Consider the following 56,688-nt stretch of genomic DNA (forward strand, 5'->3'; position numbering starts at 1 on the left):
CGTGCGGCCGGTGGCGACGTACAGCATGACCACGAACAGGCCGAAGAAGAGCAGGGACGTGCCGAGGTCCCGCTCCAGGACCAGGACGCCCACACTGACCAGCCAGACGGCGAGGATCGGGCCGAGCACCCGACCGGTGGGCAGCTGGAGTCCCCAGACCCGGCGGCCCGCGTAGGTGAGGGCGTTCCGGTTCGCCGCGAGGTAGGCGGCGAAGAAGACGGCCAGCAGCACCTTCGCGAACTCGCCCGGCTGGATGGAGAATCCGGCCACCCGGATCCAGATCCGGGCCCCGTTCACCGCCGGGAAGAGGATCGGGACCGTCAGCAGCACCAGCGCGACGGTGACACAGACGTAGGTGTAGCGCTGGAGCACCCGGTGGTCGCGCAGCACCAGCACGACCGAGGTGAACAGCGCCACGCCCAGCGACGACCAGATCAGCTGGGTCGGGGCGGCCGGTTCGCCCGGCGCCTCCAGGTCGAGCCGGTAGATCAGCACCAGGCCCAGGCCGTTGAGCAGGACCCCGATGGGCAGCGGCAGCGGATCGGCGTACGGGGCGCGCCAGCGCACCGCGAGATGCGCGACCAGGGCGAGCACACCGAGCCCGGCGCCGTAACCGGCGGCGCCGGGCGGGACGGTGCCGTTCCTGGCGAGGCCGACGGCGCAGTATCCGTACACCGACAGCGCCACCGCCAGGACGATCAGGGCGAGTTCGACGCCGCGGCGCCGGGGGAGGCCCCGGACGGTGGGCGTCGGCGTATCCGCCGTCGCCAGGGTGATACCGGCCTTGCTCATGTCCGGAACTTACCCACATGGTGCGGATTGCGGGCTTCGGTCATCAGCACCAGCGTGGCGCGGGGCCGATGTTGTCGATGTGCCCGGCCGGGCCCCAGGCCCAGGTGCCGTCCGTGAGGAGGTACCAGAGCGGGTTGCCGTTCACCTTGTCGCCGGGGACCTTGCAGAAGATCGAGACGACCTCGCCCTTATGGGCGTACCGGATGATGTGCGAACCCCGGTTCGGGGCGGTGCGCAGCGCCAGCTTGCTCGCCGTGACGACACCCTTGTACTGGCCCTGGTCGCCGTGGTCGCCACCGGCCTGGTTGTTCCAGTCGCCGTTGCCGCCGCTCTGCTGGCCGGAGTTGCTGTCGTGGCCGCCGTTGCCGCCGCTCTCCTGACCCGAGCCGCTGTCGTGGCCGCCGCCCTGTTGGCCGGAGCCGTTGCCGTTTCCGCCCTGCTGGCTCCAGTTGCCCTGACCGCCGCCCTGGTTCGGGTCGTCGGCGGCGAAGGCCGGGGTGACGGCGGTCGCGATCGCGAGGGCCCCGGCGGCAAGAGCTATGGGCAGTCGGCGGGCGATCGGGGGACGCGGGGCCATGGCGGTACCTCCATGTAGGGAGAAAACAGGTCGAAGCTGACTTGTCGCCAGACTAGGAGCGCCCCCCGCCGGCCCGCCCGCCCTGCTGCGCCATCGGGGACGGCACTGCGCCCTCCGGGTCACGCGCGCCCGCCGGTCGCCTCTCCGGCGGCGACCGGCTTCTTGCCCCCGCGGCACCCGCCTGTTCCCATGGACGGGGGAGTGATGGGCATGGACGGACTGCGCGTCGTACCGAGCCGGCGGCACGGCCGGGAACGGCTCTACGTCTGCCTCCCGGACGGCCGGAACCTCGCCTGGTACGACCGTTCGACGGCCCGCGTGAACCTGCTGCTCGGCGCCGGCCACCAGGAAGCGGTGCTCACCGCGCTCGGCCCCTACCTCACCGGCCCCGTCTCGGTCGGCCCGCCCCCGGCCCCCACCCCCGCCGACCTGCTACGCCTCTCCCTGCACCCCGACGACGACCTCGCGCCGAACCGCCCGGGCGAGGCCCTGCTGATCGCCCTCGACCGCGATCCCGGCCCGGTCCGCCGACTGCGCCCCGACCCGCGCCGCCGGGCGCTCACCGCGCAGCAGGCGGTGGGCGAGGCCCTGGACCGCACGGACGGCGCGGGCTGGCACACCCTGCACTCCGTCCCGCTGCCCGGCGGCGACCGCATCCACCACCTGCTGATCGGCCCCGGCGGCCTGTACGCCGTCCACGCCCTGTACGCCCACCGGCGGCGGGTCACGGTCACCGGCCCCCGTGTCGCCCTGGGCCGGCACCAGCCGCGCCCCCTGCTGCACCGCGTCCGCTCCGACGCCGACCGCGCTTCCCACGCCCTCACCGCCGAGGTCCGCCCGGTGCTCGTGCTGGTCGGCGCGTCGGACGTGACGGTCCCGGCCCCGCCCCACGGCGTGCGCGTCCTCACGGACACCGACGTGCCGTCCCTGACCCGTACGGGCGGGGTCCTCAAACCGGCCGACGTGGAGGCCCTGCACGCCATGGCCCGGGACCGGAACACCTGGACCGGCCTCTGAGCGCCGCCGGCGCGACCCTCACGGCAGCGGCGCGCGACCGTCACGGCAGCGGGCCCGCGTGGGCGCGGTCCAGCAGCGGCGCCAGCAGGTCGCCGTAGTCCTGCACCCGCGGGCCGATGTCCGGGGCGCTGAGGGTCAGCAGGTCCGGGGAGCGGCAGTCCTCGACCTCGCCCCAGGTCACCGGCGCCGACACCAGGGGTTCGGAGCGGGCGCGCAGGGTGTAGGGGGTGGCCGTGGTCTTGCGGGCGGCGTTCTGGCTCCAGTCGACGAAGACCTTCCCCTGCCTCAGGCTGCGGGTCATCCGGTGCAGCACCAGCCGGGGCATCGCCTTCTCCGCCTCCACGGCCAGCCGCTTGGCGTACTCCGACACCTGATCGGAGGAAGCGCCCCGCACCCCCGCGAGCAGATGCAGTCCCTTCGACCCCGAGGTCTTGGCGTACGCCTCGATGCCGTCCGCCGCCAGCCGCTCCCGCAGCCACACCGCGACCTCGCAGCAGTGCACGATCGTCGCCGGCGGCCCGGGATCCAGGTCGAACACGATCCGGTCGGCCTCGCCCGGGTCGTCGATGAGCCACTGGTGCGTGTGGAACTCGGTGACCAGGTTCGCCGCCCACATCAGGCTCGGCAGATCCTGCACCAACACCATCCGGGCCGGCCCCTCCGACCTCGGCACCTCGGCGGTGGTGACCCACTCGGGCGTACCCGGCGGCACGTTCTTGGTGAAGAACACCTGCCCGTCGGGCCCGTCCGGATACCGCAGGAACGACACCGGTCGGTCCCGCAGGTGCGGCAGCAGCACGTCGGCGACGGTCGCGTAGTAGTGCAGTACCTCCGCCTTGGTGAACCCGGTGGCGGGATACAGCACCTTCTCCAGATTGCGGAGCGCGAGCCGCCGCCCCTCCACCTCAGTGATAGGCGCCATACGATGAGAATCTCACGCAAAGCATGACAAACACCCCGACAGTGATCGGACGACGACCGGAAAGGTGCTGCACGTGAGATCCATTTGGAACGGCGCGATCTCCTTCGGCCTGGTCAGCATCCCGATCAAGCTGGTGAACGCCACCGAGAGCCATTCGATCTCCTTCCGCCAGATCCACACGGAGGACGGCGGCCGGATCCGGTACCGCAAGTTCTGCGAACTGGAGGACCGCGAGGTCACCGGCCAGGAGATCGGCAAGGGCTACGAGGACTCGGACGGCACGATCATCCCGATCACCGAGGAGGACCTGGCCGGACTGCCGCTGCCCACCGCCAAGACGATCGAGATCGTCGCCTTCGTCCCCGAGGAGCGGATCGACCCGCTCCAGATGGACGCGGCGTACTACCTCGCGGCGGGCGGGGCGCCGGCGGCCAAGCCGTACACGCTGCTGCGGGAGGCGCTGAAGCGGAGCAATAAGGTGGCCATCGCGAAGTTCGCCCTGCGCGGCCGGGAGCGGCTGGGGATGCTGCGCGTGGTCGGCGACGCCATCGCCATGCACGGACTGCTCTGGCCGGACGAGGTCCGCGCTCCCGAGGGCGTCGCACCCGACACCAGTGTCACCGTCCGCGACAAGGAGCTGGACCTCGCCGACGCCCTGATGGACACCCTCGGCGAGGTCGATCTGGAGGACCTGCACGACGAGTACCGGGAGGCGGTGGAGGAGGTCATCGCCGCCAAGGCCTCCGGCGAGGCCCCGCCGGAGGCGCCCGCACCGGAGCGCGGCGGCAAGGTCCTGGACCTGATGGCCGCCCTGGAGAACAGCGTCCGAGCGGCCCGCGAGTCCCGGGGGGAGGAACCCGAGGACGCCGAGGTCAAACGGCTGCCGCAGCGCGCGGCCAAGGAGAGCGGCGGCGGCAAGCAGACAGCGACGGCGAAGAAGAAGACAACGTCCTCGACCCGGAAGTCCACATCGCCGAAGTCGAGCGACGCGGAGAAGAAGACCCCGGCGAAGACCACCTCCAAAACGCCGGCGAAGAAGACTCCCGCAAAGAAAACCACCTCAAAGAAGACCCCCTCCCGCAAACGCTCGGCGTAGACCCCGCACCGGCCGGGTCCGCCGCCTTCCGTCCTTCGCTCTCACGATCCCCTACAACCACGCGCCGCCCCCCCGCTCCCCGCACGCCGGTCCGATGGATCCCGGCACCCGTGTTCGCCGTCTTCCTCCGGGGGTGTGCTTCGATGTGCGCGATCTGCGAAACCCGTACGCGTGGCGGTGGGGGACGGGACGTGGGGGAATTCCGAGACTGCGGTGGAGGGCATGACCGAGGACGAGTTCGACGCTTTCTACGCCGCCGCGTTCCCCCGCCTGACCGGGCAGATCTACGCCTTCACCGGCGACCTCGGCGAGGCCCAGGACGTGGTCCAGGAGGCGTTCGTACGGGCCTGGGACCGGCGCCGCAAACTGCACGCCGACGGGGCCCCGGAGGCGTGGGTGCGCACCGTCGCCATGCGCCTCGCGGTGAGCCGCTGGCGGCGGGCGAGACGCTGGCTGGAACTGGTACGGCACACCCCGCCACCCGAACCGGCCCCCGGCCCCGGCCCCGACCGCACCGCCCTGGTCGCCGCGCTGCGCCTGCTGCCCGAGGCGCAGCGCATGGCGGTCGTGCTCCATCACCTGTGCGACCTCAGTGTCGAGCAGGTAGCCTCCGAGACCGGCGCACCCGTGGGGACGGTCAAGGTCAGACTGTCCCGCGGACGGGCGGCACTGGCCAGACACCTGGCGGTGGACGAGGCCGAGGAGCCGGCCTGGAGGGAGGGCGGCCGTGTCGGATGAACTCGGCACCGCCTTGCGCGAGTTGGCGGCACGGCACGAGACCCCGCCCCGCGTGGACGCCGCGGAGATCCGCAGCCGCGCCGGTCGCCGCTCCCGCCGCCGCAAAGCGGCCCTCACCCTCACCACCCTGGCCACCGCGGCCTGTGCGCTGACGGCCGCCGTCGTCACGCTGCACACCAAGGACCGCGCGGACGACCGGCACCTCCCGGGCGCGGCGGCCGACGCCCCGGCCGTTCCGGGCGCGGCGACCCCGACCCCGCTCCTCCCCGCGTCCACGGGAGTGCTCGACCTGGGCCGCCACACCCTCACGGTCGGCGACCGCGTGCTGCGCGTCGACTCGCACTCCTTCGGCCGGTTCCCGCCCGGCACCCGGCTGACCGTGAAAGCCAAGGCGGAATCCGACCTGCTGCCCCTCGAAGGCCGCCCCGCGGCCCGCAAGGAGGTCGAGGTCCCCTACCTGGTGGAGCTGCGCACCCCCGGCCAGGAACCCGTCTACGCCGGTGGCCTCGCCTTCGACACCAAGGCACTCGTGGGACTGGACACCGACTCGGGCTGGGTGGGCATGAGCGTCACGGACGCGGAGTGGTTCTACCGCCGCGTCCGGGTCGGCGACGGAATCGACCTCACCTCGACGCCGATGCCGGCGCCGAGCACCCCCCGACCGCGCGCGGCCGGGGGAACCATGTCGCCTCCTCCCCCTTGACCGCCCCCGACGTCAGCCCTCGGATGAAGGACCGCTGCAACGCCGGGAAGGCGCCCCACCAGCAGCACCCCGATGCCCGCCTCGTCGTCCGAGCGCAGGGAGCGCAACGCCGGCGGCAGCGTGTACGGGGCGGGGCGGGGTCGGTGACGCGCGGGCGCCGCGCAAACCGGAGGTCCCGCGCCCGCCCCGTACGGACCCGCCGGGGACGACGCCGCCCCCACAACCGCCCCCGCACGGCACCATGGACCCCATGGCCGACGACAACCGGATCGTGAACACCCACCAGTTCGAGGCGTGGAACGGCTACGAGGGCCGCCACTGGGCCGAACACCAGGCGCGCTACGACGCCCTCAACGACCCCGCCAACACCCCGCTCCTGAACGCCGCCCGCATCCACACCACGGACACCGTCCTGGACATCGGCTGCGGCAACGGCCACCTCACCAGACTCGCCGCCCGCACCGCCCACCGAGCCGTCGGCATCGACCTCTCCGCCCCCATGCTGGAACGCGCCCGCGAGACCGCCGCCGCCGAACACCTCACCAACGTCACCCACCTCCAGGCCGACGCCCAGGTCCACGACTTCGAACCCGCCTCCTTCGACGTCGCCGTGAGCCGCTTCGGCGTGATGTTCTTCGCCGACCCCATCGCCGCGTTCGCCAACATCGGCCGCGCCCTGCGCCCGGCCGGCCGCCTGGCCTTCGTCTGCCCGCAGCCGTTCTCCGAACTGGACCAGTCGGTGATCTTCGCGGCCGTAGCCGAGCACGTGACCCTGCCGGACTTCTCCGAGAAACAGGAAACGGGCCCCGCCTCCTTCGCCGACCCCGCCCGCACCACCCACGTCCTGTCCGAAGCCGGCTTCGACTCCCTCACCGTGACGCCGCTCGAAGTGCTCCAGCAATGGGGCACGGACGCCACGGACGCCACCACCTTCCTCTTCGGCTGGGGCCCCATGCGCCACTGGCTCCGCGACGCCACCCCCGAGGACGTCGCCAGGGCCCGCCAGGCGGCAGAGACCGCCTTCCGCACCTACGCGACGGCCGAGGGCGTACACCTCACGGCCCGCTACTGGCTGGTGACGGCCAACTGGCCCGGCACCTCGCCGTCCCCGTGACAGACGGGACGGCCCGGGGAGACCGATCCCTCACCTCGTGGGGTACCCGACCGCCCCGACGTCCTTTACAAGGTGGTCCGTCACAACGCCCCCCGGGTTCAATGCGCGAACCACTTCCCCGGTCAGAGGCCGCGAGGAGAGAACGTGACGGACCGCGTCCAAGTCGACCGGAACCTCGTAGTAGTCCTCGGCCCATCGCTGGAACGCCTCCGGCGAACGGTCCACCAACAGCCGGAAGAGGGATCCGGCACCGTCCGGATCCCCCGATGCGGCGTCGGGAAAATCGATCCTCCCGGCATTCCAGCCGCCGTCACCCGTCTCCCGCCACACACACGCCGTCACGAGGAGCATCCCGTACTCGTCCGAGAACGCCGGCTCCTCGACCCACGACCGGAAGACCTCAGGAACCTCGTCGATCACTCCGGGCCACGGCCCGTCCGCCTCCCCGTACGGGCTCATGGGCGACTCGTGATCGAACCCCCGGATGCAGGCGCCTGCCGGGGAGAAAACTATCGAGTACCCGTCCCCGGACCCGTTCTCCATCGAGGCCATCGACTCCGTCTCGGACCAGCGGTCGTCGAAGAAGTGCCGGCGGTGTGCGGAGTCATGGCTCAGGAGCATCTCCAGCACGGCCAACGAGCGGCAATGCTCCCGGAGTACGGCGATCTCGGGCAGGCCTCGGGCAACGTCATGAACGGTCATCCGAACATCCAACCGCAGAGCCGGACCGGCGGCGTTGGCGCCGGCCGACGTTTTCCTCGAAGGCGTCTCCTTCCCGTCCTCCGCCTGGGCGACCCCCGCCCCGGAGAACAACCTGACGGGGAACACCGATCACTGCCCGCCCGTACCATCTGCCTCGTCCACGATCGAGTTCGCGGAAAGGCGGTCATACAGTGCACGGTGGGGAAGGTACGGCCCGGCGAATAGGCCGCACACTGGCGCTGACGGCGTCGATGGGTCTGTTGGTGGCCGGCTGCGGCGACGGCCTGGGCGATCCGCCCCCCAACCCGGCCTCCGGGCCGACCGTCAAGAGCTGTGTGACCCCCTTCGACGACCTCGTGGCCGACCTTAACGCCGACGGCACACCGGACCGGGTCTCACCCGGCTCCCTCACCAGCGACGACCTGACCATCACCTTCGGAGCGGAGGACGGCGGGAAGGACACGAGGGTGGGCCCCCGGGACCTCGTAGGAGACGACGGCGAGGAGGCCCACGACGTGCTGGCCGTCGTGGCCGACTTCGACCAGGACGGCTGGAACGACCTCTTCGTCGTCGCCACCCCCGAGTTCAGCGGCGACAACCCGGAGAAACCGGACGTCTCCGAACTACGCCTGGGCCCCTTCTCGGCAAGCGGAGCCGGCCAGAGCACACATCCCGTCTCCCTGATCGAGCCACGAGCCCTCGCCGTGGCCGACTACAACAACGACCGCTACCCGGACCTCGCCGCCTACGGCCACGCGGGCGACGGCGTCTACTCGACGACAGCCCGCCTCGGCAGCGAGGACGGCCTCGACAGCGACCGCAACGAAAAGAACGCCGAGTACAGCGAGTACGCCGAACAGACCGACCAACAAACCCCCACCGACATGCCCCGCGCCACCCCGACAGCCTTCCACCCGGCCTGCGCCCCCGACACCACCGGCTGACGCACGCGTCCGACGGCTGAGGAGGGCGCACTGCACTTCCAGCGACCGGAAGCCGGGCCGGACAGCCGGCAGCCCCCGTCAGCTCACGTCAGCCCGCGGACAGGTCCGTCGCCGTACAGCGCGTCGATGTCTACCAGGAGGACATCGCGGCGGTGCCCGGCGGCCTCGATGACATCGGGATGGAAACCGTGCAGGGAGAACAGGGCGAGGGCCGCGTCGTCCGGCCGGTGCCCCTGGGCGGCGAGCAGGTTCCGGATATGTTCGAGACGCTCGAGGTCCTTGAGCCCCCGGGGCTGGACGGTGGCCTTGGCCTCGCCGATCAGGGCGATGGCAGCTCGCGGGTTCTGCGGGCGTTCGCCGGGCGCCATGGCGAGCACGTCGACTTCGTGTTTGGTCCGGGCAGTCGGATCGGCGATCTCTGCCCCACCGACCGCGCCGAGCCCCAGCCCCGTCTCGTCGAAGGCGAAGGAGCGGACCCATTCGCGCGCGGTCTCCTCGAAATGCGGGCCGAGGATCTTCGAGTGGTACGTCGGCCGGGACGACTGCCACACCTGGGCACCGCGTCGCCGTTCCACCAGGTCCACCATGGGCAGCGTGATCAGCTGGTTGAAGCGGATCACCGGGTCGGCCACCCTGATGGTTGGGTGCCGTGCCTTGAGCAGGTCCTGCTCCTTGCGGACGTAGCCGGTGGACTCGAGCACCTCCAGCGGGCCCACCATGGCGGAGCGGGACCGTTCCAGCATCGAACCGACCTTCGCCGGGGTCGAGGCGCCCCGGGCGACCGCGGACAGTACGTCGTAGTAGAGCGTCCGGTGGGTGATCCGCGGGTCCTCACGCAGCAGGAATTCCGCCTCGACCCGGGAGTAGAGGGCTCGTCCCGGGTCCAGCAGGGTGCGCTCCACCCAGGGGGCGAAATCCTCCTCCCGCTGCGGCGCCCGCCCCGCCGCCAGTGGCCGATAGCCGGGGGCGCCGCCCAGCACGGAGTCGACCTGAAGTGCCACTGCCGGGTCCGCGATGCCCCAGTGAGTGCGGGAGGTGCGGTAGTCGAAAGCCGGCAGACGCAGATCCAGAACCGCTCGGCCGCGCAGGGGCTTGGTCCCGGACAGCAACTCGGACATCACACTCATCGCCGAGCCGCACAGGATGATCCGGCCTCCGGGTGCCTTGCCGGACTGCGACTGGTCGTACAGCAGTTGCAGAAACCCGGGGATCTCCGGGGAGTGCTCCATCAGGTACGGCAGCTCGTCGATGACGATCAGCGGCGCTCCCGGCGCCCGGTTCACCACATCCAGCGCGGCGGTGAGTACGTCCCGCCAGTCGTCCAGCCGCATCGCCCCGGGCCGCACACCCGCGTGCGCGGCGATCGCCTCGGTGAACCGGTGCAGCGCGGGCACCCGGCCTTCCTCCTGCACAGCGGTCAGGTACAGCCCGCCCACGGCATCTGTGAGCGCCTCCAGCAGGAACGACTTCCCGTTCCTCCGGCGCCCCGAGACGATGGCCAGCCGCAGTTCGGTGGCCGGATCGGCGAGAAAGTCGTCCAGGAGGGCCCACTCGTGATCACGGCCCAGCAGCCGCTCCGGCTTTACCATCCGTTCACTCACAGCCCCTCCGTTCTTGTCCAGGCCCACCTGAACAAGAATTGTAGGGCCTCCCCTTAACTCCTGCTCGTCCATAGTGCTCCGCGGCGGGATAGTCGCGGGTACGGTCTATGGCGATTCCTCCGGCAATGCACGACGAGTGGACCGACAGAACGACCCGGAGCCGCCTCCACCCTCCGGAGGAGTGGCGGGACGTCCGCTGACGGAGCCCTCGGAGATCCAGGCGCGCTGACCGGCAAGGGAGAGGCCCAGGGATGCCGCCCCGATCTGGGCACAGGTATTGGCATCCGGCGCCGTCGTTCAGTCGGCGATGTCGACCCCGTATCCGCGAGCGAGGGCGTCGAGGCCGTGGTCGTAGCCTTGGCCGACGGCACGTAGGCGCCAGACCGGACCGCGGCGGTAGATCTCCGCGAGCAGCATCGTGCGTTCGGTGGTGGCCGCGTCCAGGGTGGCCCGGGCGACAGGTGCTCCGCTACTGCCCGGAGCCGTACCGACCTGGATCGCACCGACGGCCCCGAAGGTGGCGGCGCCGTCGATGGCCGCGGCGACGACGACCTTCCGTGTCGCGGGTGGCAGGGATGCAAGGTCGAGGGCGATGGTCTGTTCGGCAGGGCCTCCGGTCAGCAGGCGCGCCGTCCCGGCGGGGCTCTCCGGGGCTCCGTAGAAGACGAAGTCCCCGTCGGAGGTGACCTGTTCGTCCTCGTCGAGGAGGAAGGCGACGACGTCGATCTCGCAGTCGGACTGCGGGGCCCAGCCGGCGGTGACGTACCACTCCGGCGCGGGTCTGCCGTGCGGCACCGGCAGGTCGACGACGCCGCCCCTCGGCATCACCTGCGGTCCCCGAGGCCGGAGAGCCTCCCCATCCCGGCCGGTCGCGGTCGGAGAGATGAGCCAGTGCGGTTCGTGCACGGGGAGTTCGAGGGAAGTGACGCGCCTCATGCGCCGGTCGTTCTCCCCGCCCGGCAGGAGTACGACGTCGGTGACGCTGGCGGACAGGTTGATCGCCGCGGATCCGCCCAGCTCGACCACGCGCGTACGAGCCGCCGCCGCATCGGCATGGATGCCACCGAGCACCAGCACCCGACGTCCCGCCAGGGGCTTGTCCGAGCTGCCGGCGGAGGGCTCCGACGGGCGCGGCGCGGGGATCGATACGTCGCCGGAGGCCGCGGTGACGGCCACCGCCTCCGGGGCGGGTACGGCAGCGGCCGTGGTGGGCACCGGTTCGACGGGCGCGGCCTGTTCCGCTTCCGGCGCAGCCGCCGGACGACCGACCTTGACGGCCGTCACCTCGTGTGCTGTCCCCGGCCGTACGTCGGCCAGCAGCCGCAGGAAGGTCTGCTCGTCGATGACCGGCACGCCTTCGGCGAGTGCGCGTCGGGCCTTCGCGGAACCGGCCGCCGGTTCGTTGGTGACCAGAACGCTGGTGTGCCGGCTGACGGAGGACATCATGTTCAGCCCGGCGGCGACCGCACGCCCGATCAGCTCCGCCCGGGCGTGGGCGGTCTCACCGGTGACCGCGACCTTCATCCCCTGGAGGAGCGGCCCGCCGGGAGCCAGACGTCCCGGATTACGGAAGGCGCAGGGAGTCTTCGGCGGCTTCGGCGTGAACTGGGACTCCGCCCGCGGCGGGCAGGTCACCAGCGGCAAGGGCAGATCGAGCCGCGCTGCCTCGCGCAAGGACGCCCGCAGGATCCCGGCAAGCACCCGGGCGTCGTCCAGCGCGTCATGAGCGCGCTCTTGGGAGACGCCGTAGTGAGCGGCGAGGGTGCCGAGCTTCATGTCGTCCGTGGGCGGGTCCACCTGGCGGTTCAGAGCCAGGGTGCACAGACGCTTCGACACCGGCAGCCACATCCGCGCGCGGGCGAACTCGTGGGCCAGGAAGTCGTAATCGAACTGGGCGTTGTGGGCCACCAGCACCCGGTCCTGGAGCATCGCTCCGATCCGCCCGGCGACTTGCTCGAAGGTCGGTGCGTCCCGCAACCGCTCGGCGGTGAGCCCGTGCACCTCCACCGGCCCCGGGTCGCACCCCGGGTTGAGCAGCGTCGAGAACTCCCCGGTCTGTTCACCGTCCGGACCGACCGTGATGACCGCAACGGACAGCACCCGGTCCCGCCGGGCCATGAGTCCCGAGGTCTCCACGTCGACCAGGGCCCATTCGTGGGCATAGTCGCCCATGGCGGGTGCGTTGAAGGAAGGGGATACGAGACTCATGCCGCCAAGGATCATCCGATATACGCCCTTCTTTCAACCTGCATGATGATTTACCTCCGTCTCCGAGGCCGGACTATTTCACGTTGCCGACGAAGATCGCCGTCTCCGATTCGAAGTCGGGCGAGACTTCGACCTGGAGGTACTTCTCGTTCTTCGGGAGCTCACAGCCCCACGTGATGGACAGGGAACGTCCCGCGAGGATGCGTGTGTCGGGAATCCCGTCGAGCCCGTCGTCAAAGATCTCTTCACCCTCTCTGCCCTCATCGCCGTACGCGCAGTTGACGGACAACTCGGTCGCGTCGACCGTCTCGGCGGAACCGTTGACGACCTTGATGGTGAACTTCGCGTAGGGCGTGTTCTCGGGAGCGGCGTATTCGCTGGAGACGCTCCGGGAGAACTTCGACAGGCTGACCTCGACATCGTTCTCGTAGGTCACGGTGTCACTGAGGCTGTACGCATCGCTGCCGCTCGGCTCGGCGGCCGGTTCCGGCTCGGAGTCCGCGGCGGTGTCCGAAGCCGAGCCCTCGCCCTCGGCGCTCGCCGTCTCGGTGACGGTGACCGTGGGTGCGGGCTTGGCCTCGTCGCTGCTCGTCACACCGGCCGTGATGGTGGCCGCGACGACGGCCGCGACCGCCGCGGAGACGGAAGCGATGACGATCGTGTTCGTCTTCCTGTCCTTCTGCGGCGGCGCCGGCGGCATCGGTGGGAAGCCGGGCACCGGCGGTGGCGTGGCGTTGTAACTCATGATCCCCCCAGGGCGTGCTCCTTGTGCGATGCATCATTCCTGGTGAGGCCGGGCTTGTGGAGAGTTTGTGTTGAAATCGTGCCCATCGCCCGAACGCTGTGCACGCGACCCAACGCCGCTGCCGACCAGCCCGATGCCCCTTCGGGCGTCAGCCCCCCCGTCCACCAGGGGAACGCGATGTCCGAACGAGCACCCCTCCCACCACGTCACATGGATTCTCATACTGTCCGACTAGCCTTCGGCATATGGGGCTTGGCGACATCAGACACGAAGACGTCATCGCGGCGACCGAAGAGTTCCGCCGCCTGGGCCGGGACGACTTCCTCCAGACGTACGGCTTCGGGCGAGCCACGTCCTACGAGCTGGTCCTGGACGGTCTTCGCTACGACTCGAAGGCCATAGCCGGTGTCGCCCACGGGCATGCCACAGGCGACTTCCTGCGCCCACGGGATTTCAGCGGCGGCGCGGCCACGGTGGCGCGATGCCTCCGCGACCTCGGCTTCGTGGTGGAGACCGGGGAGACGCCCGGCGACCGCGCCGCCCTCCTGAAGCACCTCCGGAAACTCAAGGTCTCCCGCGGCCCCGGCAACCCGGCGCCCAGCCGTCACCAGCCGCTGACCCTCCTGTGGGCCATATCCGGCGTTGTCGACGAGCGGCCCCGTATGACCCCATGGCTCCGGTTCCGGGACGAGGTCGGCCCGCTCCTGACCGAGTTCGGGCTTCCCAACGCCAAGGCCACACCGGAGTACCCGTTCTGGCATCTCCGGGGCAGCGGACTGTGGGAGGTCCGGGGCATACCCACCGAGCCGGCCAAGAGGATGCCGAAGACGAGCATCCTCGACGCGCACCACCCACAGGCCGGCTTCAAGGAAGAGACCGCCGGTCTCCTCCAGGACCCGGTGACCCGCCTCGAAGCCATCACCGCGATCTGCGAGACCTATCTCGAAAACGTTGACCGCCAGGCCCTCTTCGAGCGGATAGGCCTGAACGGATACACCACGGCAGGCAGCCTGTTGAGCCCCTCGGAGGGCGACAGCAGCGGTGCCGACCTGGGCAACGAGCACAGGCGGGCGACCGGCCCGGCACCACGCCGTGACACGACCCGCTCCGTCATCGTCCGCGACGAAGCCCTGGCCAGGAAGGTAAAGGAGCTCGAAGACGACCGGTGCCAGATCTGCGGCACGGCGCTCCGCCACCTGAACCGCCCGTACAGCGAGGCCGCGCACATAAGAGGCCTGGGCAGGCCCCACCACGGCCCCGACGAACTGCAGAACCTCCTGTGCCTGTGTGCCAACTGCCACGTGCTCTTCGACGGTTTGGAGATCTACATCGACTCCGACGGCCTGGTCAGAGGGACGAGGCACGACAGGCAACCCCGCCCCCTCCGCCGCGACCCCAGACACCCGATGGACGAGGCGCACGTCGGCTATCACCGCAAACTGTGCAAGATCAATGCTCGCGGGCCTGCCGTCGGCTGACGTGGCGCAGGGCTGGGAACGAGCTTGGTATCGATGCGCTGCGAGCCCTACAACAGGTGGTCGGCCTTACCGGCCTTGATGTCGGTGATGAGGGTGCGCAGGGCTTCGAGGGAGTCGGTGAGAGGACTCTCCTCCTGACCGGCAACAGCTATGTACCCGTTCCCGTCGGCGTCGGTACCGAGACGGAAGCAGGAGCTGCCCTCGGCGCAGAACGGGGCTTCCCAGGTGATGTCGGCCATCGGAACTCCTCAGAGTTGGCGTGAGATGTCGCGGACGAAGTCTCTGGACCGCTCGGGCGACAGAGCCAGACTTTCCAACAGGTTGAGTTGTGCCCGGTATTTCACCAACTGACCTTCGGCATGAAGGAAGGTGGGGCCGTGGGAGCTGTCCACCTGAACCGTATCGAGCTGCGGTACGGGCCCTTCGATGTGGACGACCGTCTGCCCGGCACCAGGGAAGCTGCCATGGGCGAAGGGCAGAACGAGCACGGTGACGTTGTCCCGCTCGGAAACCGCCAGAAGGTACTCCAACTGTGCGCGGGCCACGCCGGGACCGCCGAACTGCATTCGGAGAGCGGCCTCGTGGATGACCGCGACGTACGGGACCGCCCTGTCGCCGGTGATCACCTGCTGGCGTTCGGCGCGCAGCGCAAGTCGCAGAGCGACCTCGTGCTCGGGCAAGGCAGGGACCGCAGCCCGGAAGATGGCCATCGCCTGTTCCGAGGTCTGGAGTACGCCGGGCACGTGCACGGTGTTGGCGCCGCGCATGCGCACGGCGTGGCTCTCCGTCTCCGCGATATCCAGCAGGCCTTGCGGCAGGATGCCTCGGTAGCGCTCCCACCATCCCGTACTCGCCTGAGCCATCTCGACGAGCGCCTCGATGTACGTCTCATCGGTCACGTCACAGTTGCAGGCCAGTGTCCGCAGGCGGTCGGCGCTGATACCCCTGACCCCGGACTCGATGTTGGAGATCTTGCCTCGGTCCACACCCAGTAGGCCCGCCGCGAACTCCGCCGACATCCCTGACACGGTACGGATGCGCCGTAGCTCACTTCCCAGCCGCTTCTGTCGTTCTGTCGGGGTCGTCCTCGGGGGCATCGGGATTCCTTCCATCCGGGGCAGGGGCCGCTCGGCGGCGCTTGGAGGCCGACGTACCTCCCCGTGGTGAATTCTCTTGAGCGCGTGGGAAATTTACCACCGACTGCTCTACTGTCAGTATCGCGCAAGCTACACACAGCGATGCCGGAAGCGCACCGCGCGAGCATGCCCGCCTGCCCTGGGACGGGTGCGCCCGCGACCAGGGCGGTAGGCCACCGGCGACCCCAAACCCCTCACACAGCACTGGAGTTCACCATGCCCGAAATCCCCCTGGTACCCGTCCACTGGCATTTCCCCGCCCACCCCACCTCCGTACGGCGGGCCCGCCACGCCGTCGCCGAAACGCTGCCGAACGCCCTCCGCCCACACCTCGGCGACGACCTGGGCCTGCTGACCTCCGAACTGGTCACCAATGCCATCCGTCACGGGGCCCACAGGGAGGACGAAGACCTCATCGAACTCGTCCTGTGGCCCGCTGACGGCCACTACTGGCTCGCAGTCTCCGACCCCGGCACCGGCAAGCCCGTACTGACCCACCCGGACGCGGACACCGAGAACGGCAGGGGCCTGCTCCTCGTCGACCACCTCGCCACCACCTGGACCGTCCGCTCCCGCCCCACACGTGGAACATCCGTGATCGCGGGCCTCTCCTTCCGTCGAGGCGGTTGACCCGGCGGAGCGATCGGCCGGCCGGCACCGGGCAGGTCGCCCAGGGCTTGCCCGGCCGGTCGGCCCGACCCTGCCAGACGGGCCGACCGGCACATCGCCCAGCTCCCTCGGCGGCTCGGGCAATAGGTGAGCCTCGCCCCCGCCCTGGCGGGCCTGTCAGCTCTCGCAGCCGGTGCCGTCGCCGTCACGGTCGAGGTGCCTGCCGTATCCGGGTTCGCCGCGGTGGACGGGTGCGGCGCCGGCGGCGCGGGCGGCATCGCAGTTCCGGTAATAGACACTGCCGCCGCTGCCGCCGCTGCCGTCGTCGTCGCTGCTGTATCCGCCACCGGATCCACTGTCGGGTTCTTCGGTGACGGTCTTCGTCACCTCCACCTCTACCTCGACGGTCTCGGTGACGGTGGGTGCGGGCTTCGGCTCGGCGGTGGGGCTCGCCGTGACGGTTTCGGTGACCGTCGCGGACGGGGTTGCCTTGGCCGCAGCGGGCTTGGCGTCGTCCTTCGGCTGCGAGTCGCTGGCGCCGGCTCCGATGCCGATGAAGAACGCGAGGCCGAGCGCGGGCAGCACGTAGCGTTTACGGGCCCACTTCGGGGCGGAGCGGCCGGCGGCGGGAGGCGTGGGTATGTATGGGTTGGTCATTGATTCCCCGTCAGGTGGGTGCGGACGGGCCGACGGTAGCGTCGTGTGAAGAAAATGTGAAACCGTGACATCGGGTTGGATCATGGGATGGTGATGCTGATTCCGCCCCTGAGGTGACATACCTGCAGTTCAGGCCGATGAAGAGTGCGGGGACCGGTATCACCGAGACATGCCGCGAATTGTGCGCCCTTCTCATCCGATCATCTGAGAAAAGTTGTCGATGTCCTCGGAACCCGACGTCCCCGAGACCGCCGCGCGCATGCGGAGTGCCCATACCGCGGCGTGCGGTCTCCTCGGGGCAGCTCCTGACGCTCGGCCGTCCGGCGGAGAGGCGCGGGAGGCATGGGGGTGGAGAGGGCGCACGCTGGGCCGACCGGTCACCGGTCCTTGCGGGCCAGGATGGCTGCGTGTCGTCCACAGCCCCTTGGACAAGGCGACCGGAGAATTGTGGACGGGGCCGGAAGACGCCGAACGACTGGTGCCTCAGCAGGTACCGCGCCCTCGCCTACATCTCGTACGGCAGTGGACGGAGGGAGGAAACGCGTACAAGGCAGAGTTGTACGCCCGTGCCGTCGGTGAAGTCGTCTCACCCACCCCGGCGCTCGTCACCGCCGAACCTCTTCCGACAACAGCCTGGTGGAGCGACCTGCGCACGGCCCTCGCCTGCCTCTCGGCGGTCCGGGCCGACCGTACGGCCGTACGCCAGGCATACCTGGACCGCGCCATGCCGAAGCACCTCGCCTTCCTCAACGGGCCCGTCCCTACGGTGCCGCGCGCGTGGTCCACCGCACATGGCGACCTCCACTGGGCCAACCTCGTCGGCCCTGAACTCGGCATCCTGGACTGGGAGGGCTGGGGCCTGGCCCCGGCCGGCTACGACGCTGCTCTGCTCCACACCTACAGCATCGGCATGCCGCAGACCGCCGAGCGGGTCCGTCAGGAACTTTCCACCGTTCTCGACAACGAGGACGGGCGCTTCGCAGAACTGGTGGTCATCACCGAACTCCTGCAAAGCGCCGAACGCGGAGACAACGTCGAACTCGTTCTCGCGCTGCGACGGCGCGCACAAGAGGTCTGGCACCGGATGACGGCCGACGGTGTGGCCAGTCACTGACGGGACTGCTGAGAGCCAACGAGAGAGGGCGGGAGCCAGTGAGACCGACTCCCGCCCTCTCTCGCTGGCATCCGCCCTGGTGACCACACCTAAACATTCAAGGCTGGTTGGTGCCAGAGCGAGTGCCCCCGGCAGGATCCGAACATGCGCACACGGCTTCCGGAGGCCGTTAGAACTCTTGGCGTCTGCGTAGGTCAGAAGCCTGCTTGCTATGACCTCAGCAGGAGCCCCGGAAGCCTCCGGGGCTCCTGCATGCGTACCTCCAAGAGACGACAACTATGCAGGTCACGGCCGAGCCGGCTCCCCCCGTCGCAACGTAGCGGCTCCGAGTGTCAAAATCTCTCCAGCACAGAACAGGGGGGGTAGATGCAGGACCGGCGTGCTGAGATTTTGAGCGAGATCGACACAGACCACGGAGTTACTGCTGTTTCGATGGGATGGCTCCGAGAGCTTTACGACTCCGAGTGGGGACGTCTCAGCGCAAGCCGAGCTGCGGAGATCAGTCGCTGGCTCGCGAAGCATGAAGTTGCACACCTTCCGTCGCCCCTGCCGTCGAGGGAGGTTGAAGAAGTGGTGCTGTACAGGCCCTCCTCTCCAATCGGCGTGTACATCAACGCAGCACGCTTGGAGGGCCCGTTCAAACATCGTCCAGCCGCTGCCGCGTACTTCCTGCAGGACGTTGCGCAAAGGCTGAGCCGCGCCGAACGGGTTGAGACGGACTGCGACTGACGGCGAAGGGTGGTAAGCCCTCGAAGTGTGCGTCAGCCTCTGGACTTCTGGGAGTTCCAGGGCGATCGTCTCGAGGGCTTGCCCTGCCCACAAATGGTCCACGGAGGTGCTTTCAGGGAGCCGCGGCATTCCCTCTGACCTGCGGTGAAGCCTTCCAAGATCAACACGCTATTACAACGTGATCACTGGCAAACGGCTGCTTCCGGCGGAGCGCGCCTGCACATACGCGAAAACCCCGCCCTCAGCGTTTCCGCTGGTGACGGGGTTCAGGTCACACTTACACAGTGTGCCCCCGGCAGGATTCGAACCTGCGCACACGGCTCCGGAGGCCGTTGCTCTATCCCCTGAGCTACGGGGGCGTGTCGCCCGCGTGGTGATCGCGGCGACGGGTAGAACACTACCAGTTCCCCGGGGGTGGTCAGGAACCCGTTTTCGCAGGAGGGCGGGGCGGGGTGTCGCTCGGTCGGGGTGGAAGTGGGGAAACGCCGGACGCGGTGGCTGGTGTCGACCTACTCTCGAGTTGTGCCAGACGCATCGGGCCGGGTCCTTGTGGTGGACGACAACAAGGTCATCCGGCAGTTGATCAGGGTCAACCTCGAGCTGGAGGGCATCGAGGTCGTGACCGCGGCCGATGGTGCCGAGTGTCTGGAAGTCGTTCATCAGGTGCGGCCCGACCTCGTCACCCTCGATGTCGTCATGCCGAGGCTGGACGGGCTGCGGACGGCTGGGCTGCTGCGGTCCGATCCGCGTACGCGTGACCTTCCGCTCGTCATCGTCAGTGCGTGTACGCAGCACGAGGTGGAGAGCGGGCTCGATGTCGGGGTCGACGCTTTTCTCGCCAAGCCCTTCGATCCGCAGGAACTCGTCCGGCTGGTGCGCGGGTTGATCGTGGATCCTCTCGGGCGGGTGCCCGGGGTGCGGGGGCCGGGGGATGCCGCGCCGGCCGCCGGGCATGCCGGTGGGTGAGGCCGGGGGTGTCCAGGGGCGTCCATATCCCGGGATGGCGGCCTAACCCGTTCGCCTACCCACCCCCCTCCTCCCATACGCTTGTCCCGTGACCCCCGTCGAGCTCTCCCGCACCGTGCTGCACGCGGTGCGCCGTGCCGTCGACGAGGGGCAGCTGAGCGTGGAGCCGCCCGAGCGGGTGCTGGTCGCGCCGCCGGGGCCCGGGGGGTGCGGGGACTACGCCACCAACGTCGCCCTTCAGCTCGCCCGTCCGGCCGGGCAGCCGGCGCAGAGGGTCGCCGAAATCATCCGGCCCCATCTGCTGGGCGTCGGGGGTATCAGCGATGTCGTGGTTACCGGGCCCGGGTTCATCAATATCTCGCTTGCCGGCACCGCGCCCGTCGATCTCGTGCGTGAGGTGCTGCGGCGTGGGGTCCGGTACGGGTACGGCGACTCCCTCGCGGGGGAGGGCGGCGTACGGCTGACCGCGGCGCGGGAAGTGCGGGCTGTCGTTCAGCTCGATGTCGTGGCCGGGATCCTGCGGTCGCAGGGGGCCCTCGTGTACGCCGCCTGCGTGGGCCCGCTCGAGGAGGAGTGGGGGACCGTGCTCGGCGTGCGCGTCGACGGCCGTGCCGACGGGGACGTCCACGTCGGTGTCCGGCCCGTTCCCGCGCCCGCCGATCCCCTGCCCCTCGGTCGTGATGCCGGGCGCTGGGCGCTGTTGTATCCCGCCTCGCACGACCGGCCGCGGATCGGGGAGGAGCATCTGGTGCAGCGGGAGGTCAATCCGCTGTTCCGGGTGCGGTACGCGCATGCCCGGAGCCGGGCGGTTGTGCGCAATGCCGCCGACTTGGGGTTCGGGCCCGAGCCGGGGCCCGTCAACGCGCCCGCGCTGCTCCAGGCCCTCGCCGACCATCCCCGTGTCCTCGTCGCCGCCGCCACCCACCGGGCGCCCGACCGGCTCGCCCGGCATCTGGTGACCGTCGCCGATGCCGTGCTGCCGCTGCTTTCCGACGTGCTGCCGCTCGGTGAGGAGAAACCCTCGGCCGCCCACCGTGCCCGGCTCGCCCTCGCCGAAGCCGCCGGGACGGTGCTGGCCGGTGGCCTGTCCCTGCTCGGCATCGACGCACCCGACCACCTCTGAGAGAGCCCAGAGAGACCACCATGAGCCGTTCCGCACACCCCGCCGGGCCCCGTCACGCCGACGTCCTTCCCGAGGGGCACTACTCCGCGCCGCCCGCCGATCTCAACGCCCTCGACCCCAAGGTGTGGTCGCAGACCGTCGGGCGTGACGAGCACGGTGTGCTCACCGTCGGCGGGATCGACGTCAAGCGTCTCGCCGAGGAGTTCGGCACGCCGGCCTACTTCCTCGACGAGGACGACTTCCGGGCCCGGGCGCGGGCCTGGCGTACCGCCTTCGGGGACGACGCCGACGTGTTCTACGCTGGCAAGGCGTTCCTGTCCCGGGCCGTCGTGCGGTGGCTGCACGAGGAGGGGCTGAACCTGGACGTGTGTTCCGGTGGGGAGCTGGCCACCGCGCTGTCGGCCGGGATGCCGGCCGAGCGGATCGCCTTCCACGGGAACAACAAGTCCACCGGCGAGATCCGGCGGGCCGTCGAGGCCGGGGTCGGGCGGATCGTGCTCGACTCGTTCCAGGAGATCGTGCGGGTCGCGCACATCGCGCAGGAGCTCGGTACGCGGCAGCGGGTGCAGATCCGTATCACCGTGGGTGTCGAGGCGCACACGCACGAGTTCATCGCCACCGCCCACGAGGACCAGAAGTTCGGGATCCCGCTGGCCGGGGGGCAGGCGGCGGAGGCCGTGCGGCGGGCGCTGAAGCTCGACGGTCTGGAGCTCATCGGGATCCACTCGCACATCGGGTCGCAGATCTTCGACATGTCGGGGTTCGAGGTCGCCGCGCACCGGGTGGTGGGGCTGCTCAAGCAGATCCGGGACGAGCACGGCGTCGAGCTGCCCGAGATCGACCTCGGGGGCGGGCTCGGCATCGCGTACACCAGTGACGACGACCCGCGTGAGCCGCACGAGATCGCCAAGGCGCTGACCGAGATCGTCACCCGGGAGTGCGAGGCCGCGCGGCTGCGCACGCCGCGGATCTCCGTCGAGCCCGGGCGGGCCATCGTCGGGCCGACCGCCTTCACGCTGTACGAGGTCGGCACCGTCAAGCCGCTGGACGGGTTGCGGACGTACGTCTCCGTCGACGGCGGGATGTCGGACAACATCCGCACCGCGCTGTACGACGCCGAGTACAGCGTCTCCCTCGTCTCCCGCGACTCCGACGCCGAGCCGATGCTGTGCCGGGTCGTCGGCAAGCACTGCGAGAGCGGTGACATCGTGGTGAAGGACGCCTTCCTGCCGGGGGACCTGGCGCCGGGCGACCTCATCGCCGTACCGGCGACCGGGGCGTACTGCCGGTCCATGGCCAGCAACTACAACCATGTCCTGCGGCCGCCCGTCGTCGCCGTCCGCGGCGGCGAGGCGCGGGTGATCGTCCGGCGGGAGACGGAGGAGGACCTCCTCCGGCTCGATGTCGGGTGAGGTGGCGGCGGTGACGGGAACGACGACCGGGTGACGGAAGATCTGCCGGGTGACGGAAGATCTTCGGTCTTTCCGGTCATGAAAATGAAATAGACGTCTCACGATCCGGACTTATGGCAGAAAGTTCCGTCCGGTGAGTGAGACTGGTGCAACCGAGACGGTAATCAGGAAACGAGGTCGGATGATGCGTACGCGTCCGCTGAAGGTGGCGCTGCTGGGCTGTGGAGTGGTCGGCTCAGAGGTGGCGCGCATCATGACGACGCACGCCGACGACCTCGCCGCCCGGATCGGGGCTCCGGTGGAGCTCGCGGGCGTGGCCGTGCGGCGGCCGGACAAGGTGCGTGAGGGCATCGACCCGGCCCTGGTCACCACCGACGCCACCGCCCTCGTCAAACGCGGCGACCTCGACATCGTCGTGGAGGTCATCGGCGGCATCGAGCCCGCCCGGGCGCTCATCACCACCGCCTTCGAGCACGGCGCCTCCGTCGTCTCCGCGAACAAGGCGCTGCTCGCCCAGGACGGCGCCGCGCTGCACGCCGCAGCCGAGGAGCACGGCAAGGACCTCTACTACGAGGCCGCCGTCGCCGGCGCCATCCCGCTGATCCGCCCGCTGCGCGAGTCCCTCGCCGGCGACAAGGTCAACCGGGTGCTCGGCATCGTCAACGGCACCACCAACTTCATCCTCGACAAGATGGACACCACGGGCGCCGGCTATCAGGAGGCCCTCGACGAGGCCACCGCCCTCGGGTACGCCGAGGCCGACCCGACCGCCGACGTCGAGGGCTTCGACGCCGCCGCCAAGGCCGCCATCCTCGCCGGGATCGCCTTCCACACGCGGGTGCGCCTCGACGACGTCTACCGCGAGGGCATGACCGAGGTCACCGCCGCCGACTTCGCCTCCGCCAAGGAGATGGGCTGCACCATCAAGCTGCTCGCCATCTGCGAGCGGGCCGGCGACGGGGCGTCCGTCACCGCGCGGGTGCATCCGGCGATGATTCCGCTCAGCCACCCGCTGGCCTCCGTGCGCGGCGCCTACAACGCCGTGTTCGTCGAGTCGGACGCCGCCGGGCAGCTCATGTTCTACGGGCCCGGCGCGGGCGGTGCGCCGACCGCCTCCGCCGTGCTCGGGGACCTCGTCGCCGTGGGGCGCAACCGGATCAGCGGCACCACCGGGCCCGGCGAGTCCGCGTACGCCGCGCTGCCCGTCTCGCCGATGGGCGAGGTCGTCACGCGCTACCACATCAGCCTCGACGTGGCCGACAAACCGGGTGTTCTCGCCCAGGTCGCGACCGTGTTCGCGGAGCACGGTGTCTCGATCGACACGGTGCGCCAGTCGGGCAAGGACGGTGAGGCCTCCCTCGTCGTCGTCACCCACCGTGCGTCCGACGCGGCCCTCGGGGGGACCGTCGACGCGTTGCGCAAGCTCGACACCGTGCGTGGTGTCGCCAGCATCATGCGGGTTGAAGGAGAGTAACCAGCAATGACCCACCAGTGGCGCGGAATCATCGAGGAGTACCGGGACCGGCTGCCGGTATCCGACAACACGCCGGTCGTGACGCTCCGTGAGGGCGGTACGCCGCTCGTGCCCGCGCAGGTGCTCTCCGAGCGCACGGGCTGCGAGGTGCACCTCAAGGTCGAGGGCGCGAACCCCACCGGGTCCTTCAAGGACCGCGGGATGACCATGGCCATCAGCAAGGCCAAGGAGGAGGGGGCCAAGGCGGTCATCTGCGCCTCCACCGGCAACACCTCCGCCTCGGCCGCCGCGTACGGGGTGCGGGCCGGGATGGTCTCCGCCGTCCTGGTGCCGCAGGGCAAGATCGCGCTCGGCAAGATGGGGCAGGCGCTGGTCCACGGTGCCAAGATCCTCCAGGTCGACGGCAACTTCGACGACTGCCTCGCCCTCGCCCGCGCGCTCAGCGACAACTACCCCGTGGCGCTGGTCAATTCGGTCAACCCGGTGCGTATCGAGGGGCAGAAGACGGCCGCCTTCGAGATCGTGGACATGCTGGGCGACGCTCCCGACATACATGTCCTCCCGGTGGGCAACGCGGGCAACATCACCGCGTACTGGAAGGGGTACAAGGAGTACGCCGCCGACGGGGTGAGCAGTAGGACGCCCCGCATGTGGGGGTTCCAGGCCTCCGGCAGCGCGCCGATCGTGCGTGGTGAGGTCGTCAAGGACCCGTCGACCATCGCCACCGCCATCCGTATCGGCAACCCCGCCTCCTGGGACCTCGCGCTCGCCGCGCGGGACGAGTCCGGCGGCGCCATCGACGAGGTGACGGACCGTGAGATCCTGCGCGCCTACCGGCTGTTGGCCTCCCAGGAGGGCGTCTTCGTCGAGCCCGCGTCCGCCGCGTCGGTCGCCGGTCTGCTGAAGGCCGCCGAGCAGGGCAAGGTCGACCCGGGGCAGCGGATCGTGTGCACGGTCACCGGCAACGGTCTGAAGGACCCGGACTGGGCCGTCGCGGGCGCGCCGCAGCCCGTCACCGTCCCCGTCGACGCGGCGACCGCCGCGGAGCGGCTCGGCCTCGTCTGACGGGCGGCGGCTGAACTCGGTCTCGGTCGGCGGCGACTGGGCGCGGCTGCACCGGTTTCGGCCGGTGGCGGCCGGGTGCGGCTGAATTCGGCTTTGGCCGGTGGCGGCCGCGCGTGGTTGCATCCGGGTGCGGCAGCGTTCGGTTTCGGTCGGCGGTGACCGGGTGCGGCTGCGTCCGGCTCGGTCTCGGGCGACCGGAAACAGCCGAATCCGGCCCGGTTCCGACCGACCGACCGACCGCAGCCGATCCCGGCCCGATTCCGGCCCCTTCCCGGCCCCGTCCCGCCCGACACCGCGCCGGAATCGGCACAGCCGGGCGTAAAACAGCAGGGGGAGGGCAGCCGGGCGTAAAGGCGGCCTCACCTGGGGAAGTTACCTACGGGGGGTGCACAAGGGGCTCTCGACACGCATCGTGCGCCTCCTGTGCGCCCTATGTCGCCAGTCAACCTTCCTTCGATAGGCTGTACTGAAACCCGCCCGCCGCATATGCCGCGGTAGTGCGTCGTCTCCACGGTCCGGAAAGCGGCCGGGAGCGGCCCGGGAAGCGGCCGGCCAGCCCGGTCGGCGGCGGCCCCAGGGGTTTTCGTACGTCATCGAATGTCCATCGAACGTCATTCGACAGTCACGCAGCTCAAGGAGAGTCTTCGAGCGATGGCCGGTCCCGCCTTCCGCGCCGCCGCCGTCCGGGTGCGCACCCCCGCCACCAGCGCCAACCTCGGCCCGGGCTTCGACGCCCTCGGCCTCGCGCTGGGGCTGTACGACGACGTGGTCGTCCGGGTGGCCGACTCCGGACTGCACATCGACATCGCGGGTGAGGGCAGCGAGACCCTCCCGCGGGACGAGCGCCACCTCCTCGTACGCTCCCTGCGCACCGCCTTCGACCTGCTCGGCGGACAGCCGCGCGGCCTCGAGATCGTCTGCGCCAACCGCATTCCGCACGGCCGGGGCCTGGGCTCCTCCTCGGCCGCCATCTGCGCCGGGATCGTCGCCGCGCGCGCCGTGACGATAGGCGCCGACGCCAAGCTCGACGACACCGCGCTGCTCGAACTGGCCACCGAGATCGAGGGCCACCCCGACAACGTCGCCGCCTGTCTGCTCGGCGGATTCACCCTGTCCTGGATGGAGCGCGGCGCCGCCCGCGCGATCAGGATGGAGCCCTCCGATTCCATCGTTCCGGTGGTTTTCGTGCCCGGGAAGCCGGTCCTCACCGAGACCGCGCGCGGACTGCTCCCGCGCACCGTGCCGCATGTCGACGCCGCCACCAACGCGGGCCGTGCCGCCCTGCTCGTCGAGGCCCTGACCAGGCGCCCCGAGCTGCTGCTGCCCGCCACCGAGGACCGACTGCACCAGGAGTACCGCGCCCCGGCCATGCCCGAGAGCGCCGCCCTGGTGGAGCGGCTGCGCGGGGACGGCATCCCCGCGGTGATCTCCGGCGCCGGACCCACGGTGATGGCGCTGGCGGACGCGGACACGGCCGACAAGGTCGAAGCACTGGCCGGCAACGACTGGGCCGCCAATCGGCTCAGCCTCGATGTGCAGGGAGCGAGCGTGCTTCCGCTCGCCACCTGACACACGGTTGCCGGATGAGGAGAGGGGGAATGTTTGTTGGATCCGGTAGTGTTAACCTCAAGTCTGCACCCGACCCCACCATGGCGAGGTGCCTCGTGTCCCCGTCCGGGACAGACATTCTTCCGGGAGCTCCCCAAGCCGCACTGTGTTCACTGCTACGTACGCAGGCAGTACGTCGTACGCGGACACTGAACGGTCCGACGGTGGGGGTACCCCCTCTGGGGGAGCTTCGGAACCGGTGCGACCACGCCACGTGACACGCGATGCCACGGCTCGAGGAAGCGCCATCACCAGATATTTCTTCCGCCGCTCAGGCGGACAACCGCCCCGGCTCAGTTCACACATCGAGGACCGATGCCGGACAGCACAACCGGTCGCCGAGCCAGACAGGCCGACGCCCGCTCCAGGGAAGGACCCTTCGTGAGCGACACCACCGATCTGATGGGCGCACGTGTCGAGGAGACCGCTGCCGCGCCCGCCACGGACGCTTCCGCGCCTGCCACCGGTGCCGGCTCCCGGCGTCGCCGCGGTACCGGCCTCGAGGGCATGGTGCTGGCCGAGCTGCAACAGGTCGCGTCCGGCCTCGGCATCAGGGGCACCGCGCGCATGCGCAAGAGCCAGCTGATCGAGGTCATCAAGGAAGCGCAGGCCGCCGGCGGGGGAGCCCCCGCCGCAGCGGCCCCGGCCAAGGCCGAGTCCGACACCGAGACCAAGCCCAAGCGCCGCGCCACCTCCCGGACCCGTACGGGTGAGGCCGCCGAGAAGCAGGCCGAGGCCAAGGACGAGCAGGCCCCCGCCGAGAAGGCCGCGGCCCAGCAGCAGATCGACATCCCCGGCCAGCCCTCCCCGAAGGCCGCCGCCGAGCCGGCCGAGGAGGCCGCCCCCGCCGAGCGCCGCCGCCGTCGCGCCACCGCCGAGGCCGGTGCCCCGGCCGCGGCCGAGACGGCCACCGCCGAGGGGAAGTCCGACAGCAGGACCGAGACGTCCGCCCAGCCGCAGCAGCAGTCGCAGCAGGGCGACGGCAAGTCCGACCACGACGGCGGCGAGGGCCGCCGCCGCGACCGCCGAGACCGCGGCCGTGACCGCGGTGAGCGCGGGGACCGCGGCGACCGTGGCGGCGACCGCGGGGACCGCGGGGACCGTCGCAACAAGGGCGACGACCAGCAGAACCAGGGCGGCGGCCAGGGCCGTCAGCAGAACCAGCAGGGCGGCGGAGGCGGCCGTCAGGACGACGGTTACGACGACGACGGAGGCGGCCGCCGTGGCCGTCGCGGCCGCTACCGCGACCGCCGTGGCCGTCGTGGCCGCGACGAGATGGGCCAGGAGCCGCAGATCGCCGAGGACGACGTCCTGATCCCGGTCGCGGGCATCCTCGACATCCTCGACAACTACGCCTTCATCCGGACCTCCGGCTACCTGCCCGGTCCCAACGACGTGTACGTCTCCCTCGCCCAGGTCCGCAAGAACGGCCTGCGCAAGGGCGACCACATCACCGGCGCCGTGCGCCAGCCCAAGGAAGGCGAGCGGCGCGAGAAGTTCAACGCGCTGGTCCGCCTGGACTCCGTCAACGGCATGGCGCCCGAACACGGCCGCGGCCGCCCGGAGTTCAACAAGCTCACCCCGCTGTACCCGCAGGACCGCCTGCGCCTGGAGACGGACCCCGGCGTCCTCACCACGCGGATCATCGACCTCGTGTCGCCGATCGGCAAGGGCCAGCGCGGTCTGATCGTGGCCCCGCCGAAGACCGGCAAGACCATGATCATGCAGGCGATCGCCAACGCGATCACCCACAACAACCCCGAGTGCCACCTGATGGTCGTCCTCGTCGACGAGCGTCCGGAAGAGGTCACCGACATGCAGCGGTCGGTGAAGGGCGAGGTCATCTCCTCGACCTTCGACCGCCCGGCCGAGGACCACACCACGGTCGCCGAGCTCGCCATCGAGCGCGCCAAGCGCCTGGTGGAGCTGGGCCACGACGTCGTCGTGCTGCTCGACTCGATCACGCGTCTGGGCCGTGCGTACAACCTCGCCGCCCCGGCCTCCGGCCGCATCCTGTCCGGTGGTGTCGACTCGACCGCCCTGTACCCGCCGAAGCGGTTCTTCGGTGCGGCCCGCAACATCGAGGACGGCGGCTCGCTGACCATCCTCGCCACCGCCCTGGTGGACACCGGGTCCCGCATGGACGAGGTGATCTTCGAGGAGTTCAAGGGCACCGGCAACATGGAGCTCAAGCTCGACCGGAAGCTCGCCGACAAGCGCATCTTCCCCGCGGTGGACGTCGACGCGTCCGGCACCCGCAAGGAGGAGATCCTGCTCGGTGCCGAGGAGCTCGCCGTCGTCTGGAAGCTGCGCCGGGTGCTGCACGCGCTCGACCAGCAGCAGGCCATCGAGCTGCTCCTCGATAAGATGAAGCAGACCAAGTCGAACGTCGAGTTCCTGATGCAGATCCAGAAGACGACGCCGACGCCGGGCAACGGCGACTGACGTCCGACCGTCCGCAAGAACGCTTTTCCGCCAAGGGCCGCTTCCGCGCAGGAAGCGGCCCTTCGCGCGTGTCACGAGACGTTCGCCACAGGGACCACCCCGCCCGGCCGGGCCGACAGGCGCGGCGCGGGCGACCGGAACCGCAGGTCGGACGGGCGGCAGCGGCTCCCGGGCACGGCGCCCGGCACGGAGGCGGCCACCGGAGGGGCACAGGACGCCGTGCGACCCTGCGCCGGGATTCCCCGTCCGATGCGACTACTGGACGATTGGCGCCATACGGGCCTTTGACGGCCATGTCTGGCGCCGACGGCAGGGGGTAACCGTCCGAGGATGAGCTGAGGAGCACATGTCTGCCGAGAGCACACCCGGCGCGCGCCACCGGGGCAAGGGGCGCCGCCGCACAGAGCGGGAGAAGCGGCACAGGGGCTGGAAGGCCGTGGCCTGGACCGCGGCCGGCATCGTCGCCCTCGGCGGGGCCGGCGCCGGAGCCGTGTACGTCAAGCTCAACGGCAACATCGAGAGCGTCGACATCGACCAGGCCCTCGGCGCCGCCCGGCCCGAGAAGGCGGACGACGGCTCCGAGAACATCCTCGTCCTCGGCTCCGACACCCGCGCCGGCGGCAACCGGGACCTCGGCGGCGGCAGCGACGACGGCACCGCCCGCTCCGACACCGCGATGATCGTGCACGTCCACGAGGGCCACAGGAAGGCCGACGTGGTCTCCATACCGCGCGACACGGTCGTCGACCGGCCCGAATGCACCGACACCGAGGGCGGCACCCACCCGGCCGCGGACGGCGTCATGTTCAACTCCGCCTACGCGACGGGCGGAGCGGCCTGCGCGGTGAAGACCGTCGAGTCGATCACCGACCTGCGCATGGACCACTACCTGGAGGTCGACTTCACCGGCTTCCGCAAGCTCGTCGACGAACTCGGCGGCGTCGAGGTCACCACCACCGAGGACATCGAGGACCCCGACAGCCACCTCGACCTGCCGGCCGGCACCCACCGCCTCGACGGCGAACAGGCCCTCGGCCTGGTCCGCACCCGGCACGGCGTCGGCGACGGCTCCGACCTCGGCCGCATCCAGCTCCAGCAGGCGTTCATCAAGGCTCTGGTACGGCAGGTCGAGGAGGTCGGCGTCCTCACCAGCCCGAAGAAGCTGTACGACCTCGCCGACACCGCCACCAAGGCCGTCACCACCGACTCCGGCCTCGGCTCGGTCAACTCCCTGATGTCCTTCGCCAATGGCCTGAAGGGCATCGGCGCCGACAACATGCACATGATCACCATGCCGGTCGTCTACGACCCCGCGGACGCCAACCGCGTCCTGATCGAGAAGAACAAGGCCCGGCAGGTGTGGGACGCACTGAGGAACGACCGGTCGATCCCCGCGAGTGCGACCGAGGACACGGCCGCGGGTGAAGCGGGGGGCGTCGTGAGCGCCCCGTGAGGGGCGCGGGACCGCATCCATCGACGGCTCCGCCGCGCGGGCGCGGGAAACCACGGACGGCCCGCAGGGAATACACGGCGCGAACCCCCGGTTTTGGGTGACGGCCCCAGTCCTGGCAGACTGGTACGTCGGCCCCGGTTCACGCTCCCGCACCGAGCGGAAGCGACCCGGCGCCCTCCCGAACCTAGGAGACACCTTGAAGCGCGACATCCACCCCGAGTACGTCGAGACGCAGGTCAGCTGCACCTGTGGCGCGTCGTTCACCACCCGCAGCACGATCTCCAGCGGCAACATCCGCGCCGAGGTCTGCTCCGAGTGCCACCCGTTCTACACGGGCAAGCAGAAGATCCTCGACACCGGTGGCCGTGTGGCCCGCTTCGAGGCCCGCTTCGGCAAGGCCGCCGGCTCCAAGAAGTAGCGAGCCACCAACCGCCGGTCCACGGCCGCGCCCCCGCCCGGGGGCAGGCCGGGACCGGCGTTTTTGGTCGCCCGCCCCTTCACCCACGTACCAGCAGGAGCCCAAGATGTTCGAGGCCGTCGAGGAACTCGTCGCCGAGCACGCCGACCTGGAGAAGCAGCTCGCCGACCCGTCGGTCCACGCCGACCAGGCCAACGCGCGCAAGCTGAACAAGCGCTACGCCGAGCTCACCCCGATCGTCGCCACGTACCGCTCCTGGAAGCAGACGGGCGACGACATCGGGGCCGCGCGCGAACTGGCCGCCGACGACCCCGACTTCGCCGCCGAGGTCAAGGAACTGGAGCAGCAGCGCGAGGAGCTCACCGAGAAGCTCCGCCTGCTCCTCGTCCCCCGCGACCCCAGCGACGACAAGGACGTCATCCTCGAGATCAAGGCGGGCGCGGGCGGCGACGAGTCCGCCCTGTTCGCCGGCGACCTGCTGCGCATGTACCTGCGCTACGCCGAGCGCGTCGGCTGGAAGACCGAGATCATCGACGCCACCGAGTCCGAGCTGGGCGGCTACAAGGACGTCCAGGTCGCCGTGAAGGCCCGCGGGCAGATCGAGCCCGGCCAGGGCGTGTGGGCGCGGCTGAAGTACGAGGGCGGCGTGCACCGCGTGCAGCGCGTGCCGGCCACCGAGTCCCAGGGGCGCATCCACACCTCCGCGGCGGGCGTCCTGGTGACCCCGGAGGCCGAGGAGGTCGACGTCGAGATCAACCCGAACGACCTGCGCATCGACGTCTACCGGTCCTCCGGGCCCGGCGGGCAGTCCGTCAACACCACCGACTCCGCCGTGCGCATCACGCACATCCCGACCGGAGTCGTCGCCTCCTGCCAGAACGAGAAGAGCCAGCTCCAGAACAAGGAGCAGGCCCTGCGTATCCTGCGCTCCAGGCTGCTCGCGGCGGCGCAGGAGGAGGCGGAGCGGGAGGCCGCCGACGCCCGCCGCAGCCAGGTCCGCACCGTCGACCGCTCCGAGAAGATCCGTACGTACAACTTCCCGGAGAACCGCATCTCGGACCACCGCGTCGGCTTCAAGGCGTACAACCTGGACCAGGTCCTGGACGGCGAACTCGCCGCGGTGATCCAAGCCTGTGTCGACGCGGACTCGGCAGCCAAGCTCGCCGCCGCGTAAGCCCCGTAGACAGCCCGGAGGACCAGTGAACCTGCTGCTCGCCGAGGTGGCCCAGGCCACCCAGCGGCTCGCCGACGCCGGCGTGCCCTCGCCGCGCACCGACGCGGAGGAACTCGCCGCGTTCGTGCACGGCGTCAAGCGCGGCGAGCTGCACGGTGTGAAGGACTCCGACTTCGACGCCCGCTACTGGGAGGTCATCGCCCGCCGCGAGGCCCGCGAACCGCTCCAGCACATCACCGGGCGGGCGTACTTCCGCTACCTGGAGCTCCAGGTCGGCCCCGGGGTGTTCGTGCCGCGGCCCGAGACGGAATCCGTGGTCGGCTGGGCGATAGACGCCGTGCGGGCCATGGACGTCGTCGAGCCGTGCATCGTCGACCTGTGCACCGGCTCGGGCGCCATCGCGCTGGCACTGGCGCAGGAGGTGCCGCGCTCGCGCGTGTACGCCGTGGAGCTGTCCGAGGACGCCCTGACGTGGACGCGGAAGAACATGGAGGGGTCCAGGGTCGAACTGCGTCAGGGAGACGCCCTGACGGCCTTCCCGGACCTCGACGGACAGGTCGACCTGGTGGTCTCCAACCCGCCGTACATCCCGCTCACCGAGTGGGAGTACGTCGCACCGGAGGCCCGCGACTACGACCCCGGCCTCGCGCTGTTCTCCGGCGAGGACGGGCTCGACCTGATCCGCGGCCTGGAACGCACCGCGCACCGGCTGCTGCGCCCCGGCGGGGTGGTCGTCGTCGAGCACGCCGACACCCAGGGCGGACAAGTCCCGTGGATCTTCGCCGAGGAACGGGGCTGGGCGGATGCCGCCGACCACCCCGACCTGAACAACCGCCCCCGGTTCGCCACCGCCCGCAAGGCACTGCCGTGAGCGTCCCGCATACTTCATCCCCCCAGCAGCACGTGTACGAGGAGGCCCGCTAAATGGCTCGGCGATACGACACCAACGACGCGACCGATCGCACCACCGGTCTGCGCGAGGCCGCGTCCGCCGTGCGCCGGGGCGAGCTCGTGGTGCTGCCGACGGACACGGTGTACGGCATCGGCGCCGACGCGTTCACCTCGGAGGCCGTCGCCGATCTGCTGGACGCCAAGGGCCGGGGCCGCAACATGCCCACGCCCGTCCTCATCGGCTCCCCGAACACCCTGCACGGCCTGGTCACCGACTTCTCGGAGCTGGCCTGGGAACTGGTCGACGCCTTCTGGCCGGGCGCGCTGACGCTCGTCGCCAGGCACCAGCCGTCGCTCCAGTGGGACCTCGGGGACACCCGGGGCACGGTCGCCGTGCGGATGCCGCTGCACCCCGTCGCCATCGAGCTGCTCACCGAGGTCGGGCCCATGGCCGTCTCCTCGGCCAACCTGACAGGCCACCCGGCGCCGGAGAACTGCGACGCCGCGCAGGAGATGCTCGGCGACTCCGTCTCCGTGTACCTGGACGGCGGGCCCACCCCGGGCAACGTGCCCTCCTCCATCGTCGACGTCACGCGCCCCGTGCCGGTGCTGCTGCGTGAGGGAGCGCTCTCCCCGGACGAACTGCGCAAGGTGGTACCCGACCTCGAGGTGGCGAATTGACGGCCCCTGAGGCGGGGCGTGGCATAGGCAACGAGGAATCCAGCGCGGAGATGACGACGACCTTCGGGTTTCCGCGCGACACCTTCCGCATCCTCCACGTCAGTACCGGAAATGTGTGCCGCTCACCCATCACCGAGCGGCTGACCCGGCATTTCGTGAGCCAGCGGCTGGGCATCCTGGGCGGCGGGCTCATCGTGGAGAGCGCGGGCACGTGGGGGCACGAGGGTGCGGCGATGGAGGCGCACGCGGAGACCGTGCTGGAGGAGTTCGGGGCGGACGCCTCCGGCTTCGTGGGGCGGGAGCTGCTGGACGATCACGTGATCCGGGCGGATCTGGTGCTGACGGCTACGCGCGATCACCGGGCGCAGGTCATCTCGATGGGGCATTCGGCGGGGTTGCGGACGTTCACGTTGAAAGAGTTCACGCGGCTGGTGAACGCGATCGATCCGGCGACGTTGCCGTCGCTGGACGAGGGGCTGGTCATGCGGGCGCGGGCGCTGGTGCGGGCGGCTGCGGCGCTGCGGGGGTGGTTGTTGGCGCCGACGCTCGAGGCGGACGAGGTGTACGACCCGTACGGGGCGCCGTTGACGTTCTTCCGGTCCATCGGGGACGAGATACATCAGGCGCTGGATCCTGTGGTGACGGCGCTGACGGGGGTTGCGGCGCGGGCGTAGGTGTCCGGCTGCGGGGGTGGGCTTACAGGGCCTCCGGCGTTGTCCCGCTGTGCCCACCCGTTCCGCCCTGCGGAACGATTGCCCACAGCGGTGGGGACGACTGCCCGCAGCGGCGGGTTGACTGCCCGCAGCGGCGGGGGTGACTGCCCACGGCGGTGGGGGTGACTGCCCACGGCGGTGGGGGTGACTGCCCGCAGCGGTGGGGGTGACTGCCCGCAGCGGTGGGCCGGCGGCTGCCCATAGCGACGGGCCGAGCGGCTGCCCAGGGTGGGAACTCGGGCGGTCTTGGTGGGGCGGGCCTACATTGGCGGTATGACGGTCGGCCGTGCCCTTGGGGACGATGTGCTGTGGCGGCAGGATCCCGCGCTTGCCGAGGTGCTGCTCGGGGAGCGTGAGCGGCAGGCGACGACGCTGCAGCTGATCGCCGCCGAGAACTTCATGTCGCCGGCCGTGCTGGCCGTCCTCGGCTCGCCCCTCGCCAACAAGTACGCGGAGGGCTACCCGGGCAACCGGTACCACGGCGGCTGCGAGATCGTCGATGTCGCCGAGCGGCTCGCCGTCGAGCGGGCCGAGCAGCTCTTCGGCGCCGAACACGCCAACGTGCAGGCACACTCGGGCTCCTCCGCCGTCCTCGCCGCGTACGCGGCCCTGCTGCGCCCCGGTGACACCGTGCTCGCCCTCGCCCTGCCCCACGGCGGTCACCTCACCCACGGCTCGCCCGCCAACTTCTCCGGCCGCTGGTTCGACTTCGTCGGCTACGGCGTGGACCCGGAGAGCGGGCTGATCGACCACGAACAGGTCCGCGCCCTGGCCCGTACGCGCCGCCCCAAGGCCATCGTCTGCGGCTCCATCGCCTACCCCCGCCACATCGACTACGCCTTCTTCCGCGAGGTCGCCGACGAGGTGGGCGCCCACCTCATCGCGGACGCCGCGCACCCCATGGGCCTGGTCGCCGGGGGAGCGGCGCCCAGTCCGGTGCCGTACGCGGACATCGTGTGCGCGACGACGCACAAGGTGCTGCGGGGACCGCGCGGCGGGATGATCCTGTGCGGCGGCGACCTGGCCGAGCGGGTCGACCGGGCGGTGTTCCCGTTCACCCAGGGAGGCGCCCAGATGCACACCGTCGCGGCCAAGGCGGTCGCCTTCGGGGAGGCGGCCACCCCGGCGTTCGCCGCGTACGCGCACCAGGTGGTCGCCAACGCGCGGGCGCTGGCCGCCGCCCTGGCCGCCGAGGGGCTGGCCGTCACCACCGGCGGCACGGACACCCACCTGATCACCGCCGACCCGGCGCCGCTCGGCGTCGACGGACGCGCCGCGCGCGGCCGGCTCGCGGCGGCGGGCATCGTCCTCGACTGCTGTGCGCTCCCGCACGGCGACGACCGCGGGCTGCGCCTGGGCACGGCGGCGGTGACCACGCAGGGCATGGGCGCCCGGGAGATGGCGGCCGTCGCGGGGCTGCTGGCGGCGGTCCTGCGGGGCGCCAGGGACCCCGCACGGGCCCGGGAGGAGGCACGGGAACTGGCCGCCGCCTTCCCGCCGTACCCGCGCTGAGAAGCCCCTGCACGGGGTAGACGCACCGGATGCACAGCCGTGCGTGCAACCATCGTCGCTACCCGGAAGTCCCCACCCATATGCGCGCCTCGCTAGGGTGAGGGGCTGTGATGGCCAGCGAGACCTGTGGGGAAGCCCGTGCGTGAATACCTGCTGACGCTCCTCGTCACGGCCGCGGTGACGTACCTGCTGACCGGGCCGGTGCGGAAATTCGCGATCGTGGCCGGGGCGATGCCGGAGATCCGGGCACGTGACGTGCACCGGGAACCCACTCCGCGGCTCGGCGGTATCGCGATGTTCTTCGGCCTGTGCGCGGGCCTGCTGGTCGCCGACCACCTCACCAACCTCAACCAGCTCTTCGAGAAGTCCAACGAGCCGCGCGCGCTGCTCTCCGGGGCCGCGCTGATCTGGCTGATCGGTGTGCTGGACGACAAGTTCGAGATCGACGCCCTGATCAAGCTGGGCGGCCAGATGATCGCCGCCGGTGTGATGGTCATGCAGGGTCTGACGATCCTGTGGCTGCCGATCCCGGGCGTCGGCTCGGTCGCGCTCACCCAGTGGCAGGGCACCCTGCTCACGGTCGCGCTGGTCGTGATCACCATCAACGCGGTCAACTTCGTGGACGGGCTGGACGGTCTCGCGGCCGGCATGGTGTGCATCGCGGCGGCGGCGTTCTTCCTGTACGCCTACCGGATCTGGTACTCGTACGGCATCGAGGCGGCCGCCCCGGCGACGCTGTTCTCGGCGATCCTGATGGGCATGTGCCTGGGCTTCCTGCCGCACAACATGCATCCCGCCCGGATCTTCATGGGCGACTCCGGCTCGATGCTCATCGGTCTCGTCCTCGCCGCGGGCGCGATCTCCGTCACCGGGCAGGTCGACCCGGACGCGCTGAAGCTGTTCGCCGGTTCGGAGAAGGAGGCCGTGCACCAGACGGTGCCGGTGTACATCCCGCTGCTGCTGCCGCTGACCATCATCGCGGTGCCGGCCGCCGACCTGATCCTGGCGATCGTGCGGCGCACCTGGCGCGGTCAGTCGCCGTTCGCGGCGGACCGGGGTCATCTGCACCACCGGCTGCTGGAGATCGGCCACTCGCACAGCCGGGCGGTGCTGATCATGTACTTCTGGTCGGCGCTGATCGCCTTCGGGGCGCTCACGTACTCGGTGAACTCGGCGTCGATGTGGATCGTGCTGAGTGTGGTGGTTCTCTCCACGCTCGGCCTCATCCTGCTTCTGCTGCCCCGCTTCAGGCCGAGGGCCCCGCGCTGGGCGGAGGCCGTCGTGCCGCCGCGCTACCGCCGCCGGCGGGCCGCGGAGCCCGCCTCCGACACCTCGGTCCCCGAGGCGGCCGGGGAGGCGGCCGGAGAGGCTTCCGAGGGCGACCGCACCCCGGTGGCCGCGGGCGTCTCGGGCGTCGCGGGTGCCAACGGTGCGACCGCCGTCGGCTCCCGCGCCCGCTTGGCCGGCCGCTCACGGCCAAGGTAAGAATCCGGCTAGAGCATTGCCAAGTCGTGGGGCTTCGATGGGGCCCCGTTGGTGCGATGAAACGTCCCAATACCAGACAAAGGGTCCGGCTATGCGCTCAGGGGCGCGAGTTCACTCTCATGCGTGACGGTTGGCACACTCGGCAGGTAAAGACTGCATCAAATAGTTTGTGATACCGTTCACGAGTCCCGCCGGGTGAGGCCGACGGACCGTGGTGCGACGGTTCGCGGGCGCAGGGAAAACCACACCCCGCGCGGGGGTTACGCTCGTTCACGACGACACCTTTTGCACCCCCCCTTTCTTGTTGTGCCCCCTGTAAAAAGCGGAGTTGCCGCCATGCCGTCCAACGACGTCCGGATCCTGGTCCAGGCCGCCGTACCCACCGCTGCCGTCGGCGCGGTCGCCGTCGCGATCGGTGCTGCCGTCGAAGGCGGCAAGGGGGCGATCGGAGCGGTGATCGGCGCCGTGCTCGTCATCCTCCTCATGGGGGCCGGGCTGTACACGCTCCAGAGGATCGCCCGGCAACTGCCTCATCTGTTCCAGGCGATGGGGTTGATGATGTACATGACTCAGCTGCTGCTGATCTTCGTCTTCATCGCGCTCTTCAAGGACACGACGCTCTTCCACCCGAAGGTGTTCGCGCTGAGCCTGCTCGCCGCCACCCTGACCTGGGTCGCGGCACAGGCACGTGCCACCATGACGGCCAAGACCCTTTACGTGGAACCCGATTCGTCGGCGGACGAGAGCAAGAAAACCCAGGGGCACTCGTCGTGAGCCGTAGGGCCGGGATAAAGGCGCACGGAAGACCCTGCTATCGTCCGGTGCCAACTGCGGCATCGCGGGCGCGGGCATCCGAGCTGACGCCTGCCACATCGCGAGGCGAGATGCCCCACAGCCGCCCCCACATCCGTAACACCAGTCCCGTGCCGAACCGCGGCCCCGTTCCGCGCCGACACCACGAGGTTGCCGAATCCATGCGCCACGCCGAAGGAGCCCGCGGTGAGTGCTGACCCGACGCAGGTGCTCGCCTTCGAGACCGACTGCCACATCTTCGACGGCTGTGGCTTCCCGTCTCCCGGCCTGCACTCGTTCCTGTTCGAGCCCCTCTGGGGCGACGGCGACAGCAACCTGTACTTCAACAAGACGATGCTGCTGGCACTGCTCGGCTCCATCGTCATCATCGGCTTCTTCTGGGCGGCCTTCCGCCGGCCCAAGGTCGTCCCCGGCAAGCTCCAGATGGTCGCCGAAGCCGGCTACGACTTCGTCCGCAGGGGCGTCGTCTACGAGACGATGGGCAAGCGCGAGGGCGAGAAGTACGTCCCGTTCATCGTCGCCCTGTTCTTCTTCGTCTGGATGCTGAACCTCTGGGCGATCATCCCGCTGGCCCAGATGCCGGTCACGTCGATCATCGCGTACCCGATGGCGCTCGCGCTGATCGTCTACGTGGTGTGGGTCTCGCTGACCTTCAAGAAGCACGGCTTCGTCGGCGCCCTGAAGAACTTCACCGGCTACGACAAGTCGCTCGGCGCCGCCCTGCCGGTCGTCATGCTCATCGAGGCCTTCTCGAACCTGCTCGTGCGGCCCTTCACCCACGCCGTGCGACTCTTCGCGAACATGTTCGCGGGCCACATCCTGCTGGTGCTGTTCACCATCGCCAGCTGGTACCTGCTGAACGGCATCGGGATCGCCTACGCCGGCGTCTCGTTCGTGATGGTCCTGGTGATGACCGGCTTCGAGCTCTTCATCCAGGCTCTGCAGGCCTACGTCTTCGTCCTGCTGGCCGTTACCTACATCCAGGGCGCGCTCGCCGAGCACCACTGAGCGTCCCGCACCCGCCCCAGTCGTCCGGTGGTCCACCCCCCACCGGAACCGTGAAGAAAAGGAAGAACTGGCATGTCCCAGACCCTCGCTGCCGTCAGCGGCTCGATCGCTTCCATCGGCTACGGCATCGCCGCCTTCGGCCCCGGCATCGGCGTCGGCATCATCTTCGGTAAGGGCACCGAAGCCATTGCCCGTCAGCCCGAGGCCGCCGGCCTGATCCGTGCCAACCAGATCCTCGGCTTCGCCTTCTGTGAGGCGCTCGCCCTGATCGGCCTGGTCATGCCGTTCGTCTACGGCACCTGATCACCTGATCTGCGACCGACCCACTAGACGAAAGGCACTCTGATATGAGCCCACTGCTTCATATCGCGGCCGAGGAGCAGAACCCCCTCGTCCCGCCGATTCCCGAGCTCGTCATCGGCCTGCTCGCCTTCGTCATCGTCTTCGGCTTCCTCGCCAAGAAGCTCCTCCCGAACATCAACAAGGTTCTGGAGCAGCGTCGCGAGGCGATCGAGGGCGGGATCGAGAAGGCCGAGGCGGCTCAGACCGAGGCCCAGAGCGTGCTGGAGCAGTACAAGGCTCAGCTCGCCGAGGCCCGCCACGAGGCCGCGCGCCTGCGCCAGGAGGCGCAGGAGCAGGGCGCCGCGCTCATCGCCGAGATGCGTGCGGAAGGCCAGCGGCAGCGTGAGGAGATCATCGCCGCCGGTCACACCCAGGTCGAGGCGGACCGCAAGGCCGCCGCGTCCGCGCTGCGCCAGGACGTCGGCAAGATCGCCACCGACCTGGCCGGCAAGCTCGTCGGCGAGTCCCTGGAGGACCACGCCCGGCAGAGCCGTGTGATCGACCGCTTCCTCGACGAGCTCGACGAGAAGGCCGAGGCCGCACGATGAACGGAGCGAGCCGCGAGGCCCTGGCCGCCGCACGGGAGCGACTCGACGCGCTGACGGACTCCACGTCCGTGGACGCGGCGCAGCTCGCCGACGAGCTGGCCGCCGTCACCGCGCTGCTCGACCGCGAGGTCAGCTTGCGCCGGGTCCTCACCGACCCGGCGCAGGCCGCCGACGCCAAGGCCGACCTGGCCGGACGCATCTTCGGCGGCCAGGTGGGCGGTCCGACCGCCGACCTGGTGGCCGGGACCGTGCGCTCCCGCTGGTCGCAGTCGCGTGACCTGGTGGACGCGCTGGAGGAGCTGGCCACCACGGCCGACCTCACGGCGGCCCAGCGGGCCGGCAACCTCGACGACGTCGAGGACGAGCTGTTCCGGTTCGCCCGGATCGTGTCGTCCGACACGGAACTGCGGGCCGCGCTGACCAGCCGCGCCGCGAGCGGAACGGCCAAGGGCGAGCTGCTGCGTCAGCTGCTCGGCGGCCGTGCCCACGCCACCACCGAGCGTCTGGTGACGCGTCTCGTCACCGCCCCGCGGGGACGTAGCCTGGAGACGGGACTCGAGTCCCTGTCCAGGCTGGCCGCCGAACGCCGCGACCGTACGGTCGCCGTCGTCACCTCGGCGGTCCCGCTGAGCGCCACCCAGAAGCGTCGCCTCGGCGCCGCCCTGGCGAAGCTCTACGGCCGCGAGATGCACCTCAATCTCGACGTGGACCCCGAGGTCCTCGGCGGGATCCGGGTCCGGGTCGGCGACGAGATCATCAACGGCTCGGTCGCGGACCGGCTCGAGGACGTCGCCCGCCACATGGCGAGCTAGCAGCAGCAACTCCATACGTATGTACAACGGCCCGCGTTGGGCCGTGCAGAGGATTCACCTCTTTCAGGGGGGAGTCCCCATCCCCCCAAGTGAAACTTCGGGCCCAACAAGGAGAGCAGGGAACTCAGATGGCGGAGCTCACGATCCGGCCGGAGGAGATCCGGGACGCGCTGGAGAATTTCATCCAGTCGTACAAGCCGGACGCGGCCTCGCGCGAGGAGGTCGGTACGGTCACCCTTGCCGGCGACGGCATCGCCAAGGTCGAGGGCCTTCCCTCGGCCATGGCCAACGAACTGCTGAAGTTCGAGGACGGCACCCTCGGCCTCGCCCTCAACCTCGAGGAGCGCGAGATCGGTGCCATCGTCCTCGGTGAGTTCAGCGGCATCGAGGAGGGCCAGCCGGTCTCCCGCACCGGCGAGGTGCTGTCCGTCGCGGTCGGCGAGGGCTACCTCGGCCGTGTGGTCGACCCGCTCGGCAACCCGATCGACGGCCTCGGCGAGATCGAGACCGAGGGCCGCCGCGCCCTCGAACTGCAGGCCCCCACGGTCATGCAGCGCAAGTCGGTGCACGAGCCGATGGAGACGGGCTACAAGGCCGTCGACGCCATGACCCCGATCGGCCGTGGTCAGCGTCAGCTGATCATCGGCGACCGCCAGACCGGCAAGACCGCCCTGGCCGTCGACACGATCATCAACCAGCGTGACAACTGGCGCACCGGCGACCCGAAGAAGCAGGTCCGCTGCATCTACGTCGCCATCGGCCAGAAGGGCTCCACCATCGCGTCGGTCCGCCGCGCGCTGGAGGAGAACGGCGCGCTGGAGTACACGACCATCGTCGCCGCCCCGGCGTCCGACCCGGCCGGCTTCAAGTACCTGGCGCCGTACACCGGTTCGGCCATCGGTCAGCAGTGGATGTACGAGGGCAAGCACGTCCTGATCATCTTCGACGACCTGTCGAAGCAGGCCGACGCCTACCGTGCCGTGTCCCTGCTGCTGCGCCGCCCGCCGGGCCGTGAGGCCTACCCGGGTGACGTCTTCTACCTGCACTCCCGTCTGCTGGAGCGCTGCGCCAAGCTCTCCGACGACATGGGCGCGGGCTCGATGACCGGTCTGCCGATCGTCGAGACCAAGGCCAACGACGTGTCGGCGTTCATCCCGACCAACGTCATCTCCATCACCGACGGCCAGTGCTTCCTGGAGTCGGACCTGTTCAACGCCGGTCAGCGCCCCGCGCTGAACGTCGGTATCTCCGTCTCCCGAGTCGGTGGTTCCGCCCAGCACAAGGCGATGCGACAGGTCTCCGGCCGTCTGCGCGTGGACCTCGCCCAGTTCCGCGAGCTGGAGGCGTTCGCCGCCTTCGGTTCCGACCTGGACGCCGCGTCCAAGGCGCAGCTGGAGCGCGGTCAGCGCATGGTCGAGCTGCTGAAGCAGAACCAGTACGAGCCGATGGCCACCGAGGACCAGGTCGTCTCCGTCTGGGCCGGCACCACCGGCAAGATGGACGAGGTGCCGGTCGCCGACATCCGCCGCTTCGAGAAGGAGCTCCTGGAGTACCTGCACCGCAAGGAGCAGGGCCTCATGACCTCCATCCGTGAGGGCGCCAAGATGTCGGACGACACGATCCAGGCGGTCGCCGACGCGGTGGCGGAGTTCAAGAAGCAGTTCGAGACCAGCGACGGCAAGCTGCTCGGCGAGGACGCCCCGTCCGCCGCCAAGTGACGTAAGGAAGGGACCTGACTCATGGGAGCCCAGCTCCGGGTCTACAAGCGTCGCATCCGATCCGTCACCGCGACCAAGAAGATCACCAAGGCGATGGAGATGATCGCCGCCTCGCGCGTCGTCAAGGCGCAGCGCAAGGTGGCGGCCTCCACGCCGTACGCGCAGGAGCTCACCCGCGCGGTCACGGCGGTCGGAACCGGTTCGGACACCAAGCACCCGCTCACCACGGAGGCGGAGAGCCCGACCCGTACCGCGGTCCTGCTCCTCACGAGCGACCGCGGACTGGCCGGCGCCTTCAACGCCAACGCCATCAAGGCGGCGGAGCAGCTGACCGAGCGCCTGGAGCGCGAGGGCAAGGAGGTCGACACGTACATCGTCGGCCGCCGCGGTGTGGCCCACTACAACTTCCGTGAGCGCAAGATCGCGGAGACGTTCACGGGCTTCACCGACGAGCCCTCGTACGCGGACGCCAAGAAGGTCGCGGCCCCGCTGATCGAGGCGCTCGAGACGGAGACGGCGGACGGCGGCGTGGACGAGCTCCACATCGTCTACACCGAGTTCGTGTCGATGATGACGCAGACGGCGGTCGACTCCCGGATGCTTCCGCTGCGCCTCGAAGAGGTCGCGGCGGAGAGCACCACCAAGGACGAGATCCTGCCGCTGTACGACTTCGAGCCCTCGGCGGAGGACGTCCTCGACGCGCTGCTGCCGCGGTACGTCGAGAGCCGGATCTACAACGCGCTGCTCCAGTCGGCCGCTTCGAAGCACGCCGCCACGCGGCGCGCGATGAAGTCGGCCACCGACAACGCGGGCGAGCTGATCAACACGCTCTCCCGTCTTGCCAACGCGGCCCGCCAGGCCGAAATCACCCAGGAAATCAGCGAGATCGTCGGTGGCGCCAGTGCCCTGGCCGACGCGAACGCGGGGAGTGACAACTAATGACCACCACTGTTGAGACCGCGACGGCTACGGGCCGCGTCGCCCGGGTCATCGGCCCGGTCGTCGACGTGGAGTTCCCCGTCGACGCCATGCCGGACATCTACAACGCGCTGCACGTCCAGGTCGCCGACCCGGCCAAGGAGGGCGAGCTCAAGACGCTGACCCTCGAGGTCGCCCAGCACCTGGGTGACGGCCTGGTCCGCACCATCTCCATGCAGCCCACCGACGGTCTGGTCCGCCAGGCCCCGGTGACCGACACCGGCTCCTCGATCTCCGTGCCGGTCGGCGACTTCACCACCGGCAAGGTGTTCAACACCCTCGGTGAGGTGCTGAACGTCGACGAGGAGTACACCGGCGAGCGCTGGCCGATCCACCGCAAGGCGCCCAACTTCGACGAGCTCGAGTCGAAGACCGAGATGTTCGAGACCGGCGTCAAGGTCATCGACCTTCTCACCCCGTACGTCAAGGGTGGAAAGATCGGTCTGTTCGGCGGTGCCGGCGTCGGCAAGACGGTGCTCATCCAGGAGATGATCTACCGCGTCGCCAACAACCACGACGGTGTGTCGGTGTTCGCCGGTGTCGGTGAGCGCACCCGTGAGGGCAACGACCTCATCGACGAGATGAGCGAGTCGGGCGTCATCGACAAGACGGCGCTCGTCTTCGGCCAGATGGACGAGCCCCCGGGCACCCGTCTGCGCGTGGCCCTGGCCGGTCTGACCATGGCGGAGTACTTCCGCGATGTGCAGAAGCAGGACGTGCTGTTCTTCATCGACAACATCTTCCGCTTCACCCAGGCCGGTTCCGAGGTGTCGACCCTGCTCGGCCGTATGCCCTCCGCGGTGGGCTACCAGCCGAACCTGGCCGACGAGATGGGTCTCCTCCAGGAGCGCATCACCTCGACCCGTGGTCACTCGATCACCTCGATGCAGGCGATCTACGTCCCCGCGGACGACCTGACCGACCCGGCCCCGGCCACCACCTTCGCCCACCTCGACGCGACGACGGTGCTCTCCCGTCCGATCTCGGAGAAGGGCATCTACCCGGCCGTGGACCCGCTGGACTCGACGTCCCGCATCCTCGACCCGCGGTACATCGCGGCGGACCACTACCAGGCCGCGATGCGCGTGAAGAACATCCTGCAGAAGTACAAGGACCTGCAGGACATCATCGCGATCCTCGGTATCGACGAGCTCGGCGAGGAGGACAAGCTCGTCGTCCACCGTGCCCGTCGCGTGGAGCGCTTCCTGTCCCAGAACACCCACGTCGCCAAGCAGTTCACCGGCGTGGACGGTTCGGACGTGCCGCTGGACGAGTCGATCGCCGCGTTCAACGCGATCTGCGACGGCGAGTACGACCACTTCCCGGAGCAGGCGTTCTTCATGTGCGGTGGCATCGAGGACCTGAAGAAGAACGCGAAGGAGCTGGGCGTCTCCTGACTCCCGGGTTCTGAGACGAGCCTCACGGCTCGTCCTTGAGGGGGCGGGCGCGTCCCGCCCCCTCTTCGACCACTAGACTTGTAACCAACACCCGGCACAACCGCCGGGTGGTGACCCGAGGAGCCACCTTGGCTGCTGAGCTGCACGTCGCGCTGGTCGCGGCCGACCGAGAGGTCTGGTCCGGCGAGGCCACCCTGGTCGTCGCGCGCACCACGTCCGGCGACATCGGCGTCATGCCCGGTCACCAGCCGCTGCTCGGTGTGCTGGAGTCGGGCCCGGTGACCATCCGTACGCCCGAGGGCGAGACGGTCGTCGCCGCGGTGCACGGCGGTTTCATCTCGTTCGCCGACAACAAGCTGTCGCTGCTGGCGGAGACCGCCGAGCTGGCCGACGAGATCGACCTCCAGAGCGTGGAGCGGGAGCTCGCCCGTGCGAAGTCGGAGGACGACACCGAGGGCCAGCGCCGCGCGGATGTCCGTCTGCGGGCGGCGACGGCGGGGCGCTGACCCCGACGAGGTGCGATGACGTCACTCAGCCGCGACCGGCACCGGAGCGATCCGGAGCCGGTCGCGGCTGAGGCAGATCTGGATGATTTTTCCGTTCCGTTACCTAGGAGACGAGGAGGTCGGTGTCGATGGTCCTCGCTCTGACTGTGTGCGGAATTGTCGTGGTGCTCGTGGTGGTGGGGCTCTTCGTCTTCGGCCTGAGGCGCCGGCTCATCCAGCGCTCCGGCGGCACCTTCGACTGCAGCCTGCGCTGGGACGCCCCCGAGGCCGCCGGTGACTCCGGCGGCAAGGGCTGGGCGTACGGGGTGGCCCGCTACAACGGCGACCGGGTCGAGTGGTTCCGCGTCTTCTCGTACGCGCCCCGCCCGCGCCGCATCCTGGAGCGCTCCGCCATCGAGGTGGCCGGCCGCCGCGTCCCCGAGGGCGAGGAGGAGCTGGCGCTGCTGTCGGACGCGGTGATCCTCGCCTGTCTGCACCGGGGCACGCGCCTGGAGCTCGCGATGAGCGAGGACGCGCTGACCGGTTTCCTGGCGTGGCTGGAGGCGGCCCCGCCCGGACAGAGGGTGAACGTGGCGTAGGCCCGGTCGGCGGGCCGTGCCGGAACAGGGGAAACGCCCCCGGACGAGTGAGTCCGGGGGCGTTTCCTTGTAGCTTGCGGGCCTTCGTTGCCGTGTCGGCTACTTCAGTCCGCTGTCGATGGCGCTCACCAGTTCACCGTTGGCGGTGTCTCCGCTGAACTCCCAGAAGAAGGCGCCGCCCAGGCCCTGGTTCTTCGACCAGGCCATCTTCGACTTCACGGTGGCCGGGGTGTCGTACGACCACCAGTTCTGGCCGCAGTGGGCGTACGCGGTGCCCGCGACGGTGCCGGTGGCCGGGCAACTGTTCTTGAGGACCTTGTAGTCCTCGATGCCCGCCTCGTAGGTGCCGGCCGCGGGGCCGGTCGCCGTGCCGCCCGGCGCGGACTGCGTGACGCCGGTCCAGCCGCGGCCGTAGAAGCCGATGCCCAGCAGCAGCTTGCTCGCCGGGACGCCCGCGGCCTTGAACTTCGCGATCGCCTCGGCGGAGTTGAAGCCCTGCTGCGGGATGCCGTCGTACGAGGTCAGCGGCGAGTGCGGAGCGGTGGGACCGTTCTTCGCCCAGGCGCCGAAGAAGTCGTACGTCATCACGTTGTACCAGTCGATGTACTTCGCGGCCTCGCCGTAGTCGGCGGCTTCGATCTTGCCGCCGTCGGAGGCGTCGGCGGTGACGGCCGCGGTGACCAGGTCGTCGCCGAACTCGGCGCGCATGGCTTTCATCATGGTGCTGAAGGCGTTCTTCGCGCTGGTGGTGTCACAGCTGAGACCACAGGCGTTCGGGTACTCCCAGTCCAGGTCGATGCCGTCGAAGACATCGGCCCAGCGCGGGTCCTCGACCAGGTCGTGGCAGGACTTGGCGAAGGCGGCCGGGTTCTTGACCGCGTCGGGGAAGCCGCCGGACCAGGTCCAGCCGCCGAAGGAGAACAGCACCTTGATGTGCGGGTACTGGGCCTTCAGCTTGCGCAGCTGGTTGAAGTTGCCGCGCAGCGGCTGGTCCCAGGTGTCGGCGACGCCGTCGACGGACTGGTCGGCGGTGTAGGCCTTGTCGTAGTCGGCGTAGGCGTCACCGATGGTGCACTTGCCGCCCTGGACGTTGCCGAAGGCGTAGTTGATGTGCGTGATCTTCTCGGCGGACCCGGAGGTGACCAGGTTCTTCACGTGGTAGTTGCGCCCGTAGACGCCCCAGTTGGTGAAGTAGCCGAGCTTGACCTGGTCGCCGACGGGCGGGTCCCCGCCGCCGTCGCCGGTGGTGGTCACCTTCACCGCGCCGCTGACCGGACCGGTCTGGTCGGCGGTGTCACGGGCCTGCACGGTGTAGGAGTAGTCGGTGCCCTTGGAGAGACCGGTGTCCGTGTGCGTGGTGCCGGTCACCGTGGCGACCTTGGTGCCGTCGCGCAGGACGTCGTAGTTCTTGACGCCCTTGTCGTCGGTCGCCGCCGCCCAGGACAGCTTCACCGAGGTGTCGGTGACGTCCGAGGCGGTCGGGGTGCCGGGCGCGGAGGGGGCCTCGTCGCCGGGGACGCTGCCGCCGTCGCAGCTGCCGCCGTTGAGCTTGCAGCCGGACGGGTCGCCGCTGCCGCTGCCGTTGAAGCCGAAGCTGACCGACGCCCCGGGGGCGAGGGTGCCGTTCCAGCCGACGTTCTTGGCGGTCCAGTGGTCACCGGAGTTGGTGACCGTGGCGTCCCAGGCGGAGGTGACCTTGGTACCGGAGGGGAAGTCCCACTCGATGGTCCAGGAGTTGATGGTGGTGGTGCCGGTGTTCTTCACCGTCCACTTGCCGCCGAAGCCGTTGCCCCAGTCCTGGGTCTTGACGTAGGTGGCGGTCGCCGAGGTCGCGGCCTGGGCGGGGCTTGCGAGGCCGACGAGGCCGGCGACGGGAAGCAGCAGGGTCGCGAACCCTGCGGCGGCTCTGTGTCTGAAGCGCATGGTGCGCCTCCTTATGGGGAGAAGCCGTCGTGGACGTGACTGAGCCATCACGCCCGCAGTGCCGCGAGAATAGAAAGGTCTGGACCACGGGTCAATAGGTCTGGACCACTGTGCCGCCGGTTCGTCCCGGACGCCCGCTAGATTCCCAACTCCTGCGCCAGCACCGCCGCTTGCACCCGGCTGCGCAGCTCCAGCTTCCCCAGCAGGCGGCTGACGTGCGTCTTCACCGTGGCCTCCGCCATGCCGAGCCGTACCCCGATGTCCGCGTTGGACAGCCCCTCGCCGAGACACGACAGCACCTCGCGCTCACGCCGGGTCAGGGAGTCCAGCACCGCCGGATCGCCCGTCGCCGGACGCGTGGGCTTCGCGGCGAACTCGGCGATCAGCCGCCGGGTGACGGCCGGGGCGACGATGCCCTCACCGGCCGCCACCGTGCGCACCGCCGTGATGAGGTCCTTCGCCTCCGTGTTCTTCAGCAGGAACCCGGCCGCCCCCGCCCGCAGCGCCCCGAACACGTACTCGTCGAGGTCGAAGGTGGTCAGCACGAGCACGTCGGCGAGCCCCTCGCCGACCACCTGCCGGGTCGCCGACACCCCGTCCAGGCGCGGCATCTGCACATCCATCAGCACCACGTCGGGCCGCAGCTCACGGGCGAGTGCCACCGCCCGCTCGCCGTCGCCCGCCTCGCCAACCACTTCGATGTCGGGCGCGCTGCGCAGGATCAGCACCAGTCCGGCGCGGACGGCGGACTGGTCCTCGGCGACCAGGACGCGGATCATCAGGTGTCTCCTTGTACGGCGTCGGTGACGGGGAGGGTGGCGCGCACCACCCACAGCGTGCCCTGCGGGGCGTTCTCCGGACCGGCCTCGAACGTGCCGTCCAGCAGCGCCACCCGCTCCCGCATGCCCACCAGGCCGGCCCCCGACCCCGGCGCGCGCGGGGTGTCCCGCCCGCCGTAGGGACTGCTCACCCGGATGTCGAGGGCCTCGGGCGGGCGGCGCAGGCACACGGTGACCTTCCCCGGCGCGGCATGCTTCAGCGCGTTCGTCAGCGACTCCTGCACGATCCGGTACGCGGCGAGTTCGACCGGTGCCGGGACGTCGCCGCAGGACGCGTCGAGGGTGACGTCCAGGCCGTTGGCGCGGGCGCCCTCGACCAGGGCGCCGAGGCCGTCGAGCGTGGGGGTCGCCGCCGGTTCCCGGTCGCCCTCCCCGTCGCGCAGGATGCCGATGAGGCGTCGCATTTCGGACAGTCCTTGGACGCTGTTCTCCCGGATCACACCGAGCGCCTCCCTGGAGGTCGCGGGGTCGTCCAGGGAGAGGGCGGCCGTGGAGTGGATCGCGATCGCGGAGAGGTGGTTGGCGACCATGTCGTGCAACTCGCGCGCCATGCGGGCACGTTCCGCGGTGACCGCCTGGGTGCGGTCCATCTCCGAGAGCAGCGCGGTCTGTTCGGCCCGCAGCCGGGCGGCGTCGGCGGCGTCGCGGTGGCTGCGCACGATGAGACCGGTCGACGCGGGCGCGAACGTCACGGCGGCGACGACGAGTCCGATCAGCAGCGCCTCCGGCACCCGCCACACGGCGTAGGGGACGAGCGTCGCCGCGATCGTGACCATGCCGGTGATCCGGGGCAGACGGCGGGCGGTGGCGGGCGTGCCGTACACGACGGCGGCGTACATCAGGTCCGTGTACATCACGATCGTGGCGATGCTGCCCCGGGTCATGACGTCCGCGGCCAGCGCCAGCGTGCCGGCCAGCAGGGCGGTGCGCGGGGCGGTGCGGCGCAGCAGTTCGCAGCCGGCGGTCACCGCGAGCGGCACCAGGGGCGCCCAGCGGCTGTCGAAGAGCACCACCGGGTCGTCGTCCGGCCGGACGCCCAGCCCGAACGCCCACAGGAGCAGCCCGCCGGCGAGTCCGGAGAGCGCCACCCACACGTCGAAGCGGGGAGGTCGGGGCGGTCGAAGGGCCATGGCACCATCCAACACGGTGCGCGCGCCCGGTGCCTGATCCGGGGGGACGGTCCTGGACTGCATCTTTCGATGTACGGCGAGTTCACCGGTGGCGACGACGCCCCGGGCCGATCCGGACGGGAGCCTGGAAGGGTGACCGAGAGGAGCGAACCGTGATCGTCGCATTGATCGCCGCCTGTGAGATCGGCTTCTGGGTGCTGCTGGCCGCCGGACTGGCCTTCCGCTACCTGCTGAAGATGCCGCGCACCGGCCTGGCGCTGCTGCTGTGCGAGCCGCTGCTGGAGGTCGTGCTGCTGGTCGTCACCGCCCTGGACCTGAAGAACGGCGCCGAGCCGAACTGGACGCACGGGCTGGCCGCGCTGTACATCGGCTACACCGTGGGCCACGGCCACCGCACGGTGAAGTGGCTCGACGGACACGCCGCCCACCGCCTGGGCGGCGCGCCCAGGCCGCTCGGCCCACCGCGCCACGGCATGGCCCGCGCCCGGCACGAGGGCAAGGTGTGGCTGGGCACGCTGCTCGGCGCCGCCGTGGCGACCGTGCTGCTCCAGGCCGCCATGTGGTACGTCGACGACCCGAGCCGCATCGGCTCCCTGGAGAGCTGGCAGTCCCTGGCCTGGCGCGTGACCGCCATCCACGGCGTCATCGCGCTCACGTACGCGATCTGGCCGAAGAAGGCCCCGGCCGGCACGACGGCCGGGCAGGAGCGGGAGCAGGAGCAGCGGGAGCGGGCGGGCCGCTGAGGCCCGCCCGAACCCGGGCCCCGCGAGCCGGATCCGGATCCGGGGCTAGCGCTCCCCGCCCGGCACCCACAGCACGTCGCCGGTCTGCTCGTTGGCGATGCGGGCCAGGATGAACAGCAGGTCGGAGAGGCGGTTGAGGTAGGTGGCGGTGAGGGGGTTCATGGTCTCGCCGTGCACCTCCATCGCCGCCCAGGTGGACCGCTCGGCCCGGCGCACGACCGTGCAGGCCTGGTGGAGCAGGGCCGCGCCCGCGGTGCCGCCGGGCAGGATGAAGGAGCGCAGCTTCTCCAGCCGTTCGTTGAAGCGGTCGCAGTCCGCCTCCAGCCGGTCGACGTAGAACTGCTCGACCCGCAGCGGCGGATACTCCGGGTTCTCCGCCACCGGCGTCGACAGGTCGGCGCCCACGTCGAACAGGTCGTTCTGCACGCGGGTGAGGACCTGTACGACCTCCTCCTCGAGCCCGCCCAGCGCGATCGCCGTACCGATCACCGCGTTCGCCTCGTTGGCGTCGGCGTAGGCGGAGATCCGCAGGTCGGTCTTGGCGACCCGGCTCATGTCACCGAGGTGGGTGGTGCCCTTGTCGCCGGTACGGGTGTAGATGCGTGTCAGGTTGACCATGGAGCCAGCCTAGTGTGATGTCCGTCATGTGAGACGTGACGCGCGTTACTTACCGGTCACAGAGCCCCTCCCGCCCGCTAATGTCCGCTCCTGGAGAACAAGACAGCGCGTATCAGGGGAGTCGCACAGTGGCACGCAAGCTCGCCGTCATCGGGGCCGGTCTCATGGGGTCCGGCATCGCCCAGGTCTCCGCTCAGGCGGGCTGGGACGTCGTCCTGCGCGACGTCACCGACGAGGCGCTGACGCGGGGCACCGACGGGATCAAGGCGTCGTACGACAAGTTCGTCGCCAAGGGCAAGCTGGAGGCGCACGACGCCGACGCCGCCCTCGCCCGGATCACCGCGACCACCGACCTGGACGCCTGCGCGGACGCCGACGTCGTCGTCGAGGCCGTGTTCGAGAAGCTCGAGGTCAAGCACGAGATCTTCCGGGCGCTCGACAAGATCGTGCGCGAGGACGCCGTACTCGCCTCCAACACCTCCGCCATCCCGATCACCAAGATCGCGGCCGCGACGGAGCGCCCGGAGCGGGTCGTCGGCGCCCACTTCTTCTCGCCGGTGCCGATGATGCGGCTGTGCGAGCTGGTCCGCGGCTACAAGACGAGCGACGAAACCCTCGCCAAGGCCCGGGAGTTCGCCGAGTCGGTCGGCAAGACCTGCATCGTCGTCAACCGTGACGTCGCCGGCTTCGTCACCACCCGCCTGATCGCCGCCCTCGTCGTCGAGGCCGCCAAACTGTACGAGTCGGGCGTGGCGAGCGCTGAGGACATCGACCTCGCCTGCAAGCTGGGCTTCGGCCACGCCATGGGGCCGCTGGCCACCGCCGACCTCACCGGCGTCGACATCCTGCTGCACGCCACGGACAACATCTACACCGAGTCCCAGGACGAGAAGTTCGCCGCTCCCGAGCTGATGCGCCGGATGGTTGACGCCGGTGACATCGGGCGCAAGAGCGGGCAGGGCTTCTACGAGCACTGACACCGCGCACTCGCCCCGGCGTGCATCACACGCCGGGGTGAATTCGGTATCGGTTCGCTTACAGGCAGCAACCTCTGCGGGCGCCACGCAGTCAGAGCTTGCAATACCGGCCTTGGATGAACACTTACGGAGCACGAGACGGATCACGGGGAGCGCATATGCACATCAGGGGCGACCACGCCGAACTGGTCGTCGGGGGCCGCCTCGACGTCCGCAGCGCGGCGGACGCCCGTACGGTCCTGCACTCGGCCGTCGACGACGGAGTCGGCGACCTGGTCCTGGACCTGTCCGAACTGGACTCCTGGGACGCCACCGGACTCGGCGTGATCATGGGAGCCCACCGACGGGCCGGCCGCTGCGGCCGGCGCCTGGTGCTGCGCGACGTACCGCCGCAGATGCAGCGCCTGTTGGTGGCCACCCGGCTGCACCGCATCCTGGCGATCGAGGGGGGCATCGGGGTGGACACACTGCCCCGTGTGTGAGGCCGTCACGGATGCGCGGCGCACGACCCGCGGACCCGGGCCGGCCTCGGCGAACCGTGCGACCGGCGCACAATCCTCACGAGACTGTGACGTCTCGGACCGCGCGGCACCCCGGACTGTCGTAGATACTGAGCGAAGGTTTAGGGTTCGGCTGCCCGCTGCCTTGCAACCCTCGAGCGGGCCCGGACCAGAAGCGACAGCGCGGTGTGCAGCGAGGCCGGGGAGGGCTTCAGCCACGACGCTTTTGGGGGCTAGGACCTATGGACCCGAACAACCCGGGACCCGAGGAGTACGGCCATGACGGCGACGGCGGCGCGCCGCGTCAGCGTCCTCCCCGGGAATCCCTCACCGCCGACTTCGGACAGCACGCGCCCGCGCTCGCCCGCACGGTGCAGCTGGTCTCCGGCGACTTCCTGCTGACCGTCAACCCCGTCGACGGCAGCGAGATCGAGCCCTGCCCGCCCGCCGAACGGCCGGCCCGCCCCGTGAAGCTCACCGGGGCCGAGCGCGCCGAGGTCGAGCGCGCCGCGGCGCCGCCCGTCCCGCCCGGGCCCGCACAGCCCACGCTGCCGCTGCTGGCCCGCCAGGACGAGCGCGAGAAGCTGGTCCGGCTGCTCGCCCGCGGCCGCTCCGTACGCCTCACCGGCCCGGGCGGCTCCGGCCGCACCCGGCTGCTCGACGTCGTCGCCGAGGACTGCGCGGACCTCGCGCCCGACGGCGTGATCCGGCTGAACGGCCTGCGCCGCTCCGCCGACGACCTGCTGCACGACCTCTTCTACGCCGTCCACGACGCGCCCCTGCACCGCCCCGAGCGGGACGAACTCGTCGAGCACGTCCGGGAGATCGGCGCCGTCGTCGTCCTGGACGACCTCGAACTCGGCGGTCCCGCGCTCGACGAACTGCTGGACGCCACCCCCGAATGCGCCTTCCTGTTCGGCGCCGCACCCGAGGTGCCCGAGCCGTCCGCCGACGCCGGCATCGAGGAGGTCGCCCTCCCCGGCCTCGAACGGGCGGACGGACTCGACCTGCTCGAACACGCCGTCGGCCGCCGCCTCACCGAGGAGGAGTCGAACTGGGCCGGCGACCTCTGGTTCGAGTCCGAGGGACTGCCGCTGCGCTTCGTCCAGGCCGGCGCCCTGCTGCGGCAGCGCGACCGGCTGCGGGCCGGCGCCGGCGCCGTCGACGAGTTCGGCGTCTTCGAGGACGCACGGCCCGACGAGACCCCCTACGACCCCGCCGACGACGTCAGCGATGACGTACCGCTGCCCTCGCTCGGCGAGGCCGCCGCACCCGCCCCGCTGCTCGCCTCCCGGCTCAGCGCCTCCGCCCGCGCCACCCTGCGGTTCGCCGTCGCGCTCGGCGGCGAGGTGCCCCACCAGGCGCACCTGCCCGCCCTGGTGGGCGACACCCACGCCGACGCCGCCCTCGGCGAGCTGGCCGGCTGCGGGCTGGTCTCCCCGGCCGGCTCCCGCTACCGGCTCGCCGCCGGGGTCCAGGCCCAGCTGGAGGCCGCCGGGTACGCCGACGAGGCCGAGGCCCAGGTCCGTGCCGCCGCCCAGCACTACGCCTGGTGGACCGGGCACCCCTCGGTCACCCCGGAACGGGTGTGCGCCGAGGCCGACGCGGTCCTCGCCGCGCTCGCCGTGCTGTCGCCGCTCACCTCGGCCACCACCGAGGGCGAGCCCAGCACCGCCGTACAGCTCGCCCGCACCGCCGCGCCCGCGTTCGCCTCGGGACTGCACTGGAGCGCCTGGGAACGGGCGCTGCGGGCCGGTGCGGAGGCCGCCCGGCTCGCCGGTGACGTCGGCGAGGAGGCCTACTTCCACCACGAGCTCGGCATCCACGCGCTGTGCGCCGGACAGCTCGACCGGGCGCGCGCCGAACTGGAGGCGTCCATCGGGCTGCGCGGCGCCCTCGCCGACAAGCGCGGCACCGTCGCCGGGCGCCGGGCCCTCGCCCTGGTCGCCGACCGCTCCGGCACTCCGCCGGCGTTCGCGCCGACGGCGGGCGAGGAGGTGCCCGAGGCCCACGTCGAGGAGTCGGCCTCACCGCCGCGCGGGGTGCCCACGGCGTTCCCGGCGCTCCAGCCGCCCGCCGACACCGCCCTGGTCATCGGCCGCACCCTGCCCTCGCCGGCCGCACCGCCGGCCAGGGCGGGCGGCGGCCTGAAGGGCCTGGCCAAGCGCAATCTGGTCGCGGCCGGCGCGGGCGCGCTGCTCGTCGCCGTGCTGGGCACGGTGGTCACCCTCGGCGCCACCTCCGAGAACGACGCCGGCACACCGTCGGAGAACGTCGGCGTCAACCCGTCCGCCAGCCAGGGCGTCGACGACGGCAGCCTCGGCGCGGACCCGGCGGCGGGGGGCGACGGCGGTGACACCGGCGACGCCACCAGCCGGCCCACCGACCCGGGCCCGGACGGCACCCCGGGCACGTCGGACGACCCGACACCGACGGCGGGGGATTCGGACGAGCCGTCGGACGACGCGAGCGGGACGACGGAGCCGGACGGTCCGTCGACGTCGCCGTCCCGGTCGCAGACCTCCCAGCCCACGAAGACGTCCAAGCCGTCCACCCCAACCTCGCCCGATCCGAGCGACACCGAGCCGGAGCCGACCGAGACCGAGACCACGCCGGAGCCGACCGAGACGGAGACCACGACGCCGGAGGAACCGTCCACCAGCGACTCCGCGAGCGGCCCGGTCTCCTCCGACCCCGTGGAGACGAACACCTCCGCAAGCGCCCCGCAGGGCGGCGACACGGGGACGCCCAGCGACCCGGAGACGGTGATCTGACCCCTCGCGGGCACGCGCAAGGGCCGGATCCCACGATGGAATCCGGCCCTTGATCCCGACGGCGTCCCGCGGCTCAGAAAAGCCGCAGCTTGTCGTCCTCGATGCCGCGCAGCGCGTCGTAGTCGAGGACCTGGCAGCCGATGCCCCGGTCGGTCGCCAGGACCCGGGCCTGCGGCTTGATCTCCTGGGCGGCGAACACCCCGCGCACCGGCGCGAGATGGGGGTCGCGGTTCAGCAGCTCCAGGTAGCGCGTGAGCTGTTCCACGCCGTCGATCTCGCCGCGCCGCTTGATCTCCACGGCGACGGTCTGCCCCTCGGCGTCCCGGCACAGGATGTCGACCGGTCCGATCGCCGTCATGTACTCGCGGCGGATGAGGGTGTAGCCCTCGCCGAGGGTCTCGATACGGTCGGCGAGCAGCTCCTGGAGGTGCGCTTCCACGCCGTCCTTGATCAGGCCGGGATCGACGCCCAGTTCGTGCGAGGAGTCGTGGAGGATCTCCTCCATCGTGATGATGAGCTTCTCGCCCGCCTTGTTGACGACGGTCCAGACGCCCTCTTCCTCGCCGGTGCCCTCCTTCAGCGTGCAGGGCGGCGACATCCAGTTCAAGGGCTTGTAGGCCCGGTCGTCGGCGTGGATCGACACGCTGCCGTCGGCCTTGACGAGGATCAGACGGGGTGCCGTGGGCAGGTGCGCGGTGAGCCGCCCGGCGTAGTCCACGGAGCAGCGGGCAATGACGAGACGCATGGTCGGCAACGCTACTCGACCGGCGGGGGTCGATGCGATTCGCCCTCACAGCCGCCCCGTACGACCCCTGTGGCGCGTCCTGTATCTCCTGGAAAACGCGTGTTCCGCGATGGCCGGATACCGGCCCACAGGAAGTCCCGCATCCGGGCATTCGCCTGGTGCCGTCACCGTCCGTTGCTTACGGTATTGAACGGGAGGTCGCGAACTGTGTACGCAGCGTGTCCGATATCGCGCACTCCCTTATCTGTCAGGCAACCCCTGTTCGTTGGGGGTGCGAGAGGAGAACCCATGTCGCTCGACGTCTCACCGGCCCTACTCGAGAAGGCCGAGCGAGGCGAGGTCGACGAAGCAGAATTCGTCGACTGCGTCCGGACCTCCCTGCCCTACGCATGGGAGATGATCAGCTCCCTGGTGGCCCAGCTGAAGGTGGACGGCGG

General features: G+C 70.4%; 54 protein-coding genes and 1 tRNA gene (2 of these 55 running past the window's edge). 39 read left to right on the top strand and 16 right to left on the bottom strand.

Annotation, left to right across the window (positions count from 1 at the left end):
- Window positions 1-792, bottom strand: partial view of an FtsW/RodA/SpoVE family cell cycle protein gene (locus ACZ434_RS15155; protein WP_468455709.1) — the 5' portion only. Its footprint begins 573 nt before the window's first position; only the first 792 of its 1,365 coding nucleotides appear in the window; it begins with the start codon at window positions 790-792; its stop codon lies beyond the left edge, outside the window.
- Window positions 793-835: 43 nt separating this feature from the next.
- Window positions 836-1,369, bottom strand: coding sequence for an SH3 domain-containing protein (locus ACZ434_RS15160; RefSeq protein ID WP_468455711.1), 534 nt, complete (start codon window positions 1,367-1,369; stop codon window positions 836-838).
- Between the two features lie 210 nt (window positions 1,370-1,579).
- Here ACZ434_RS15160 and ACZ434_RS15165 point away from each other — a divergent pair, with 210 nt between their 5' ends.
- Window positions 1,580-2,386, top strand: a complete 807-nt coding sequence (locus ACZ434_RS15165; protein ID WP_468455906.1) for a nuclease-related domain-containing protein — start codon at window positions 1,580-1,582, stop codon at window positions 2,384-2,386.
- A 40-nt stretch (window positions 2,387-2,426) separates the two neighbouring features.
- Here the strand turns inward: ACZ434_RS15165 and ligD are convergent, their stop codons facing one another.
- On the bottom strand, window positions 2,427-3,308 hold the full coding sequence (gene ligD / locus ACZ434_RS15170; RefSeq protein ID WP_468455714.1) for a non-homologous end-joining DNA ligase: 882 nt from the start codon (window positions 3,306-3,308) through the stop codon (window positions 2,427-2,429).
- 73 nt (window positions 3,309-3,381) lie between these two features.
- Between ligD and ku the strand changes: the two genes are divergently transcribed.
- The 4 genes from ku (at window position 3,382) to ACZ434_RS15190 (ending at window position 6,959) form a co-directional block, all read left to right on the top strand.
- On the top strand, window positions 3,382-4,404 hold the full coding sequence (ku, locus tag ACZ434_RS15175; protein ID WP_468455716.1) for a non-homologous end joining protein Ku: 1,023 nt from the start codon (window positions 3,382-3,384) through the stop codon (window positions 4,402-4,404).
- Window positions 4,405-4,626: 222 nt separating this feature from the next.
- The gene (locus tag ACZ434_RS15180) at window positions 4,627-5,142 is read left to right on the top strand and encodes a SigE family RNA polymerase sigma factor (protein WP_468455718.1); all 516 of its coding nucleotides are present in this window, start codon (window positions 4,627-4,629) and stop codon (window positions 5,140-5,142) included.
- Window positions 5,132-5,845 carry a hypothetical protein gene (locus ACZ434_RS15185; RefSeq protein ID WP_468455720.1) on the top strand — a complete coding sequence of 238 codons (714 nt, stop codon included), beginning with the start codon at window positions 5,132-5,134 and terminating at the stop codon, window positions 5,843-5,845. Before ACZ434_RS15180 ends, ACZ434_RS15185 begins: the two co-directional genes overlap by 11 nt.
- Window positions 5,846-6,095: 250 nt before the next feature.
- Window positions 6,096-6,959, top strand: coding sequence for a class I SAM-dependent methyltransferase (locus ACZ434_RS15190; RefSeq protein ID WP_468455722.1), 864 nt, complete (start codon window positions 6,096-6,098; stop codon window positions 6,957-6,959).
- A gap of 30 nt (window positions 6,960-6,989) precedes the next feature.
- Here the strand turns inward: ACZ434_RS15190 and ACZ434_RS15195 are convergent, their stop codons facing one another.
- Window positions 6,990-7,661 (bottom strand): hypothetical protein, encoded by a 672-nt coding sequence (locus tag ACZ434_RS15195; protein ID WP_468455724.1) that lies wholly within the window; start codon window positions 7,659-7,661, stop codon window positions 6,990-6,992.
- Window positions 7,662-7,852: 191 nt separating this feature from the next.
- Here ACZ434_RS15195 and ACZ434_RS15200 point away from each other — a divergent pair, with 191 nt between their 5' ends.
- Window positions 7,853-8,605 carry an FG-GAP-like repeat-containing protein gene (locus tag ACZ434_RS15200; RefSeq protein WP_468455726.1) on the top strand — a complete coding sequence of 251 codons (753 nt, stop codon included), beginning with the start codon at window positions 7,853-7,855 and terminating at the stop codon, window positions 8,603-8,605.
- An 83-nt stretch (window positions 8,606-8,688) separates the two neighbouring features.
- On the opposite strand, the gene ACZ434_RS15205 is transcribed toward ACZ434_RS15200, so the two are convergent.
- From ACZ434_RS15205 to ACZ434_RS15215, 3 genes are all read right to left on the bottom strand, one after another.
- Window positions 8,689-10,194, bottom strand: coding sequence for an AAA family ATPase (locus tag ACZ434_RS15205; protein WP_468455908.1), 1,506 nt, complete (start codon window positions 10,192-10,194; stop codon window positions 8,689-8,691).
- 309 nt (window positions 10,195-10,503) lie between these two features.
- Window positions 10,504-12,414 (bottom strand): TerD family protein, encoded by a 1,911-nt coding sequence (locus tag ACZ434_RS15210; RefSeq protein WP_468455728.1) that lies wholly within the window; start codon window positions 12,412-12,414, stop codon window positions 10,504-10,506.
- A gap of 73 nt (window positions 12,415-12,487) precedes the next feature.
- On the bottom strand, window positions 12,488-13,159 hold the full coding sequence (locus ACZ434_RS15215; RefSeq protein ID WP_468455730.1) for a hypothetical protein: 672 nt from the start codon (window positions 13,157-13,159) through the stop codon (window positions 12,488-12,490).
- Window positions 13,160-13,404: 245 nt separating this feature from the next.
- Between ACZ434_RS15215 and ACZ434_RS15220 the strand changes: the two genes are divergently transcribed.
- Window positions 13,405-14,637 carry an HNH endonuclease gene (locus tag ACZ434_RS15220; protein WP_468455732.1) on the top strand — a complete coding sequence of 411 codons (1,233 nt, stop codon included), beginning with the start codon at window positions 13,405-13,407 and terminating at the stop codon, window positions 14,635-14,637.
- Window positions 14,638-14,684: 47 nt separating this feature from the next.
- On the opposite strand, the gene ACZ434_RS15225 is transcribed toward ACZ434_RS15220, so the two are convergent.
- Together ACZ434_RS15225 and ACZ434_RS15230 are read right to left on the bottom strand one after the other, a co-directional pair.
- A complete protein-coding gene (locus ACZ434_RS15225) occupies window positions 14,685-14,876 on the bottom strand; it encodes a hypothetical protein (RefSeq protein WP_468455734.1) in 192 nt (63 codons plus the stop codon).
- Between the two features lie 9 nt (window positions 14,877-14,885).
- On the bottom strand, window positions 14,886-15,734 hold the full coding sequence (locus ACZ434_RS15230) for a helix-turn-helix domain-containing protein (RefSeq protein ID WP_468455737.1): 849 nt from the start codon (window positions 15,732-15,734) through the stop codon (window positions 14,886-14,888).
- A gap of 255 nt (window positions 15,735-15,989) precedes the next feature.
- On the opposite strand from ACZ434_RS15230, the gene ACZ434_RS15235 reads away from it, so the two are divergent.
- The gene (locus tag ACZ434_RS15235; protein WP_468455739.1) at window positions 15,990-16,403 is read left to right on the top strand and encodes an ATP-binding protein; all 414 of its coding nucleotides are present in this window, start codon (window positions 15,990-15,992) and stop codon (window positions 16,401-16,403) included.
- Window positions 16,404-16,559: 156 nt separating this feature from the next.
- On the opposite strand, the gene ACZ434_RS15240 is transcribed toward ACZ434_RS15235, so the two are convergent.
- Complete coding sequence (locus ACZ434_RS15240; RefSeq protein WP_468455741.1) at window positions 16,560-17,039, bottom strand: excalibur calcium-binding domain-containing protein; 480 nt, start codon at window positions 17,037-17,039, stop codon at window positions 16,560-16,562.
- A 556-nt stretch (window positions 17,040-17,595) separates the two neighbouring features.
- Between ACZ434_RS15240 and ACZ434_RS15245 the strand changes: the two genes are divergently transcribed.
- Window positions 17,596-18,153 (top strand): phosphotransferase, encoded by a 558-nt coding sequence (locus ACZ434_RS15245; protein WP_468455743.1) that lies wholly within the window; start codon window positions 17,596-17,598, stop codon window positions 18,151-18,153.
- 1,016 nt (window positions 18,154-19,169) lie between these two features.
- Here the strand turns inward: ACZ434_RS15245 and ACZ434_RS15250 are convergent.
- Window positions 19,170-19,241 (bottom strand) — tRNA-Arg (locus ACZ434_RS15250).
- A gap of 115 nt (window positions 19,242-19,356) precedes the next feature.
- Between ACZ434_RS15250 and ACZ434_RS15255 the strand changes: the two genes are divergently transcribed.
- The 25 genes from ACZ434_RS15255 to ACZ434_RS15375 all read left to right on the top strand — a co-directional run bounded on the left by ACZ434_RS15255 (window position 19,357) and on the right by ACZ434_RS15375 (window position 46,002).
- Entirely contained in the window at window positions 19,357-19,848 is a 492-nt protein-coding gene (locus ACZ434_RS15255; RefSeq protein WP_468455910.1) for a response regulator, read from the top strand.
- An 88-nt stretch (window positions 19,849-19,936) separates the two neighbouring features.
- Entirely contained in the window at window positions 19,937-20,971 is a 1,035-nt protein-coding gene (gene nrtL / locus ACZ434_RS15260) for an ArgS-related anticodon-binding protein NrtL (protein ID WP_468455745.1), read from the top strand.
- A gap of 20 nt (window positions 20,972-20,991) precedes the next feature.
- Entirely contained in the window at window positions 20,992-22,383 is a 1,392-nt protein-coding gene (gene lysA / locus ACZ434_RS15265; protein ID WP_468455748.1) for a diaminopimelate decarboxylase, read from the top strand.
- Between the two features lie 181 nt (window positions 22,384-22,564).
- Window positions 22,565-23,857, top strand: a complete 1,293-nt coding sequence (locus ACZ434_RS15270; RefSeq protein ID WP_468455750.1) for a homoserine dehydrogenase — start codon at window positions 22,565-22,567, stop codon at window positions 23,855-23,857.
- A 6-nt stretch (window positions 23,858-23,863) separates the two neighbouring features.
- Window positions 23,864-24,922 carry a threonine synthase gene (gene thrC / locus ACZ434_RS15275; protein WP_468455752.1) on the top strand — a complete coding sequence of 353 codons (1,059 nt, stop codon included), beginning with the start codon at window positions 23,864-23,866 and terminating at the stop codon, window positions 24,920-24,922.
- A 651-nt stretch (window positions 24,923-25,573) separates the two neighbouring features.
- Complete coding sequence (gene thrB, locus ACZ434_RS15280; protein WP_468455754.1) at window positions 25,574-26,491, top strand: homoserine kinase; 918 nt, start codon at window positions 25,574-25,576, stop codon at window positions 26,489-26,491.
- A 420-nt stretch (window positions 26,492-26,911) separates the two neighbouring features.
- Complete coding sequence (gene rho / locus ACZ434_RS15285) at window positions 26,912-28,975, top strand: transcription termination factor Rho (protein ID WP_468455756.1); 2,064 nt, start codon at window positions 26,912-26,914, stop codon at window positions 28,973-28,975.
- Between the two features lie 346 nt (window positions 28,976-29,321).
- Window positions 29,322-30,428, top strand: a complete 1,107-nt coding sequence (locus ACZ434_RS15290) for an LCP family protein (protein ID WP_468455758.1) — start codon at window positions 29,322-29,324, stop codon at window positions 30,426-30,428.
- Window positions 30,429-30,624: 196 nt separating this feature from the next.
- Complete coding sequence (gene rpmE, locus ACZ434_RS15295) at window positions 30,625-30,846, top strand: 50S ribosomal protein L31 (protein ID WP_006130146.1); 222 nt, start codon at window positions 30,625-30,627, stop codon at window positions 30,844-30,846.
- A 106-nt stretch (window positions 30,847-30,952) separates the two neighbouring features.
- On the top strand, window positions 30,953-32,020 hold the full coding sequence (prfA, locus tag ACZ434_RS15300) for a peptide chain release factor 1 (protein ID WP_468455761.1): 1,068 nt from the start codon (window positions 30,953-30,955) through the stop codon (window positions 32,018-32,020).
- A gap of 25 nt (window positions 32,021-32,045) precedes the next feature.
- The gene (gene prmC, locus ACZ434_RS15305; protein WP_468455763.1) at window positions 32,046-32,891 is read left to right on the top strand and encodes a peptide chain release factor N(5)-glutamine methyltransferase; all 846 of its coding nucleotides are present in this window, start codon (window positions 32,046-32,048) and stop codon (window positions 32,889-32,891) included.
- A gap of 53 nt (window positions 32,892-32,944) precedes the next feature.
- A complete protein-coding gene (locus tag ACZ434_RS15310) occupies window positions 32,945-33,592 on the top strand; it encodes an L-threonylcarbamoyladenylate synthase (protein ID WP_468455765.1) in 648 nt (215 codons plus the stop codon).
- Window positions 33,589-34,266 (top strand): arsenate reductase/protein-tyrosine-phosphatase family protein, encoded by a 678-nt coding sequence (locus ACZ434_RS15315; protein ID WP_468455767.1) that lies wholly within the window; start codon window positions 33,589-33,591, stop codon window positions 34,264-34,266. Before ACZ434_RS15310 ends, ACZ434_RS15315 begins: the two co-directional genes overlap by 4 nt.
- Window positions 34,267-34,578: 312 nt before the next feature.
- The gene (locus ACZ434_RS15320; protein WP_468455769.1) at window positions 34,579-35,817 is read left to right on the top strand and encodes a serine hydroxymethyltransferase; all 1,239 of its coding nucleotides are present in this window, start codon (window positions 34,579-34,581) and stop codon (window positions 35,815-35,817) included.
- 138 nt (window positions 35,818-35,955) lie between these two features.
- Window positions 35,956-37,302 (top strand): MraY family glycosyltransferase, encoded by a 1,347-nt coding sequence (locus ACZ434_RS15325; protein WP_468455771.1) that lies wholly within the window; start codon window positions 35,956-35,958, stop codon window positions 37,300-37,302.
- Between the two features lie 336 nt (window positions 37,303-37,638).
- Window positions 37,639-38,076 (top strand): hypothetical protein, encoded by a 438-nt coding sequence (locus tag ACZ434_RS15330; RefSeq protein ID WP_403382729.1) that lies wholly within the window; start codon window positions 37,639-37,641, stop codon window positions 38,074-38,076.
- Window positions 38,077-38,301: 225 nt separating this feature from the next.
- Window positions 38,302-39,123: a F0F1 ATP synthase subunit A gene (gene atpB / locus ACZ434_RS15335; RefSeq protein ID WP_468455774.1), complete on the top strand. Its 822-nt coding sequence runs from the start codon at window positions 38,302-38,304 to the stop codon at window positions 39,121-39,123.
- Window positions 39,124-39,195: 72 nt separating this feature from the next.
- On the top strand, window positions 39,196-39,426 hold the full coding sequence (gene atpE / locus ACZ434_RS15340) for an ATP synthase F0 subunit C (protein ID WP_004983330.1): 231 nt from the start codon (window positions 39,196-39,198) through the stop codon (window positions 39,424-39,426).
- Window positions 39,427-39,470: 44 nt separating this feature from the next.
- Window positions 39,471-40,013, top strand: coding sequence for a F0F1 ATP synthase subunit B (locus tag ACZ434_RS15345; RefSeq protein WP_468455777.1), 543 nt, complete (start codon window positions 39,471-39,473; stop codon window positions 40,011-40,013).
- Entirely contained in the window at window positions 40,010-40,825 is an 816-nt protein-coding gene (locus ACZ434_RS15350; protein WP_468455779.1) for a F0F1 ATP synthase subunit delta, read from the top strand. Before ACZ434_RS15345 ends, ACZ434_RS15350 begins: the two co-directional genes overlap by 4 nt.
- Window positions 40,826-40,953: 128 nt before the next feature.
- The gene (gene atpA, locus ACZ434_RS15355; protein WP_468455781.1) at window positions 40,954-42,543 is read left to right on the top strand and encodes a F0F1 ATP synthase subunit alpha; all 1,590 of its coding nucleotides are present in this window, start codon (window positions 40,954-40,956) and stop codon (window positions 42,541-42,543) included.
- A gap of 21 nt (window positions 42,544-42,564) precedes the next feature.
- The gene (locus tag ACZ434_RS15360) at window positions 42,565-43,482 is read left to right on the top strand and encodes a F0F1 ATP synthase subunit gamma (protein ID WP_468455783.1); all 918 of its coding nucleotides are present in this window, start codon (window positions 42,565-42,567) and stop codon (window positions 43,480-43,482) included.
- Window positions 43,482-44,918, top strand: a complete 1,437-nt coding sequence (gene atpD / locus ACZ434_RS15365; protein WP_468455786.1) for a F0F1 ATP synthase subunit beta — start codon at window positions 43,482-43,484, stop codon at window positions 44,916-44,918. Before ACZ434_RS15360 ends, atpD begins: the two co-directional genes overlap by 1 nt.
- 128 nt (window positions 44,919-45,046) lie before the next feature.
- A complete protein-coding gene (locus ACZ434_RS15370; RefSeq protein ID WP_468455788.1) occupies window positions 45,047-45,424 on the top strand; it encodes a F0F1 ATP synthase subunit epsilon in 378 nt (125 codons plus the stop codon).
- 128 nt (window positions 45,425-45,552) lie between these two features.
- The gene (locus ACZ434_RS15375) at window positions 45,553-46,002 is read left to right on the top strand and encodes a DUF2550 domain-containing protein (protein ID WP_468455790.1); all 450 of its coding nucleotides are present in this window, start codon (window positions 45,553-45,555) and stop codon (window positions 46,000-46,002) included.
- A gap of 99 nt (window positions 46,003-46,101) precedes the next feature.
- On the opposite strand, the gene ACZ434_RS15380 is transcribed toward ACZ434_RS15375, so the two are convergent.
- From ACZ434_RS15380 to ACZ434_RS15390, 3 genes are all read right to left on the bottom strand, one after another.
- Window positions 46,102-47,925: a glycosyl hydrolase family 18 protein gene (locus ACZ434_RS15380; RefSeq protein WP_468455792.1), complete on the bottom strand. Its 1,824-nt coding sequence runs from the start codon at window positions 47,923-47,925 to the stop codon at window positions 46,102-46,104.
- 137 nt (window positions 47,926-48,062) lie between these two features.
- On the bottom strand, window positions 48,063-48,704 hold the full coding sequence (locus tag ACZ434_RS15385; RefSeq protein ID WP_468455794.1) for a response regulator: 642 nt from the start codon (window positions 48,702-48,704) through the stop codon (window positions 48,063-48,065).
- Complete coding sequence (locus ACZ434_RS15390; protein ID WP_468455797.1) at window positions 48,704-49,894, bottom strand: sensor histidine kinase; 1,191 nt, start codon at window positions 49,892-49,894, stop codon at window positions 48,704-48,706. Before ACZ434_RS15390 ends, ACZ434_RS15385 begins: the two co-directional genes overlap by 1 nt.
- Window positions 49,895-50,046: 152 nt before the next feature.
- Here ACZ434_RS15390 and ACZ434_RS15395 point away from each other — a divergent pair, with 152 nt between their 5' ends.
- A complete protein-coding gene (locus ACZ434_RS15395) occupies window positions 50,047-50,637 on the top strand; it encodes a hypothetical protein (RefSeq protein WP_468455799.1) in 591 nt (196 codons plus the stop codon).
- A 45-nt stretch (window positions 50,638-50,682) separates the two neighbouring features.
- On the opposite strand, the gene ACZ434_RS15400 is transcribed toward ACZ434_RS15395, so the two are convergent.
- Window positions 50,683-51,255 carry a cob(I)yrinic acid a,c-diamide adenosyltransferase gene (locus ACZ434_RS15400; RefSeq protein ID WP_468455801.1) on the bottom strand — a complete coding sequence of 191 codons (573 nt, stop codon included), beginning with the start codon at window positions 51,253-51,255 and terminating at the stop codon, window positions 50,683-50,685.
- Window positions 51,256-51,383: 128 nt separating this feature from the next.
- Between ACZ434_RS15400 and ACZ434_RS15405 the strand changes: the two genes are divergently transcribed.
- The 3 genes from ACZ434_RS15405 (at window position 51,384) to ACZ434_RS15415 (ending at window position 55,506) form a co-directional block, all read left to right on the top strand.
- The gene (locus ACZ434_RS15405; protein WP_468455803.1) at window positions 51,384-52,232 is read left to right on the top strand and encodes a 3-hydroxyacyl-CoA dehydrogenase family protein; all 849 of its coding nucleotides are present in this window, start codon (window positions 51,384-51,386) and stop codon (window positions 52,230-52,232) included.
- A gap of 158 nt (window positions 52,233-52,390) precedes the next feature.
- Window positions 52,391-52,714 (top strand): STAS domain-containing protein, encoded by a 324-nt coding sequence (locus ACZ434_RS15410; RefSeq protein WP_019524073.1) that lies wholly within the window; start codon window positions 52,391-52,393, stop codon window positions 52,712-52,714.
- 260 nt (window positions 52,715-52,974) lie between these two features.
- The gene (locus ACZ434_RS15415) at window positions 52,975-55,506 is read left to right on the top strand and encodes an ATP-binding protein (RefSeq protein ID WP_468455804.1); all 2,532 of its coding nucleotides are present in this window, start codon (window positions 52,975-52,977) and stop codon (window positions 55,504-55,506) included.
- Window positions 55,507-55,579: 73 nt separating this feature from the next.
- Here ACZ434_RS15415 and nucS read toward each other — a convergent pair whose 3' ends face one another.
- Window positions 55,580-56,251: an endonuclease NucS gene (nucS, locus tag ACZ434_RS15420; RefSeq protein WP_468455805.1), complete on the bottom strand. Its 672-nt coding sequence runs from the start codon at window positions 56,249-56,251 to the stop codon at window positions 55,580-55,582.
- A 288-nt stretch (window positions 56,252-56,539) separates the two neighbouring features.
- Between nucS and ACZ434_RS15425 the strand changes: the two genes are divergently transcribed.
- Window positions 56,540-56,688, top strand: partial view of an SCO5389 family protein gene (locus tag ACZ434_RS15425; RefSeq protein WP_468455807.1) — the 5' end (the start) only. It continues 244 nt past the right edge of the window; 149 of the gene's 393 nt are visible here — the first part of the coding sequence; the start codon lies at window positions 56,540-56,542; its stop codon lies off the right edge, out of view.

The sequence above is a fragment of the Streptomyces sp. NPDC030893 genome (assembly GCF_055571535.1).

Bases quoted from the DNA above. Each gene is read 5' to 3' on its own strand.
- atpE (WP_004983330.1), top strand. From the start codon at position 39,196: ATGTCCCAGACCCTCGCTGCCGTCAGCGGCTCGATCGCTTCCATCGGC.
- ACZ434_RS15345 (WP_468455777.1), top strand. From the start codon at position 39,471: ATGAGCCCACTGCTTCATATCGCGGCCGAGGAGCAGAACCCCCTCGTC.
- ACZ434_RS15410 (WP_019524073.1), top strand. From the start codon at position 52,391: ATGCACATCAGGGGCGACCACGCCGAACTGGTCGTCGGGGGCCGCCTC.
- ACZ434_RS15210 (WP_468455728.1), bottom strand. From the start codon at position 12,414: ATGAGTCTCGTATCCCCTTCCTTCAACGCACCCGCCATGGGCGACTAT.
- thrB (WP_468455754.1), top strand. From the start codon at position 25,574: ATGGCCGGTCCCGCCTTCCGCGCCGCCGCCGTCCGGGTGCGCACCCCC.
- ACZ434_RS15215 (WP_468455730.1), bottom strand. From the start codon at position 13,159: ATGAGTTACAACGCCACGCCACCGCCGGTGCCCGGCTTCCCACCGATG.
- ACZ434_RS15165 (WP_468455906.1), top strand. From the start codon at position 1,580: ATGGACGGACTGCGCGTCGTACCGAGCCGGCGGCACGGCCGGGAACGG.
- ACZ434_RS15320 (WP_468455769.1), top strand. From the start codon at position 34,579: ATGACGGTCGGCCGTGCCCTTGGGGACGATGTGCTGTGGCGGCAGGAT.
- ACZ434_RS15330 (WP_403382729.1), top strand. From the start codon at position 37,639: ATGCCGTCCAACGACGTCCGGATCCTGGTCCAGGCCGCCGTACCCACC.
- ACZ434_RS15375 (WP_468455790.1), top strand. From the start codon at position 45,553: ATGGTCCTCGCTCTGACTGTGTGCGGAATTGTCGTGGTGCTCGTGGTG.
- ACZ434_RS15230 (WP_468455737.1), bottom strand. From the start codon at position 15,734: ATGCCCCCGAGGACGACCCCGACAGAACGACAGAAGCGGCTGGGAAGT.
- ACZ434_RS15390 (WP_468455797.1), bottom strand. From the start codon at position 49,894: ATGGCCCTTCGACCGCCCCGACCTCCCCGCTTCGACGTGTGGGTGGCG.
- ACZ434_RS15360 (WP_468455783.1), top strand. From the start codon at position 42,565: ATGGGAGCCCAGCTCCGGGTCTACAAGCGTCGCATCCGATCCGTCACC.
- ACZ434_RS15160 (WP_468455711.1), bottom strand. From the start codon at position 1,369: ATGGCCCCGCGTCCCCCGATCGCCCGCCGACTGCCCATAGCTCTTGCC.
- prfA (WP_468455761.1), top strand. From the start codon at position 30,953: ATGTTCGAGGCCGTCGAGGAACTCGTCGCCGAGCACGCCGACCTGGAG.
- ACZ434_RS15385 (WP_468455794.1), bottom strand. From the start codon at position 48,704: ATGATCCGCGTCCTGGTCGCCGAGGACCAGTCCGCCGTCCGCGCCGGA.
- ACZ434_RS15400 (WP_468455801.1), bottom strand. From the start codon at position 51,255: ATGGTCAACCTGACACGCATCTACACCCGTACCGGCGACAAGGGCACC.
- ACZ434_RS15190 (WP_468455722.1), top strand. From the start codon at position 6,096: ATGGCCGACGACAACCGGATCGTGAACACCCACCAGTTCGAGGCGTGG.
- ACZ434_RS15195 (WP_468455724.1), bottom strand. From the start codon at position 7,661: ATGACCGTTCATGACGTTGCCCGAGGCCTGCCCGAGATCGCCGTACTC.
- ACZ434_RS15225 (WP_468455734.1), bottom strand. From the start codon at position 14,876: ATGGCCGACATCACCTGGGAAGCCCCGTTCTGCGCCGAGGGCAGCTCC.
- ACZ434_RS15350 (WP_468455779.1), top strand. From the start codon at position 40,010: ATGAACGGAGCGAGCCGCGAGGCCCTGGCCGCCGCACGGGAGCGACTC.
- ACZ434_RS15180 (WP_468455718.1), top strand. From the start codon at position 4,627: ATGACCGAGGACGAGTTCGACGCTTTCTACGCCGCCGCGTTCCCCCGC.
- ACZ434_RS15290 (WP_468455758.1), top strand. From the start codon at position 29,322: ATGTCTGCCGAGAGCACACCCGGCGCGCGCCACCGGGGCAAGGGGCGC.
- nucS (WP_468455805.1), bottom strand. From the start codon at position 56,251: ATGCGTCTCGTCATTGCCCGCTGCTCCGTGGACTACGCCGGGCGGCTC.
- ACZ434_RS15235 (WP_468455739.1), top strand. From the start codon at position 15,990: ATGCCCGAAATCCCCCTGGTACCCGTCCACTGGCATTTCCCCGCCCAC.
- ACZ434_RS15220 (WP_468455732.1), top strand. From the start codon at position 13,405: ATGGGGCTTGGCGACATCAGACACGAAGACGTCATCGCGGCGACCGAA.
- ACZ434_RS15205 (WP_468455908.1), bottom strand. From the start codon at position 10,194: ATGGTAAAGCCGGAGCGGCTGCTGGGCCGTGATCACGAGTGGGCCCTC.
- ACZ434_RS15270 (WP_468455750.1), top strand. From the start codon at position 22,565: ATGATGCGTACGCGTCCGCTGAAGGTGGCGCTGCTGGGCTGTGGAGTG.
- ACZ434_RS15415 (WP_468455804.1), top strand. From the start codon at position 52,975: ATGGACCCGAACAACCCGGGACCCGAGGAGTACGGCCATGACGGCGAC.
- lysA (WP_468455748.1), top strand. From the start codon at position 20,992: ATGAGCCGTTCCGCACACCCCGCCGGGCCCCGTCACGCCGACGTCCTT.
- ACZ434_RS15240 (WP_468455741.1), bottom strand. From the start codon at position 17,039: ATGACCAACCCATACATACCCACGCCTCCCGCCGCCGGCCGCTCCGCC.
- ACZ434_RS15310 (WP_468455765.1), top strand. From the start codon at position 32,945: ATGGCTCGGCGATACGACACCAACGACGCGACCGATCGCACCACCGGT.
- atpD (WP_468455786.1), top strand. From the start codon at position 43,482: ATGACCACCACTGTTGAGACCGCGACGGCTACGGGCCGCGTCGCCCGG.
- ligD (WP_468455714.1), bottom strand. From the start codon at position 3,308: ATGGCGCCTATCACTGAGGTGGAGGGGCGGCGGCTCGCGCTCCGCAAT.
- ACZ434_RS15380 (WP_468455792.1), bottom strand. From the start codon at position 47,925: ATGCGCTTCAGACACAGAGCCGCCGCAGGGTTCGCGACCCTGCTGCTT.
- atpA (WP_468455781.1), top strand. From the start codon at position 40,954: ATGGCGGAGCTCACGATCCGGCCGGAGGAGATCCGGGACGCGCTGGAG.
- thrC (WP_468455752.1), top strand. From the start codon at position 23,864: ATGACCCACCAGTGGCGCGGAATCATCGAGGAGTACCGGGACCGGCTG.